The sequence below is a fragment of the Microbacterium oleivorans genome (assembly GCF_001691565.1).
GTDB classification, from domain to species: Bacteria; Actinomycetota; Actinomycetes; order Actinomycetales; family Microbacteriaceae; genus Microbacterium; species Microbacterium oleivorans_B.
On the sequence record NZ_MAYO01000003.1, the window covers coordinates 2,314,110 to 2,366,199 of the forward strand.

General features: G+C 69.9%; 52 protein-coding genes (1 of these 52 running past the window's edge). 30 read left to right on the forward strand and 22 right to left on the reverse strand.

The features are described 5' to 3' along the window. Positions 1–347, forward strand: the 3' portion of a protein-coding gene (locus tag BBA86_RS13955) for an NUDIX domain-containing protein (protein ID WP_065572105.1). The gene continues 211 nt to the left of window position 1, outside the view; the window shows 347 of its 558 coding nt (coding positions 212–558); its start codon lies beyond the left edge, outside the window; the stop codon is at positions 345–347. A gap of 3 nt (positions 348–350) precedes the next feature. On the opposite strand, the gene BBA86_RS13960 is transcribed toward BBA86_RS13955, so the two are convergent. Continuing rightward, on the reverse strand, positions 351–596 hold the full coding sequence (locus tag BBA86_RS13960; protein ID WP_065572106.1) for a hypothetical protein: 246 nt from the start codon (positions 594–596) through the stop codon (positions 351–353). A gap of 202 nt (positions 597–798) precedes the next feature. Between BBA86_RS13960 and BBA86_RS13965 the strand changes: the two genes are divergently transcribed. The 5 genes from BBA86_RS13965 (at position 799) to BBA86_RS13985 (ending at position 5,582) form a co-directional block, all read left to right on the forward strand. Beyond that, the gene (locus tag BBA86_RS13965) at positions 799–1,806 is read left to right on the forward strand and encodes an SDR family oxidoreductase (protein ID WP_065572107.1); all 1,008 of its coding nucleotides are present in this window, start codon (positions 799–801) and stop codon (positions 1,804–1,806) included. A 26-nt stretch (positions 1,807–1,832) separates the two neighbouring features. Further along, a complete protein-coding gene (locus BBA86_RS13970) occupies positions 1,833–2,627 on the forward strand; it encodes a thioesterase family protein (protein WP_065572108.1) in 795 nt (264 codons plus the stop codon). Further along, complete coding sequence (locus tag BBA86_RS13975; protein WP_065572109.1) at positions 2,624–3,484, forward strand: SDR family oxidoreductase; 861 nt, start codon at positions 2,624–2,626, stop codon at positions 3,482–3,484. Before BBA86_RS13970 ends, BBA86_RS13975 begins: the two co-directional genes overlap by 4 nt. A gap of 129 nt (positions 3,485–3,613) precedes the next feature. Next, the gene (locus tag BBA86_RS13980) at positions 3,614–3,877 is read left to right on the forward strand and encodes a hypothetical protein (RefSeq protein ID WP_141677890.1); all 264 of its coding nucleotides are present in this window, start codon (positions 3,614–3,616) and stop codon (positions 3,875–3,877) included. A 52-nt stretch (positions 3,878–3,929) separates the two neighbouring features. Further along, entirely contained in the window at positions 3,930–5,582 is a 1,653-nt protein-coding gene (locus BBA86_RS13985) for an FAD-binding dehydrogenase (RefSeq protein ID WP_065572111.1), read from the forward strand. 21 nt (positions 5,583–5,603) lie between these two features. Here BBA86_RS13985 and BBA86_RS13990 read toward each other — a convergent pair whose 3' ends face one another. The 3 genes from BBA86_RS13990 to BBA86_RS14000 all read right to left on the reverse strand — a co-directional run bounded on the left by BBA86_RS13990 (position 5,604) and on the right by BBA86_RS14000 (position 7,465). Beyond that, a complete protein-coding gene (locus BBA86_RS13990) occupies positions 5,604–6,185 on the reverse strand; it encodes an RNA polymerase sigma factor (protein WP_065572112.1) in 582 nt (193 codons plus the stop codon). A 99-nt stretch (positions 6,186–6,284) separates the two neighbouring features. After that, positions 6,285–7,223 carry an SRPBCC family protein gene (locus BBA86_RS13995; RefSeq protein WP_065572113.1) on the reverse strand — a complete coding sequence of 313 codons (939 nt, stop codon included), beginning with the start codon at positions 7,221–7,223 and terminating at the stop codon, positions 6,285–6,287. Continuing rightward, complete coding sequence (locus BBA86_RS14000; protein WP_018187697.1) at positions 7,220–7,465, reverse strand: hypothetical protein; 246 nt, start codon at positions 7,463–7,465, stop codon at positions 7,220–7,222. The genes BBA86_RS13995 and BBA86_RS14000 overlap by 4 nt, the downstream gene beginning before the upstream one ends. Before the next feature lie 128 nt (positions 7,466–7,593). Here BBA86_RS14000 and BBA86_RS14005 point away from each other — a divergent pair, with 128 nt between their 5' ends. The 5 genes from BBA86_RS14005 to BBA86_RS14025 all read left to right on the forward strand — a co-directional run bounded on the left by BBA86_RS14005 (position 7,594) and on the right by BBA86_RS14025 (position 12,699). Continuing rightward, positions 7,594–8,424 carry an aldo/keto reductase gene (locus BBA86_RS14005; RefSeq protein ID WP_065572114.1) on the forward strand — a complete coding sequence of 277 codons (831 nt, stop codon included), beginning with the start codon at positions 7,594–7,596 and terminating at the stop codon, positions 8,422–8,424. Positions 8,425–8,550: 126 nt separating this feature from the next. Continuing rightward, a complete protein-coding gene (locus tag BBA86_RS14010; protein WP_065572115.1) occupies positions 8,551–10,062 on the forward strand; it encodes an MATE family efflux transporter in 1,512 nt (503 codons plus the stop codon). A 144-nt stretch (positions 10,063–10,206) separates the two neighbouring features. Next, positions 10,207–11,004, forward strand: a complete 798-nt coding sequence (locus tag BBA86_RS14015) for an alpha/beta fold hydrolase (protein ID WP_065572116.1) — start codon at positions 10,207–10,209, stop codon at positions 11,002–11,004. 123 nt (positions 11,005–11,127) lie between these two features. Then, positions 11,128–12,120: a DUF2332 domain-containing protein gene (locus BBA86_RS14020; protein WP_065572117.1), complete on the forward strand. Its 993-nt coding sequence runs from the start codon at positions 11,128–11,130 to the stop codon at positions 12,118–12,120. 126 nt (positions 12,121–12,246) lie between these two features. Further along, the gene (locus BBA86_RS14025; protein WP_065572118.1) at positions 12,247–12,699 is read left to right on the forward strand and encodes an iron chaperone; all 453 of its coding nucleotides are present in this window, start codon (positions 12,247–12,249) and stop codon (positions 12,697–12,699) included. Here the strand turns inward: BBA86_RS14025 and BBA86_RS14030 are convergent. Continuing rightward, complete coding sequence (locus tag BBA86_RS14030) at positions 12,674–13,813, reverse strand: PQQ-dependent sugar dehydrogenase (RefSeq protein WP_065572119.1); 1,140 nt, start codon at positions 13,811–13,813, stop codon at positions 12,674–12,676. The two genes, BBA86_RS14025 and BBA86_RS14030, sit on opposite strands and share 26 nt — an antisense overlap. 95 nt (positions 13,814–13,908) lie before the next feature. On the opposite strand from BBA86_RS14030, the gene BBA86_RS14035 reads away from it, so the two are divergent. Then, positions 13,909–14,550, forward strand: a complete 642-nt coding sequence (locus BBA86_RS14035; protein WP_065572120.1) for an acyl-CoA synthetase — start codon at positions 13,909–13,911, stop codon at positions 14,548–14,550. Then, positions 14,547–14,903, forward strand: a complete 357-nt coding sequence (locus tag BBA86_RS14040; protein ID WP_065572121.1) for a hypothetical protein — start codon at positions 14,547–14,549, stop codon at positions 14,901–14,903. The genes BBA86_RS14035 and BBA86_RS14040 overlap by 4 nt, the downstream gene beginning before the upstream one ends. Before the next feature lie 44 nt (positions 14,904–14,947). Here the strand turns inward: BBA86_RS14040 and purB are convergent, their stop codons facing one another. Together purB and BBA86_RS14050 are read right to left on the reverse strand one after the other, a co-directional pair. Beyond that, complete coding sequence (gene purB, locus BBA86_RS14045; RefSeq protein ID WP_065572122.1) at positions 14,948–16,330, reverse strand: adenylosuccinate lyase; 1,383 nt, start codon at positions 16,328–16,330, stop codon at positions 14,948–14,950. Positions 16,331–16,356: 26 nt separating this feature from the next. Continuing rightward, positions 16,357–16,857, reverse strand: coding sequence for a low molecular weight protein-tyrosine-phosphatase (locus tag BBA86_RS14050; protein WP_223247109.1), 501 nt, complete (start codon positions 16,855–16,857; stop codon positions 16,357–16,359). A gap of 114 nt (positions 16,858–16,971) precedes the next feature. On the opposite strand from BBA86_RS14050, the gene BBA86_RS14055 reads away from it, so the two are divergent. Then, positions 16,972–17,265 carry a hypothetical protein gene (locus BBA86_RS14055; protein ID WP_065572124.1) on the forward strand — a complete coding sequence of 98 codons (294 nt, stop codon included), beginning with the start codon at positions 16,972–16,974 and terminating at the stop codon, positions 17,263–17,265. Next, positions 17,266–18,558, forward strand: coding sequence for a hypothetical protein (locus BBA86_RS14060; protein ID WP_065572125.1), 1,293 nt, complete (start codon positions 17,266–17,268; stop codon positions 18,556–18,558). On the opposite strand, the gene BBA86_RS14065 is transcribed toward BBA86_RS14060, so the two are convergent. Continuing rightward, a complete protein-coding gene (locus BBA86_RS14065) occupies positions 18,530–18,922 on the reverse strand; it encodes a phage holin family protein (protein WP_065572126.1) in 393 nt (130 codons plus the stop codon). The genes BBA86_RS14060 and BBA86_RS14065 overlap by 29 nt on opposite strands. A gap of 48 nt (positions 18,923–18,970) precedes the next feature. On the opposite strand from BBA86_RS14065, the gene BBA86_RS14070 reads away from it, so the two are divergent. Continuing rightward, positions 18,971–20,035 carry a histidinol-phosphate transaminase gene (locus BBA86_RS14070; RefSeq protein WP_065572127.1) on the forward strand — a complete coding sequence of 355 codons (1,065 nt, stop codon included), beginning with the start codon at positions 18,971–18,973 and terminating at the stop codon, positions 20,033–20,035. A gap of 112 nt (positions 20,036–20,147) precedes the next feature. On the opposite strand, the gene BBA86_RS14075 is transcribed toward BBA86_RS14070, so the two are convergent. Next, on the reverse strand, positions 20,148–21,608 hold the full coding sequence (locus BBA86_RS14075) for a sugar porter family MFS transporter (RefSeq protein ID WP_065572128.1): 1,461 nt from the start codon (positions 21,606–21,608) through the stop codon (positions 20,148–20,150). Positions 21,609–21,700: 92 nt separating this feature from the next. On the opposite strand from BBA86_RS14075, the gene BBA86_RS14080 reads away from it, so the two are divergent. Next, positions 21,701–22,456, forward strand: a complete 756-nt coding sequence (locus tag BBA86_RS14080) for a hypothetical protein (protein WP_065572129.1) — start codon at positions 21,701–21,703, stop codon at positions 22,454–22,456. A gap of 7 nt (positions 22,457–22,463) precedes the next feature. On the opposite strand, the gene BBA86_RS14085 is transcribed toward BBA86_RS14080, so the two are convergent. The 7 genes from BBA86_RS14085 to BBA86_RS14115 form a co-directional block, all read right to left on the reverse strand. Continuing rightward, positions 22,464–23,732: a glucoamylase family protein gene (locus BBA86_RS14085; RefSeq protein WP_065572130.1), complete on the reverse strand. Its 1,269-nt coding sequence runs from the start codon at positions 23,730–23,732 to the stop codon at positions 22,464–22,466. After that, complete coding sequence (locus BBA86_RS14090) at positions 23,729–25,420, reverse strand: ABC transporter ATP-binding protein (RefSeq protein ID WP_065572131.1); 1,692 nt, start codon at positions 25,418–25,420, stop codon at positions 23,729–23,731. The genes BBA86_RS14085 and BBA86_RS14090 overlap by 4 nt, the downstream gene beginning before the upstream one ends. Next, positions 25,420–26,424 (reverse strand): ABC transporter permease, encoded by a 1,005-nt coding sequence (locus tag BBA86_RS14095; RefSeq protein WP_065572331.1) that lies wholly within the window; start codon positions 26,422–26,424, stop codon positions 25,420–25,422. The genes BBA86_RS14090 and BBA86_RS14095 overlap by 1 nt, the downstream gene beginning before the upstream one ends. A gap of 16 nt (positions 26,425–26,440) precedes the next feature. Beyond that, complete coding sequence (locus BBA86_RS14100) at positions 26,441–27,424, reverse strand: ABC transporter permease (protein WP_065572132.1); 984 nt, start codon at positions 27,422–27,424, stop codon at positions 26,441–26,443. A 3-nt stretch (positions 27,425–27,427) separates the two neighbouring features. Further along, complete coding sequence (locus BBA86_RS14105) at positions 27,428–29,134, reverse strand: ABC transporter substrate-binding protein (protein ID WP_083199606.1); 1,707 nt, start codon at positions 29,132–29,134, stop codon at positions 27,428–27,430. Between the two features lie 44 nt (positions 29,135–29,178). Then, complete coding sequence (locus BBA86_RS14110) at positions 29,179–30,213, reverse strand: LacI family DNA-binding transcriptional regulator (protein ID WP_065572134.1); 1,035 nt, start codon at positions 30,211–30,213, stop codon at positions 29,179–29,181. 99 nt (positions 30,214–30,312) lie between these two features. Beyond that, positions 30,313–30,744, reverse strand: a complete 432-nt coding sequence (locus BBA86_RS14115) for a hypothetical protein (RefSeq protein ID WP_065572135.1) — start codon at positions 30,742–30,744, stop codon at positions 30,313–30,315. A 445-nt stretch (positions 30,745–31,189) separates the two neighbouring features. On the opposite strand from BBA86_RS14115, the gene BBA86_RS14120 reads away from it, so the two are divergent. The 3 genes from BBA86_RS14120 to BBA86_RS14130 all read left to right on the forward strand — a co-directional run bounded on the left by BBA86_RS14120 (position 31,190) and on the right by BBA86_RS14130 (position 34,770). Beyond that, positions 31,190–31,777: an NAD(P)H-dependent oxidoreductase gene (locus tag BBA86_RS14120; protein WP_065572136.1), complete on the forward strand. Its 588-nt coding sequence runs from the start codon at positions 31,190–31,192 to the stop codon at positions 31,775–31,777. A gap of 195 nt (positions 31,778–31,972) precedes the next feature. Continuing rightward, the gene (locus tag BBA86_RS14125; protein ID WP_065572137.1) at positions 31,973–33,586 is read left to right on the forward strand and encodes an alpha-amylase family glycosyl hydrolase; all 1,614 of its coding nucleotides are present in this window, start codon (positions 31,973–31,975) and stop codon (positions 33,584–33,586) included. Continuing rightward, positions 33,583–34,770 carry a glycoside hydrolase family 1 protein gene (locus BBA86_RS14130; protein WP_065572138.1) on the forward strand — a complete coding sequence of 396 codons (1,188 nt, stop codon included), beginning with the start codon at positions 33,583–33,585 and terminating at the stop codon, positions 34,768–34,770. Before BBA86_RS14125 ends, BBA86_RS14130 begins: the two co-directional genes overlap by 4 nt. A gap of 74 nt (positions 34,771–34,844) precedes the next feature. Here BBA86_RS14130 and BBA86_RS14135 read toward each other — a convergent pair whose 3' ends face one another. Then, positions 34,845–35,624, reverse strand: coding sequence for a PepSY domain-containing protein (locus BBA86_RS14135; RefSeq protein ID WP_065572332.1), 780 nt, complete (start codon positions 35,622–35,624; stop codon positions 34,845–34,847). 85 nt (positions 35,625–35,709) lie between these two features. Between BBA86_RS14135 and BBA86_RS14140 the strand changes: the two genes are divergently transcribed. Then, entirely contained in the window at positions 35,710–36,222 is a 513-nt protein-coding gene (locus tag BBA86_RS14140; RefSeq protein WP_065572139.1) for an ASCH domain-containing protein, read from the forward strand. A 15-nt stretch (positions 36,223–36,237) separates the two neighbouring features. Here the strand turns inward: BBA86_RS14140 and BBA86_RS14145 are convergent, their stop codons facing one another. Then, a complete protein-coding gene (locus tag BBA86_RS14145) occupies positions 36,238–37,566 on the reverse strand; it encodes a sensor histidine kinase (protein WP_223247110.1) in 1,329 nt (442 codons plus the stop codon). Continuing rightward, complete coding sequence (locus BBA86_RS14150) at positions 37,559–38,236, reverse strand: response regulator transcription factor (protein WP_065572141.1); 678 nt, start codon at positions 38,234–38,236, stop codon at positions 37,559–37,561. The genes BBA86_RS14145 and BBA86_RS14150 overlap by 8 nt, the downstream gene beginning before the upstream one ends. A gap of 145 nt (positions 38,237–38,381) precedes the next feature. On the opposite strand from BBA86_RS14150, the gene BBA86_RS14155 reads away from it, so the two are divergent. From BBA86_RS14155 to BBA86_RS14165, 3 genes are all read left to right on the forward strand, one after another. Then, positions 38,382–39,521, forward strand: a complete 1,140-nt coding sequence (locus BBA86_RS14155; protein ID WP_065572142.1) for a thiamine pyrophosphate-dependent enzyme — start codon at positions 38,382–38,384, stop codon at positions 39,519–39,521. Continuing rightward, positions 39,518–40,501, forward strand: coding sequence for an alpha-ketoacid dehydrogenase subunit beta (locus BBA86_RS14160; protein WP_083199608.1), 984 nt, complete (start codon positions 39,518–39,520; stop codon positions 40,499–40,501). Before BBA86_RS14155 ends, BBA86_RS14160 begins: the two co-directional genes overlap by 4 nt. A gap of 123 nt (positions 40,502–40,624) precedes the next feature. Then, positions 40,625–41,959, forward strand: coding sequence for a dihydrolipoamide acetyltransferase family protein (locus tag BBA86_RS14165; RefSeq protein ID WP_065572143.1), 1,335 nt, complete (start codon positions 40,625–40,627; stop codon positions 41,957–41,959). A 19-nt stretch (positions 41,960–41,978) separates the two neighbouring features. Here the strand turns inward: BBA86_RS14165 and BBA86_RS14170 are convergent, their stop codons facing one another. Further along, entirely contained in the window at positions 41,979–43,793 is a 1,815-nt protein-coding gene (locus BBA86_RS14170) for a glycoside hydrolase family 2 protein (protein ID WP_065572144.1), read from the reverse strand. A gap of 66 nt (positions 43,794–43,859) precedes the next feature. Further along, positions 43,860–44,618 (reverse strand): GntR family transcriptional regulator, encoded by a 759-nt coding sequence (locus BBA86_RS14345; protein ID WP_083199610.1) that lies wholly within the window; start codon positions 44,616–44,618, stop codon positions 43,860–43,862. A 154-nt stretch (positions 44,619–44,772) separates the two neighbouring features. Between BBA86_RS14345 and BBA86_RS14180 the strand changes: the two genes are divergently transcribed. Genes BBA86_RS14180 through BBA86_RS14200 form a run of 5 tightly spaced genes read left to right on the forward strand, consistent with a single transcriptional unit; the run spans position 44,773 to position 49,909 of the window. After that, positions 44,773–46,119, forward strand: a complete 1,347-nt coding sequence (locus tag BBA86_RS14180) for an ABC transporter substrate-binding protein (RefSeq protein WP_065572146.1) — start codon at positions 44,773–44,775, stop codon at positions 46,117–46,119. Beyond that, positions 46,116–47,060, forward strand: coding sequence for a carbohydrate ABC transporter permease (locus tag BBA86_RS14185; protein ID WP_223247111.1), 945 nt, complete (start codon positions 46,116–46,118; stop codon positions 47,058–47,060). Before BBA86_RS14180 ends, BBA86_RS14185 begins: the two co-directional genes overlap by 4 nt. Before the next feature lies 1 nt (position 47,061). Continuing rightward, the gene (locus BBA86_RS14190) at positions 47,062–47,934 is read left to right on the forward strand and encodes a carbohydrate ABC transporter permease (RefSeq protein WP_083199612.1); all 873 of its coding nucleotides are present in this window, start codon (positions 47,062–47,064) and stop codon (positions 47,932–47,934) included. Further along, positions 47,931–49,067, forward strand: coding sequence for a Gfo/Idh/MocA family protein (locus BBA86_RS14195; RefSeq protein WP_065572147.1), 1,137 nt, complete (start codon positions 47,931–47,933; stop codon positions 49,065–49,067). Before BBA86_RS14190 ends, BBA86_RS14195 begins: the two co-directional genes overlap by 4 nt. Continuing rightward, a complete protein-coding gene (locus BBA86_RS14200; protein ID WP_083199614.1) occupies positions 49,064–49,909 on the forward strand; it encodes a ThuA domain-containing protein in 846 nt (281 codons plus the stop codon). Before BBA86_RS14195 ends, BBA86_RS14200 begins: the two co-directional genes overlap by 4 nt. A gap of 40 nt (positions 49,910–49,949) precedes the next feature. On the opposite strand, the gene BBA86_RS14205 is transcribed toward BBA86_RS14200, so the two are convergent. Continuing rightward, positions 49,950–51,068 carry an ROK family transcriptional regulator gene (locus BBA86_RS14205; RefSeq protein WP_065572148.1) on the reverse strand — a complete coding sequence of 373 codons (1,119 nt, stop codon included), beginning with the start codon at positions 51,066–51,068 and terminating at the stop codon, positions 49,950–49,952. 112 nt (positions 51,069–51,180) lie between these two features. On the opposite strand from BBA86_RS14205, the gene BBA86_RS14210 reads away from it, so the two are divergent. Then, a partial coding sequence (locus tag BBA86_RS14210) for a glycoside hydrolase family 36 N-terminal domain-containing protein (protein ID WP_317614754.1) occupies positions 51,181–52,090 on the forward strand: 910 nt, incomplete at its 3' end.

A 52,090-nucleotide genomic window follows, 5' to 3' on the forward strand; every position in this document is an offset into this window, starting at 1 on the left:
AGGTGCGGGTGCTGCAGCCGCGCGTCCGGATCCGGCAGGTGACGGATGCCGCCGCCCACCCGGTCCCGGTGATGTCGTCCACCGCCTGCACGACCGCGGACCCGGCGCACTTCCACACCGATCTGCTCTACGCCCTCGTCACCGGCGAGGAGCCCGCGGGCGAACCGGAAGACGGGGAGTCCACCGACATCCGCCTGCTGACCCGGACCGAGCTCGACCTCATTCCCGCCGAGGAGATCGTGGAGATGTGGCGCGAGGCCGGGCGGTTCATCCTCGACGAGGTCATCGACGCGTGGGAACCGGTCGCGATGGACGACTATCCGGGCGTCGCACCGCTCGTCGGGTGAGCTCTACTCCGCGTCCGTCTCGACCTCGCCGTCGGCGATGGCGTCGGCGTAGGTGCGCAGGTCGGGACCCGGCTCCCAGTCGATGAACTGGTCCTTCAGCTTCCCGGTCAGCGCGGCGAATGCCTCGTCCGAGGTCATCTCCTTGCCCGACCCGGCCAGGTCGACTACCGCTTCTCGCAGCACTCGGTCGGCGTCGTCGAGGATCTTGGCGCGTGCTTCGTCGTTCCAGCGGATCTCTGAGCTCTTCATGCCCGGACGCTAACCCGCCTCCGGATGCCGCGGCCCGGGGTTGCGCTCCGGGGCGCGATGCGCATGCGACCCCGTACCCCATCGCCGCACCCGTGGCAACCGCATACCTCGATGCACCCGTGCACCGAATGATGGCCGCAGCGGTCGAAGCTCGACTCCTCGGGTTGATCACGCCCGGTCGGGCCCCGCGGGAGGAGTCGCCGTGAGCAGCACCACATCCCGAGGCGTCGCCGTCGTCACCGGCGGCAGCGCTGGACTCGGTCGCGCGATCGTCCGCGAACTCGCCGATCGCGGCTGGGATGTCGCCGTCCTCGCCCGTGGCCGCGACGGGGTGGATGCCGCCACCGCCGAGGTGCGCGCGAAGGGCCGCCGTGCGCACGGTGTCTCCGTCGACGTCGCCGATCACGCCGCCGTCGACGCCGCCGCGTCGGAGGTCGAAGCGGAACTCGGCGACATCGACCTGTGGGTCAACAACGTCATGTCGGGGTCGATCGCGCCGTTCCTCGACACGACCCCCGAGGACTACGAACGGGCGACGAAGGTCACCTATCTCGGCACGGTCAACGGCACCCGGGCCGCGCTGACGCGCATGCGACCGCGTGACCGTGGCCACGTCATCCAGATCGGCTCGGCTCTCGCGCACCGCGGCATCCCGCTCCAGGCGGCGTACTGCGGCTCGAAGCACGCCGTCCACGGGTTCACCGACTCGGTCGTGTCGGAACTCACGCACGAGGGGAGCGCTGTCGCCGTCTCGATCGTCGACATGCCCGCCCTCAACACGACCCAGTTCGGCTGGGTGAAGTCGCCCTTCTCGGAGCACCCGCAGCCGGTCCCGCCGATCTACCAGCCCGAGGTCGGCGCGCGCGCCGTCGGCGACGTCGCCGACAAACCCCGTCGTCGTACCTGGGTGGGCGAGTCGACCGTCGGTCTCGTCCTCGGCACCCGGGTCGCGGGACGGTTCATGGACTGGTATCTCGCCAAGAACGCGTGGGAGGGCCAGTTCGCCGAGGACAAGGGCTCGTCGACGACCCCGCCGAACCTCTACGAGCCGGTCCCCGGCGATCACGGAGCCCACGGCGCGTTCGACGACCGGGCGCGCGGCGAGAGCATCCAGACTCGCGCACTGCGGCACCGGCGCGGGCTCTACTCCGCGGCATCCGTCGCCGGCGTCGCAGCCCTCGCGGGGGTCGTGAAGCTCCTGCGGCGCTGACTCCGGCGGCGGTAGCATCCGTACTCGTGCCCGCCTACTTCGAACGCACCGCTTCTGAACGTACCGACGCGACCAGGTTCCAGCCGACGACGTTCACGGGGGGAGCCTGGAACGTCACCGAACAGCACGTCGCCCCGCCGATCGGCCTGCTCGCCCACGCGATCGAGGTCGATCACGCGGCGCGCAGCCCGCAGCCGATGCAGCTCTCGCGGCTGTCGGTCGACATCCTCGGGGTGATCCCGATCGACGAGGTCGAGGTGACCTGCCGCGTGCTGCGCCCGGGGCGGAGCATCGAGCTCGTCGAGGCGACCCTCGCACAGGCGGGCCGGCCGGCGCTCAGCGCCCGCGCCTGGCTCATGCACACGCGCGACACCGACGCGCTCGCAGGAACCGCGCATCCCGCGATGCCCCCACGGGACGCGATCGAGCCCGTAGATCCGTCGTCGGCCTGGCCCGGCGAGTTCATCGCGACCGTCGGCGAGGTGCGTCGCCGGCAGGAGGCCCCGGGCCGTGCGCAGACCTGGATCCTCCCCGCCGTCCCGCTCCTGGAGGGCGAGCCCGTGTCGACGACCGCCCGGCTCGTCTCGCTCGTCGACATCGCCAACGGCGTCACCCCGCGCGCCGATCCGCGCGACGTCGCGTTCCCGAACCTCGACCTCACGCTCCACCTCGTGCGCACGCCCGAGCACGGCTGGATCGGCTTCGACACGACCGTCACGTTCGGGGCGACCGGCCTCGGCATGACCCAGACCGTCCTCCACGACGAACGCGGCGTCGTCGGCTCCGTCGTCCAGTCCCTCACCGTCAGGCCGAATCGATGACCCTCCCCCTCGCAGGGAAGACCGCCCTCATCACGGGCGTCTCCCGCCGCCGCGGCATCGGCTTCGCGGTCGCCTCGCGCCTCGCCGCGCTCGGCGCGAGCGTGTTCGTGCAGCACTGGCGGCCGCACGACCTCGACCAGCCGTGGGGAGGGGACGACCTCGACGCGGTGCGCACCGGCATCCGTTCGGCCCTCGTCGGCGACGCGAGCTTCGGCGACGTGGAGGCGGATCTGACGGATGCCGGGGCGTTACCCGGCCTCATCGACGCCGCGTCCGGACTCACCGGACACCTCGACATCCTCGTCTGCAACCACGCCAAGAGCGGCGATGACGGCAGCATCCTCGACATGACCGCGGACCGACTCGACGCCTTCTGGGACACGAACACCCGCTCCACGTTGCTGCTCACCGCGGAGTTCGCCCGACGCCTGGCGCCGCCGCAGTCGGGTCAGCGGCGTCCCGGCGACGCGATCGAGGGGGCCAAGCCGTACGCGGAGCCGACCGGTCGCGTGTTCTGGATGACCTCGGGGCAGGGTCACGGCGCGATGCGCGGCGAGGTCGCCTATGCGACGAGCAAAGCGGCGCTCGCGGGCATCACCCGCACCGTCGCAGCGGAACTGCTCGAACTCGGCATCGTCCTCAACACCGTCAACCCCGGCCCCGTCCACACGGGTTACATGGACCCCGACACCGCCGACCGCGACACCTCCGCACTCGAGGAGTGGCTCGGATCGACGCCGTTCGGCCGGGTCGGCGTCCCGGCCGATCCCGCCGCGCTCATCGGCTGGCTGTCGACGGCCGAGGGCGCCTGGATCGTCGGGCAGGTCCTCACGAGCGACGGCGGGTTCAGCCTCTAGCGGTGACATCCGCACGACGACTGGTGCGCGAGAAGCCTCATCGGGCTGCGCAGGCAACACCCGCACCGCCGGTCGTGCATTCGTCACGAGGACCTGGTGCGAGCACGGCCGATGTGGTGGGATCGGCCCATGAGAGCGGGGTCGCCGGGGCGCGCGGTGCTGTGGGGAGGCGTCGCTCTGTTGCTCGCGACGATCGTCCTCGCCCCGGTCATCGGGGTCGGGCGCTGCCTGGACTCGTCCGAGCCCGGGCAATCGTTCTGCGAGTCGTACACGACGACGTACGCGGGCTTCCGGATCGACGTGTGGCCGTGGCTGGTCGCCGCCGTCCTCATCGTGGTCGTGACGACGATCATCGCCGTCGCCCGGCACCGTCGCGCAGCCGCGTCGGCTTAGAGTCTCCTCAGCGCCCGTCGCCGCAGACGGGCACGTCGAAGGGGACGCACGCATGACAACGGATGCCGCGGACGCGATCGTCGTCGGAGCGGGACTGGCCGGGCTGGTCGCCGCATCCGAGCTCCTCGACGCCGGCAAACGCGTGCTGATCGTCGAGCAAGAGCCCGAGGCGAGTTTCGGCGGGCAGGCGTGGTGGTCGTTCGGCGGCCTGTTCCTCGTCGACTCGCCCGAGCAGCGCCGCCTCGGCGTGAAGGACTCGCTCGAGCTCGCCCGGCAGGACTGGTTCGGCTCGGCCGGCTTCGACCGCCCCGAGGACCGCTGGCCCCGCGCGTGGGCCGAGGCGTACCTGCAGTTCGCCGCCGGCGAGAAGCGCGCCTGGCTGCGGGAGCGCGGCATCCGCTTCTTCCCCGTCGTGGGATGGGCCGAGCGCGGCGGCGACCGGGCGACCTCGCACGGCAACTCCGTGCCGCGGTTCCACATCACCTGGGGGACCGGTCCGGGCGTCCTCGAACCCTTCGTCCGTCGTGTGCTCGAGGGGGTGGCGACCGGCCGCGCACGCATCGCGTTCCGCCATCGCGTCGACCGGCTCGACGTCGACGGCGGCGCGGTGGTCGGTGTGAGCGGCGCCGTGCTCGCGCCCGACTCCGCCGAGCGCGGCGCCCCGAGCAACCGCGACGAGACGGGCGAGTTCTCGTTCCGCGCCGGCGCCGTCCTCGTCTCGAGCGGCGGCATCGGCGGCAACCACGACCTCGTGCGCGCGCAGTGGCCCGCGCGCATGGGACGCGCGCCCGAGGCGATGCTCTCGGGCGTACCCGCACACGTCGACGGACGGATGCTGGGTGTCGCCGAAACCGCCGGCGCCCACCTGATCAACGGCGACCGCATGTGGCATTACGTCGAGGGCATCCAGAACCACAGCCCGGTGTGGCCGAGTCACGGCATCCGGATCCTGCCGGGGCCTTCGTCGCTGTGGCTCGATGCCACCGGACACCGCCTGCCCACCCCGCTGTTCCCGGGGTTCGACACGATCGGCACGCTCGAGCACATCGTGAGGGGAGGTCATGACCACAGCTGGTTCGTCCTCAACCAGGCGATCCTGAAGAAGGAGTTCGCGCTGTCGGGCAGCGAGCAGAACCCCGACCTCACCGGGAAGGACGTGCGACTCCTCGCGCAGCGGCTGAAGGGCGACCGGGCGACGGCACCCGTCGAGGCGTTCACGGAGCGCGGCGCGGACTTCATCGTCGCCGACACGGTTCCGCAGCTGCTCGAGCGGATGCGGGCGGCATCCGCTCTGCTCGACATCGATCGCGTGCGCCTCGAACTCGAGGGCCGCGACCGCGAGATGACGAATCCGTTCACGAAGGACGCGCAGGTCACCGCTGTCAGGCAGGCGCGGCGCTACCGCGGCGACAAGCTGCTGCGCGTCGCGACGCCCGGCCCGATCGCGGACCCGAAGAATGGGCGCCTCATCGCCGTGAAGCTGCACATCATCACGCGCAAGAGCCTCGGCGGCATCGAGACCGACCTTTCCGGCCGTGCGCTCGCCGCCTCGGGGGAGCCGATCCCCGGGCTGTACGCCGCGGGCGAGGCGAGCGGCTTCGGCGGCGGCGGCGTGCACGGGTACCGCGCCCTCGAGGGGACCTTCCTCGGCGGGTGCATCTTCTCGGGGCGCGCCGCGGGGCGCGCGATGGCCGCCGCCGTCTGAGGCGGACGCCTCCGCCGGCCCTCAGGCGACGGCGCCGGTCTGCGGCGGCTGGATCGGGGTGGAGCCGGTCAAAGGGAGCACGACCGACTCGGAGAGGGGGCGCGCCGCCTCGCGAAGCTGGTCGAGCGCGCTGCGGGTGCGTGCTTTCACCGTGGCCAGGGGAGTGCCCGTCATCTCGGCGATCTCGGGCTGGCTGTGGCCGCCGAAGTAGGAGAGCGAGACGACCTGTTCCTGCTCGTCGGGGAGCTTCCGAAGGGCCCGGTGATTGGCCGCGGTGCGATCCGGGGTGTGAGCCTCGGCGTCCGCAGGCCGGGCGTCGCGCAGTGTCGCCACGGCGTGGCGGTGGACGATGGCCAGGATCCAGGTACGGGGCGGCGTCCGGCGAACCGAGTACCGGCTCGCCTCGTTCCACACCGACACGAAGGCCCCCTGCAGCACCTGCTCGGCGAGATGTCGGTCATCGGTCACGCGCACGGCGACGGCGAACGCCGCCGCGGATGTCGCGTCGTAGAGACGCGTGAAAGAGGCGACGTCGCCGGATGCCGACCGGGCGATGAGTCGCGCCAGCGCGGCATCCGTCGCGGACGCGGGTGTTTCGGACATGACTGAATGGTGCGCTTCCGACGAGTCCGTCACGAGCGCTTGCCGAGCGGTTCGCCGAGTGCTAGGAGATTCCATTCATGTGAATCGCTTCACGTGTCGTCAGCGCACCGCTGCACCGAGCGTCGCCATCAGGCGCGCCACCTGCATCGCGAGGACCACGCGGTAGAGCGGTGCCATCACCCAGCCGAACGCGCTCCGTCGACGCGAGTAGGTGCGCTCCCAGGAGTAGTCGATGTGCACCGTCGTCCCACCGGCGGCGGGTTCCAGACGCAGGCCGATGCGTCGCGCGTTCGCCTTCGGTGCGTCGGGGTAGCGGAACGTCCAGGTCACGAGGAGCGCCTCGGCATCCATCGTCCGCGAGATGGACAGGTGACGGAACGCCGGCTTCGCTTCGACGTCGTCGCGAGGCGCTCCGGCCCATCCGCCGTCGGGTGCCTCGCTCACGTGCCCGACCGACTCCTCCCACTCCGGCAGTCGCTCGGGGTCGGACACGAGCGCCCAGGTCTCGTGGACGGGTGCGGCGACGAACGACGCGGCAGACCGGGCGAGCGGATGCCGCCGCCGCACCGTCGTCGCCGGCGGCAGCGCGCCGGCGGCATCGAGTCGCGCACGCAGATCGTCCATCGTCAGGTCCAGCCGGCGCAGCAGGGCCTCGATCGCACCGCTCGGCTCGTCGAGGAGTCGGCGCAGGATGCCGGAGCTCGTCCCGTCTCCCGGTGAGGTCAGCACCCGCTCGGCCACCGGAGACCACGCCCATCCGGCCGAGGGTCCGACCGCGATGGGGCCGGGCGAGAGGGCAGCCCCCGCTGCGCCGAGCGCGGCGAGGTGTGCGGCTTCCTCCGCGGCGACGGCCTCACGGACGGTCGTGATCGTCGCCCCCGCCGCTCGCAGGACCTGACCGGCATCCGCCTCGTCGAGGGTGAGGGCGAGGAACAGGTGCTCGACGCCGAGTTCGGTGCGGCCGGTGCGGGATGCCTCTTCCATCGCGTAGCGCGTGAGGAGATGCGCGTTCCCCAACGCCGTGGTCATCTTGCTCATGCTCTCCTCCGGGGGACCTCGATGGTCGGATCGATCCGCTTCGCATACTTCTTGTGCACGGCCTGGCGGGTGACGCCGAGCGCATCGGCGATGCCCTGCCACGACATGCCGCCGCGCAGGGCGGCCTCGACCTGCCGGAGTTCGAGAGTGTCGGCGAGGATGCGGAGCGATGCGACGGCGCGGAGTCCCGCGCGGGGGTCCGTCGTGTCGCTCGCGACCTCGATCGCGCTGGGAGTGTCCATGAAGCAACCTTGGTTGACAGAGCGACGAGTTGTCAACCTTCGTTGCTCGACACGGGCACCGATGCCGCATCCGCGGCGATTCGTCAAGGCATAGGGATCGCTCATCCGGCGGTGGAAAAGTGAGCCTCATGACCGTTCCCACTCTCACACTCAACGACGGACACACCATTCCCCAGCTGGGCTTCGGCGTCTTCCAGGTCGATCCCGACGAGGCCGAGCGCATCGTCAGCGTCGCCCTCGAAGCCGGCTACCGCCACATCGACACCGCCGCCGTCTACGGCAACGAAGAGGGCGTCGGCCGTGCGATCGCGGCCTCGGGCATCCCTCGCGACGAGCTCTTCATCACCACGAAGCTGTGGAACTCCGAGCAGGGCCGCGACACCGCTCGCCCCGCGATCGAGACGAGCCTCCAGAAGCTCGGGCTCGACCACGTCGACCTGTACCTGATCCACTGGCCGCGCCCCGACAAGGACCGCTACGTCGAGACGTGGCAGCAGTTCGAGACCTTCCAGGCCGACGGCCTGGCTCGATCGATCGGTGTCTCGAACTTCCACCAGCCGCATCTGCAGCGCCTGCTCGACGAGACGGACACCGTTCCGGCCGTCAACCAGATCGAGCTGCACCCGGCGTTCGCACAGCGCGAGCTGCGCGCGTTCCAGGAGCCGAAGGGCATCCACACCGAGTCGTGGGGCCCTCTCGGTCAGGGCAAGTACGACCTGTTCGGCGAGAAGGCGGTCGCGGATGCCGCCGAGGCCCACGGCGTGAGCCCGGCTCAGGTCGTCATCCGCTGGCACCTGCAGGAGGGCCTCATCGTCTTCCCGAAGTCGTCGACGCCCGAGCGCATCCGCTCGAACTTCGACGTCTTCGGCTTCGAGCTGACGTCGGACGAGGTCGATGCCATCAACGCACTCGACCGCGGTCAGCGCGTCGGCGCCGACCCGGACACCGCCACGTTCTGATCCGTTCCGCAGAAGAGGGGTGCCGAGAAATCGGCGCCCCTTTTCTGTGCGACCCCCTTACGACTCCCAGGGTGACCTCGATACAATCGATCGACCTCGAATCGATTCGAAATCCCGAAAGCCCGTATGGCCACCTCTCTCACGACGGGCCGCCCCTGGCGCGTCATCCTTCTTTTCACCCTGCCGCTGATGATCGGCAACGTGGTTCAGCAGCTGTACCACTTCGCCGACACGATCGTCGTCGGGCGTCTCCTGGGCGTCGACGCGCTCGCCGCCGTCGGCGCGACAGGCAGTCTGCTGTTCCTGCTCCTCGGCTTCGCCTGGGGCCTCACGTCCGGCTTCGCGATCCCCACCGCGCAGGCCTACGGCGCGATGGATGCCGCCGGTGTCCGCCGCTCCGTCGCCACCGGTGCGTTCCTCAGCGGCATCACGACGATCATCCTGACCATCGGCGCTCCCCTCATCGCCGAGCCGGCACTCGTCGCGCTGCAGACACCGCCCGAGCTCCTCGCCGATGCGACGATCTTCACGCAGGTCAGCTTCCTCGGCGCAGGCGCGCTGATGTTCTTCAACTTCCTGTCGGCGGTCATCCGAGCCATCGGCGACTCCCGGACGCCGCTCATCTTCCTCATCGTCTCGTGCGCGCTGAACGTCGTCCTCGTGATCGCCGCCATCGCGTGGCTCGGCCTCGGCGTGGCCGGCGCGGCGCTCGCGACCGTCATCGCGCAGGCGACGTCGGTCCTGCTCTGCCTCGAGTTCGTGCGCCGCCGCATCCCCGAGCTGCACCTGCGACGCGAGGACTGGCGGATCACCCGCGCCGACATCGTCGCGCACCTCCGCCTCGGCCTCCCCATGGGGTTCCAGGCCTCGATCATCGCGATCGGCGCGCTCACCGTGCAGGTCGCACTCAACACGCTCGGCGGCGAGGCGATCGCCGCCTACACCGCGGCATCCCGGGTCGACGGCCTCGCGGTCGCCCTGCTGCAGTCGATGTCGCTCGCGGTCTCGATGTACGTCGCGCAGAACTACGGTGCCGGCCGCCCCGACCGCATCCGGCGCGGCGTGGTGCAGGCGACGTGGATCGCCCTCGGCGCGGCGGTGGCCCTCGGCATTGTGCTCATCTCGCTCGGCGGGCCGATCGTCCGCATCTTCGTCGGCGACGGCGCGGACGAGGTCGTCCACCTGGCCGTCTCGATGCTCGTGATCAACGGCCTCAGCTACACGGCGCTCGGTGTCCTGTTCGTCACGCGCGGCGCGCTCCAGGGCCTCGGCAACGCCGTCATCCCGACGGTCACCGGGGTCGTGGAACTCATCGCGCGCGCCGTCGCAGCGATCCTGCTCGGGTCGCTGTTCGGGTTCATCGGCGTCGCCTGGTCGAACCCGCTCGCGTGGATCTCGGCGGCCGTCATCCTCATCCCGTCGTACCTCCGCGCGCACAAGATGCTCGCGACGATGCCGATGGCGCCCATGACGATCACTCCGACGACCCCGATCGCGGTGATCGGGCCGGTCGACGGCTCCATGACCGTCGAGACCGTCGTGACGCAGCCGGTGCCGCTGCCGCAGGTGTCGTCCCGGATGCGGCGGGCCCTGCGCCGTCGCCCCGGCACCCCGCGGCGACTCGCCCGCAAGCGCTGAGGTCGCACCCGTCTCGAGGTCCCGTGCGGGCCGGGAATCGCCCCGCCATTCCCGGCCCGATCGGGACCTCGGCCCGCCTGCACCACCCGCGGGCCGTGACGCAAGCGATTCCGGCGAGTCGCCTGCGGGGTGCATGATCGGGGGATGACCACCGTGTTCCCCGCGCTCACCGAGATCCCCGACCCGCAGTTCGTCATGGTCGGCGACGGGTATCGCGTCGCGACGTACGAGTGGGGACCGGCGGATGCCGCGACCGTCCTCCTCGTGCACGGGTTCGCCTCGAGCGCCCGCGACAACTGGGTGAACACGGGCTGGGTGCGCGACCTCCTGCGCGCCGGCTATCGCGTGCTCGCCGTCGACCAGCGCGGGCACGGCGCGAGCGACAAGCCCCATGAGTCGCGCGCGTACGCCCTGCGCACGATGGTCACCGACGTCGAGGCCGTCCTCGACACCTATCTCGTCGACGAGGCGCTCTACGTCGGCTACTCGCTGGGCGCCCGCGTCGGGTGGGAGGTCGCGCGCGACCTGGAGCCCCGCATCCCGCGGGTCGTCCTCGGCGGCGTCCCCGACGGGGTGCCGCTCGGTCGTCTCGACCTCGACCAGGTTCAGGCGTACGTCGACGAGGGTGAGCCGGTGACGGATGCGGTGACCCTGAACTACATCACGCTCACCGAGCGGGTGCCGGGCAACGACCTGCGGGCGCTGCTCGCGATCGCCCGCGGCATGCGCGCAACCGGCACGGTCGACCCCGACCCGGGTCGTGCGCCGGGTCAGCCCGTGCTCTTTGCGACGGGGACGAAGGACGGCATCATCGAGGGGTCCCGCACCCTCGCGGCCGCGACGCCCCAGGGTCGGTTCGTCGAGATCCCGGACCGCCACCACTTCAACGCCCCGGGTTCCCGCGCGTTCCGCGAGGCGGCGCTGGCTTTCCTCGCCGAGTAGGCCGCGGCGCGGCATCCCTCACGTCCTCGGATTCGGACTTCCCGGCCGGATTCGGACGCTCGCGCGCTGCCGGGTCCGAATCTGCGGGAGATCTCCGAATCCGCGCCGCGCTACGCTCGCGCCATGACCGATCTGCCGTCCTGGGGCGTGGCATCCGATTCGCCGACGGCGCAGCACTACCGCACGTTCGGCGCGCTCGAGGCGCGCGGCTCGTCGGCGGCGTACGAGGGGTGGGCGCGCGGGATCGCCGACGACGCCCAGATGCTCGCGCTGATCGACGAGCTGCCGCGCGCGAAGCGGCAGGCGAACCTCGTCTTCGCCGCGATGCGTGTCGCCGAGGTGCCCGTCGTGCCGTGGCGCGATGCCCGCGACACGGCCATCGCGCGGTGGCCGCGCATCCGCGACGTCGCGCTCACGCACGCGACCCAGACGAACGAAGCCGCGCGCTGCGCCGTGCTGCTGCCGCAGCTCGCGTGCATCCCGGGCCCGCTCGCGCTGCTCGAAGTCGGCGCCTCCGCCGGGCTGTGCCTCTACCCCGATCGCTACGCGTACCGCTACACCGACGACGGCGGCACCGTCGCGGCGCTCGACCCGGCGGAACGGTCCGGCGTCGTGATCGACTGTCGGCTCGAGAACGCCGAGCCTCCTTCTCGCCTGCCCGAGGTCGTCTGGCGCGGAGGCATCGACCTGAACCCGCTCGACCCGGCAGATCCCGACACGCTCGCGTGGCTCGACGCCCTCGTCTGGCCCGAGCACGAGGACCGGCGCGTCAGGCTGCGCGCCGCCATGGCGGTCGCGGCATCCGATCCCGCGCCGATCCGCGCGGGTGACCTCAACGACCTGATCGCGGATGCCGCGGCATCCGCACCCGCCGACGCGACGCTCGTCGTCTTCCACACCGCGGTGCTCGCGTATCTGAGTCCCGAGGACCGTGAGCGGTTCCGACGCACGATGGTGGACACGGATGCCGTGTGGCTCTCGAACGAGGGGATCGGCGTCTTCCCCGAGTTCGAGCGGATCGTGCCGCCGGGGGAGCGGCACCGCTTCGTCCTCGCCGTGGACGGCGAGCCCGTCGCTCTCACGCATCCTCACGGCCGCAGCTACCGCGGCCTCTGACCCCGTTACGGGGACGCAACCTGCCGCCTCGCGGCATCCGAAACGATACCTCGCGTCCCCGGAACCGACTCTCGACCCGCCATTCTGCGAGTGGCAGTATCGGCAGAAGACCGGGAGGGAGCGACCATGGCAGGCAACACCAGCGAGGGGGCCGGCTTCAGCGACGCCGAGAAGGCTGCGATGACGCAGCGCGCCGACGAGCTCAAGGCGATGAAGGGCCTGAAGGGCCTCGCGAAGATCGAGAAGGAGAATCAGGCCTGCCTCGACGCGATCGAGGCACTCGAGGGCACCGACCGCATCATCGCCGAGCGGGTGCACGTCATCGTCCTCGAAGAAGCGCCGCACCTCAACCCGAAGACGTTCTACGGCTTCCCGGCCTATGCGAAGGACGGCAAGGTCGTCGTCTTCTGGCAACCGGCATCCAAGTTCAAGACCCGCTACGGCACCGTCAGCTTCGACGAGACCGCGCAGCTCGACGACGGCCCGATGTGGCCCGTCTCGTTCGCGGTCATCGAGATGACGGATGCCGTCGAGCAGCGCATTCGCGAACTGGTCAGGGCCGCGGCACCGCGAGACTGACGATCCGGTCATCGCCCTCGGCGGGTGTCCCCCGACCGTCGGTGTCATTGGTCAGGACGAAGACCGTGCCGTCGGGACCGACCGTCACGTCCCGCAGCCGGCCGTACTCGCCGGCGTAGAGCTCGCTCGAGGAGGACGGATCCGCCACAGGGACGGCGCGCAGCACGCGTCCGCGGAGGTTGGCGATGAGGATCGTGTCGTCCACGATGGCGATCCCGCTGGGGCTGGCGGCATCCGTCGGCCAGGTCTGGACGGGGTCGATGTATCCGTCCGCCTCGCCGCCGGTGCCCTCGACATACGGCCAGCCGTAGTTGCCGCCCGGCTCGATGATGTTGAGCTCGTCGCGGTAGTTGCGGCCGAACTCGCTCGCGAACATCGTGCCGTCCTCGGCCCACGCGAAGCCCTGCACGTTGCGGTGCCCGAGGCTGTAGACGGCCGACGTCGGGTCGGGATTGTCCGACGGGATGCCGCCGTCCGGCGCAATCCGCAGGATCTTGCCCGCCAGCGATCGCGGGTTCTGCGACGCCGGTTCGTCGCTCGTGTCGCCGTTCGCGATGTAGAGCATGCCGTCGGGGCCGAACGCGATGCGACCGCCGTTGTGGTGGGTACCGGCCGGCATCCCGTCGATGACGACAGCCCGTTCGCCGAGCCCGTACGAGCCCGGCGCCCCGGTCAGCGGGTATCTCTCGACGCGGTTGCCGCTGCGCGCGGTCGAGTAGACGAAGAGGGAGTCGCCGTCCGAGGCGAGTCCGAGCAGCCCGCCCTCGGCGCTGTGCGCGACGCCCGCGATCGTGTCGACGACACGCGTCGTCCCGTCGGCGGCGACCTCGAGGATGCGGGCGGTGTCGCGTTCGCTGACGAAGACGGTGTCCCCGACCACAGCCATCGACCACGGTGCGTCGAGTCCGCTCGCGACGGTTCGCGGCGTCTTCGGCGCGGGCGTCGACGTCGGCGTCGGCGACGGGGTGGGGGCGGCGGGACTCGGCGTGGACGACGCCGACGGGGAGGGCGACTCCGCGGCGGGTTCCTCGGGAGGCGTGCACCCGCTGAGCAGGAGGGTCGCGGCGACACCGACCCCGGCGATGGCGGAGGAGGTGCTGCGGCGCGAGAGCATGGGCCCAGTCAACCGCATCCCGTCCCGCGGAGGACGGAACCAGGTGAACGACCTAAACTGGGGGCATCCCATTCCCGTCTGTGAGTACCACGCCTGTGTCTGACGTTGCCCCCCGCGCTTTCGAGCTGCGCCACCTGCAGATGGGGCGCGCCCTTTTCTCGGCGCTCGCGGCGGTCATGATCACCTTCTCGGCCGACCACTCCGCGCAGGTCGGCATGTCGGTGTTCAGCGGGTTCGCCGTCGCGACCGCGCTCATCCTCATCCTGTCGGCGTGGCTCGTGTTCCCCGCGGGTGAGCGCTGGCAGGCGGTGCTCCTCGGCATCCTCACCGTGGTTGCGGGGATGATCGCGACCCTCCCCGTGCTCCGTACGGTCGACGGCTTCTTCACGACCGTGCTCGTCTGGGCACTCGTGACCGGCGTCGCGGAACTGATCATCGGCATCGTCGGGCGCCGCCGCCGGGACCCCGCCGCGCGCGAAGCCGTCTTCGTCGGCACCCTCACCATCATCCTCGGGGTCGCGATGGCGTTCATCCCGCGGGATTACATGCTCGAGTACTACATCGAACAGGCGCGTCGCTCGTTCACCCTCACGGGGTCGACGATCGGCGTCGGCGTGTTCGGGGGCTATGCGGCGATCGTCGCCGTGTACCTCGGGATCGCCGCGTTCTCACCCCGCCCTGACACGGCGGCTGCCGTCGAGACGGCCGACACGGATGCCGCTGGAGGCCGCTCATGAGCGAGAAGAATCCCACCCGACGCGATCTCATGCGCCCGGTTCACCTGCTCGGCTTCGCCCTGCTGGCTGCGGTCTTCGCCGGTGTCGTCACGCTCGTGTCGATGGGCGTCCTGCAGGAGCAGCGCGCCGGGGCGGCCGACATGCATGTGCGCGCGTGGGTCGTCGCCGGCATCGTCGCGGGGATCACGTTCATCGCGACGCTCGTGATCATGGCGCTGTCGCTGCTCGCCGTCGACCCGGCGAAGATGGCGAAGCCCGTCACCCGAGGCCTGCTGCTGGACCCCGAGGACGAGGCCGCGCGCCCCGGTGACGGCGACGCTGATCGCCGGCACGCCCCGCCCACCGAGCACTGACCCGCCTCGGCTGACGACCGGTCCGGACCGGTCCGCTCCGCGACTCAGCGGAGCAGACCGACCAGCCGGTCGGCGAGTCCCGCGTAGCCGGCGGGCGTCAGTGCGAGCAGGCGCTGCTTCGCGGCATCCCCGATGTCGAGTCCGTTCACGAACTCGGCGAGCTCCGGAGCGCCGACGCGGCGGCCGCGGGTGAGGTCCTTCAGCAACGCGTACGGGTCGGTGATCTGCGAGCGACCCGCGACGATCTCGGCGCGCACGACGGTCTGGATCGCTTCGGCGAGGACCTCCCAGTTCGCATCGAGGTCGGCGAGCAGCACGTCGCGCGACAGCGAGATCTCGGTGAGGCCGCGCTGCAGGTTGTCGAGCGCGAGCAGCGAGTGGCCGAAGGCGACGCCGATGTTGCGCTGCGTCGTGGAGTCCGTGAGGTCGCGCTGCTGACGCGACGTGACGAGGGTCGCAGAGAGCGTCGCGAAGAGCCCGCCGGCGATCTCGAGGTTCGCCTCGGCGTTCTCGAAGCGGATCGGGTTGATCTTGTGCGGCATCGTCGACGATCCGGTCGCCCCGGCGACAGGGATCTGAGCGAAGAAGCCCATCGAGATGTAGGTCCACACGTCCGTGGCGAGGTTGTGCAGGATGCCGCCCGCGTGCCGCACGCGGTCGTAGAGCTCGACCTGCCAGTCGTGCGACTCGATCTGCGTCGTGAGCTCGTTGAAACCGATCCCGAGACCCTCGATGAAGCCGCGCGAGAGGACCGGCCAATCGACGTCGGGCTCGGCCGCGAGGTGGGCGGACCAGGTGCCGGTCGCACCGGAGAACTTCGCGAGGTATTCGCCTCCCGCGATCTGCGCGGCGACGCGCTGCAGGCGCCACGCGAAGACGGCGAGCTCCTTGCCCATCGTGGAGGGCGTCGCGGGCTGACCGTGCGTGCGCGAGAGCATGACGGCGTCCCGGTGCTCTTCGGCCAGCTGCGTCAGCGAGGCGACGACGGCGTGGAGCTTCGGCAGCCACACGCGCTCGACGGCGCGCTGGACGGTGAGGGCGTACGAGGCGGAGTTGATGTCCTCGCTGGTGCACGCGAAGTGCGTGAGTTCGGCGATCGCGTCGAGTCCGAGTGACGAGAGCCGGTCCCGCACGAGGTACTCGATCGCCTTGACGTCGTGGCGGGTGACCGCTTCCTTCTCAGCCAGCCAGCCGATCTCGTCGGCACCGAAGTCGCGGTACAGGGCGCGGAGCGACTCCCTCTGGGCGTCCGTCAGGGCCGCCGAGCCGAACAGGCCGCGATCGGTCAGCGCGATGATCCACTCGACCTCGACCTCGACCCGGGCGCGGTTCAGTCCCGCCTCCGAGAGGTACTCGGCGAGCGGCGCGACCGCGGCCGCGTAGCGACCGTCGAGCGGGCTGAGGGACATCGAAGGCAGGGAGGACACGCGACTCCGTTCGGTGGGGGGTGCGCTCACCGGCGAAGCGCGGGTTCGAGCTGCCGGAACAACGCCCGGCTGGCGCTCTCGATCATACCGAGCACCTCGTCGAACATCTCGGGGCCCCCGTAGTAGGGGTCCGGGACGTCGAGCACACCGTCTCCGCGCGGGTCGAAGGTCAGCAGGAGCGCGAGCTTGTCGACGTCGGCGGGGCTCCGCGCCCACTCCGAGAGGATCCGCTCGTGCGATCGGTCGAGCGCGATCACGAGGTCGTTGCGGTCGAAGTCCTCGCGGGAGAACTGCTTCGCCCGGTGGCGGGTGCCGTCGTAGCCGCGCCGGTCGAGGGCGTCGAGGGTCCGGCTGTCGGCGCGTTCGCCGACGTGCCACTCGCCGGTCCCGGCGCTCGTCGACACCACGCGGTCACCGAGTCCCGCCTGATCGGCGAACCACCGGAAGACCACCTCCGCCATCGGGGAGCGGCAGATGTTCCCGGTGCACACGAAAACCACGCGGAAAGCATCATCGGGCGCGGGCACCCCTCCATTGTGCTGATGGAAGAGACTTCTGCACAGACCGGGCCTCGACCCGTGGCATCCCCCGCCCGACGCTGAGGCCGTTCAGAAGCGGATGCCGCGGGTCACCCTCGAGGCATGTCCGATGCCGTCGCGCCGTCTCCGTACCTCTGGGGCGCCCCGCTCGAGGAGCGCCTGGCCACCCTCGACCGTGCGCTCGCCTTGTTGCAGATCGCCGAGGGGCAGGCCCTCCAGCTGCTCGACGAGGTCCGCCGATTGGCGCCCGTCGTCGATTGGAGTGCGAACGCCGCGGACGCCTTCCGCGCGGCCCTCTCGGCCTGGGAGGACGAAATCGCGCGCCTGACGGCGTCGATCCCGTCGGTGATCGACCAAACGCAGCGCGATCGCCAGTGGATGCTGGCGGTGGGGTGAGTGGGTGAGATCGAGATCCGGAGCGGACGTGTCGTCGCCGTCGACACGGAGACGCTGCGCGACGCCGCGACGCGGGCGAGCCTCGCGACGGTCGGCGCCGAGGATCTCCGCGCGTCGCTGGAGCAGGTGGATCAGTTGCTCGGTCTCACCATGATCGGAGGCACCGCGGCGCACCCGGTCAGCGTCGCGACGACGATCTGCGAGCAGGGCGGCATGCTCGTGACCGCCCTTCGGGACACCGCGTCGGCCTACGAGCTCGTCGAGTTGCAGGCACGGCGGGCCGCTGCGGCGGCCGGAGGTGTCGACGATCGGCGGGAGGCCGTGCTGCTGACCCGCCGTATCGAGGAGCTCGAGGCGTCCTCTCCCGAAGCCGTCCAGCTCGCGGCAAGGGCGCTCGCCGACGCCCCGAACCCCTTCGCGACGGTGGGGGGCGAGCTGTTCTGGAGCACCGTGGCCTTTCCGTTCGTCGGGCCGCTCGTGATGGCGACCTACGGGGCGGCAGCGGCGCAGATCCGCGCAGCGGGGAAGGGGGCGATCCCGGACGGCAGCAAGCTCGTGGGGACGCCGAGGACCCCGACGGTCAGGCTGATCACCGTCCGTGAGGGCACGGCGCCCGAGTCGCTGTCGGTTCTCGCCCGGCGGCAGCCGTCGACGGAGCGTCCCGGCGACATCCGGGTCGAGCGGTACACGATGCCGGGGGGAGACCGACGATTCGCGCTGTACGTCTCGGGGACGAGGATCCGGGGCGACGTCGGCGCTTTCAGCATGGGGACGAACGTGCCGCTGTACCTCGGTGCCGCGTCATCGTCCTACGAGTCGGTTCGGATCGCGCTCGAGAAGGCGGGCGCGAAGCCGGGCGACTCCGTGATGGTCAGCGGGCATTCGCAGGGGGCGATGATCGCCAGCCGTGTCGCTCTCGAAGAGGAGTACGAGGTGCCGATGCTGGTGGGTTTCGGCAATCCCGTGCAGGCGGATGTGGGAGCGGACACCCTGCAGGTCGACCTCCGCCACAGCGACGATGTCGTCCCCCTTCTCGCCGCCGGCGGACACGATTCCTCGATCGGCGCGCAGGGCAGCATGACCGTCGAGCGGAACGTCAACCCGTGGCCCGGGCTCGACTCCCACCAGATGGATGCCTACACCGAGACCGCCGAGATGCTGGACGCATCCTCCGATCCGCGGATGGATGCCGTCCGGGAGCGCCTGGCCGAGTTCGGGCGGGCCGAGTCGGTCGAGGTCTTCGTCTACGACACCGAGGAGGGCGTCACGCCTTCGTCTGCGGACGCAGGATGATCCCGAAGACGAAGTTGATGATGGAGATCAGCAGCGCCGCGACCACGCCCAGCCAGAACGATTCGACCGACAGACCCCAGCCCCACCACTCGGTGAACCACCCGGTCAGCCAGAACAGGAACCCGTTGATGACGAGCGAGATGAGACCGAGCGTCAGGATGTAGAGCGGGAAGGCGAGGATCTTCAGGATCGTGCCGATCACCGTGTTGACGATCGCGAACACCGCAGCGACCGCCAGGAGCGACAGCACGAGCTGCAGGGTCTCGCCGGGTGCGAACGGGGTGACCTCGACGCGCAGCGGCTGGATGAGGGTGACGACCCAGATGGCGAATGCGTTGATCACGACGCGGACGATGAAGCGCATGCCCGCAGTCTCCCACGCAGGTCGCCACCCCGCTCGTAGACTCATCGCGTGACCGACATCCCCGTCCGGGTTCGCCCCGAGATCGCCGCGCTCCCTTCGTACAAGCAGGGCAAGCAGGCCGGCGCCACCGCCTACAAGCTGTCCAGCAACGAGAACCCCTTCGATCCGCTCCCCGGCGTCGTGGCCGCGGTGCGTGACGCCGTCGCGTTCAACCGCTATCCCGACGCTCTCGCCGGACGCCTCCGGGCGCGGCTCGCCGAGCGGTTCGGCGTGAGCGACGACCGCATCCACGTCGCTGCCGGATCGGTGTCGATCCTCTACCAGCTGGCTCAGGCCGCGGCATCCGTGGGTGATGAGATCGTCCTGCCCTGGCGCTCCTTCGAGGCGTACCCCGGCATCGTGACGGTCACGGGCGCGACCCCCGTCATGGTCCCGTTGAACGACGACGCCGCAGTCGACCTCCCCGCGCTCGCCGCGGCCGTCACCGATCGCACTCGCGCCGTCTTCGTCTGCACGCCGAACAACCCGACCGGTGCCGTCGTGACGCAGGCCGACTTCGACGCGTTCGTGGCGGCCGTACCCTCCGACGTGCTGATCATCCTCGACGAGGCGTATGTCGAGTTCGTGACGGACGCCTCCGCCGTGAAGGGCGAGCAGGTCATCGCCGCGGGGCACGACAACGTCGTGATCCTCCGCACGTTCTCGAAGGCGTACGGGCTCGCGGGCCTGCGCATCGGGTACGCCGTCGGTCACCCGCGCATCCTCGACGTCGCCCGCAGCGCCGGCATCCCGCTCTCGGTGACGGCCCAGGCCGAGGCCGCGGCCCTCGCCAGCCTCGACGCCGAGGATGAGCTCCGCGAGCGCGTCGCCGTCGTCGCCGAGCGGCGCGACCGGCTCGTCGCCCGGCTGCGCGAGATCGGCTGGAACATCCCGACCGCGCAGGGGAACTTCGTCTGGCTGCCCGCGGGGGAGCGGTCGCTCGAGGTCGCCGCAGCCTTCGAGGCCGCCGACCTCGTCGTCCGGCCGTTCGCCGGCGACGGCGTCCGGGTGTCGGTGGGCGAGGACGAGTCGATCGAGCTCGTCGTCGCCGTCGCGGCGTCGGTTCTAGCCTGAGCCGGCCTCGCACGAACGCGCCCCCGGAGCCCTGAGTTGGGCTTCCGGGGGCGCGTCGTGTCGCGCTGCGGCCGGCCGGGAGACGACACGCGTCCCCGGAACCGATCGCGGCTCAGCGCGCGGACTTCTCCTTGGGCTTCCGCACGAAGAGGGTCTCGGTCTGCTCGAGCTCCATACCCTTCGTCTCGGGCACGCGCCAGGCGACGTACACGAACGAGAGGGCCGCGAACAGGGCGTACATGCCGTAGGTGAGCGGCAGCGACCAGCCCGACATCGCGGGGAACGACACCGTGATGAGGAAGTTGGCGATCCACTGGGCCGCCGCGGCGACACCGAGCGCCTTGCCGCGGATGCGGCTGGGGAAGATCTCGCCGAGGAGCACCCACACGAGCGGGCCCCACGATGCGCCGAAGCCGACGACGAAGAGGTTCGCGGCGACGAGGGCGATCGGCCCCCACGCACCGGGCAGCGACACCTCGCCGTCGACGGTCACCGCGAAGGCGAACGCCAGCGCCATCGTTGCGAGCGACAGAGTCATCAGGACCGAACCGGTGAGGAGGATCGGCTTGCGTCCGACGCGGTCGACGAGCCAGATCGCGATGAGCGTGACGACGACGTTCGTGATCGAGGTGATGACGCTGATGAGCAGCGAGTTGCTCTCGTCGAAGCCGACGGCCTTCCAAAGCGTCGTCGAGTAGTAGAAGATCACGTTGATGCCGACGAACTGCTGGAACGTCGACAGGATGATGCCGACCCAGACGATGCCCTGAAGGCCCAGGACCGGGCCGCGCAGTGACGCGCCCTTGCTCTTGCGGTCCTCGTCGATGGCCGAACGGATCTCGTTGACGGACTTGTCGAGGTCGGCGGCGGGGACGAGGCGGGAGAAGATCTCGCGCGCTTCGTCGTTGCGACCCTTCGCGAGGAGGAATCGCGGCGACTCCGGCATCGTGAAGGCGAGGATGCCGTACACGGCCGCCGGGATGACACCGACGAGGAACATCCAGCGCCAGGCCTCGAGGCCGAGCCAGAGCTGCTCCGCGGCGCCGCCGGCACTGTTGGCGAGGACGGCGTCCGACAGGAGGGCGGCGAAGATACCGAGCGTGATCGCGAGCTGCTGCAGCGAGGCGAGGCTGCCGCGGATCTGGCGCGGTGCGATCTCGGCGATGTAAGCGGGAGCGACCACCGAGGCGATGCCGATCCCGATGCCGCCGACGACGCGCCACACGATGAGGTCGGGGACGCTGAAGGTGAGCCCGGATCCGATCGAGGACACGAAGAACATCACGGCGCCGAGCATCATCGTCTTGAGGCGGCCCCAGCGGTCCGAGAGGTTCCCGGCGACGACGGCGCCGACGGCACAGCCGAGGAGGGCGACGGCCACGACGAAACCGGTGAGCACCTTGTCGAGCTCGAAGTTGCCCTCGATCGCGTCGACAGCGCCGTTGATGACGGAGGAGTCGAACCCGAAGAGGAAGCCGCCGACCGCTGCGGCGATCGATAGGCCGATCGCTCGTCGCCCGTAGGGGCTCTTTATCGAGAAGGCGTCAGCGGGGATGGTGCCGGTAGTGCTCATGAGGGACGAGGGTACCCCCGCTCACGCTGGTCGAGCGCGCCCTTGCGCGTCGGACGAAAACAGGTACGGATGCCGTGTGCCACGATGCTCGGATGGGGATCCCGATCAGCGATGAGCTCCGAACGCTGCGCGCTCGCGCCTACGGGCCGGCCGCCGACATCCACTCCGATCCGGAGGCGATGCGCCGCCTCGAGGAACTCGAGGACGCGGCGCGACCCGTCCTGGTCGAGGAAACGCCTGCCTCCACCCCCACCGACGATGCCCTCCCGGAGGAGGATGCCCGTGCGACGCGGAGCGGGCCCGATGCTGCGCCGCGTGCGGACGCGGAGCCGACCTTCTGGCGCCGCCCGCGCGTCCGGACCGCGATGTGGACCACCGCCGTCGTGGTCGCGGCGCTGCTCGGTGCCGGCCTCACGTATTCGGCGGTCGCCATCACTCCGGTCTCGGCCTCGTCGGGCGCCCCGCAGATCGCGACGGTCGCGCCGAGCATGACGTCCCGGGTGCCGCCGGGCTATTTCGGGTGGGAGGAGGGAGCTCCGGTGTTCGAGTACGAGGGGCTGACGATCCTCCAGACGGCCGCAGGGTATCTCGCCGGCGGCGACGGGGATGCGGTGTGCATCCAGGTCTTCGAGACCGCACTCCTGCCGGACCGACGCGACGCGAATGAGTCCGACGGGTGGGGCTACGACGGCATCGCCTGGGGTGGTTGCGCGGTCGGCGCTTTCCCGGCGTCGGCGGCCGTCCCCCTGACCGGCGACGCCGCCCCGAAGGCGGACCTTCCCGACGGACGCGCGATCCAGTTCGTCCTCGAGGGTGACCGCCTCGGCGTCTTCCTCGATCGCGGCTGACGCGCCGTCACACCCGTGTGAAGCCGAGCTTCCGGGCGCCGCGGGCGATCCACGGATGCCGCGAGAAGGCATCCCACACCACGGTCGACCCGAGCGCCGCAGCGCCGAGCACGGCCGTCGCGCCCTTGTTCAGGCCGTAACGCGGGCCGGCGTACCACGGCTCGTCGCCCTCGAGGTTGACGCCGTCGGTCGCGCCCCACTCGTTCCAGGCCCCCGGGTGCTCGTCCCGCAGCACGCGGAGAGCGGGCACCACCTCGTCGGGGGCGAGGGCGAGGGCGCCGAACAGCGACACCGGGGGGATCGTGCCGTCCCAACGCGGCTCGTGTCCGGCAGGATGCGCGCCGTTGACGACGTAGCCGCTCGGGCCCTCCCCGGCGGCGGGTCCCCAGAGGCCGGCGTCGAACGTCTTCGACCGTGCAGCCTGGTCGGCGCACCACGCCTTGTTCGCGAGCGTCGCTTCGCGTGCGTTCGCCCACCAGTCGCGGCCGTCGCGGTCCCGCACGCGCTGGAAGGGGTAGAACGCCAGGGGGAAGTGGTAGACGAACAGGGTGCCGGCGCGTTCGTACACGCACTCGTGGCCGCCGTACTCGCCGACGGGCTTGTCGAACCCGTCCCACAGCGCCTGCGCGCGGTCGGCGGTGACGTCGGGGTGGCCTGCGGCGAGCAGGTACATCGGTAGCTGCTCTGCCGTCATGTCCCACTGGCTCACGAAGCCGTCGCCGTCGGCGCCGTCCGCGTAGTCGTCCGTGGCCGACGCGACCCACGCCATGCGCACGAGGGTGCGCCCGGTGTCGTCGACGGTCGTGATCCAGTCCCAGTCGATGCGCGCCAGCATCCGGTCGACCGCTGCCGTCACCTCGGGGTCGTCGAGGAAGGATGCCGCGACCACCGCTCCGCAGAGGGCAAGGGTCGTGTCGATCGTCGAATACTCCGACCGACCCTGGCGCTCCCCGGTGTTCGCATCGACGAAGTGTGCGAGGAAGCCGTTCTTCTGCGGTACCGTGTGCTCGAGGGTCCGCACCGTGCCGCGCACGCGGTCGAGGACCTCGGCGAGATCGAGGATGCCGCGCTCCACGCCCACGCACCACGCGGCGAGGGCGAAGCCCGTCGCGGCGACGGTGGCGACGTCCGGCAGGTCGTCCTTGTCGAGGACGAGCCCGGTGCCCGGCCCGGATGGCGTCGAGAAGCGCCAGAGCCAGCGGATCGAGGCATCCACCTCCGTTTCGGTGAGGTCGCGGATGTCGGCGGGCAGGGTTTCGATGGCGGGTAGCGTCATGCGGCGGACCTCTTCTCGAAGGGGTTGGGAATGGCGTCGAGGAGTTGCCGCGTGTAGGCGGCCTGCGGGTTGTCGATGACCTGGTCTGCGGGCCCGGACTCGATGAGCTCACCGTCTTTGAGGACGAGCGCGTGGTTCGCGAGGCTCTTCGCCGAGAGCAGGTCGTGAGTGATGTAGAGCATTCCCACGCCGTGGTCGGCCACGAGCGACTGCAGCACCTCGAGGATCTCGGCGCGGATCGACACGTCGAGACTCGCGATGGGCTCGTCGGCGATGATCAACCGTGGCTCGGCCGCGAGGGCGCGGGCGATGACGACGCGCTGGCGCTGGCCGCCCGAGAGCTCATGCGGCAGACGGCCGATGAAGCGCCCGGCGGGGGTGAGTCCCACGGTCTCGAGAAGGCTCGCCGAGCGCTCGATCGCCTCGCGGCGTCCGACGTGGAGGAAGTTCACGAGAGGCCGGGCCAGCGAGTACCCGACCGTCAGTGTCGGGTTGAGCGCTGCGTAGGGGTCCTGGAAGACGTACTGGACGTTCCGCCGGTACTCCCGCGCGATCTTGCCGCGCAGTTTCGCGATGTCGTGCATCGATCCGTCGGCCTTCGCGGCGTACCGGACCGATCCCGACGAGGGCACGTCGATACGGGTGAGGATGCGGGCGATCGTCGACTTGCCCGAACCGGACTGGCCGACGAGCGCCGTCACCTCTCCCTCGCGGAGGGTGAACGAGACATCCTTCACGGCGTCGACGTGCTCGGTCTTCATCCCCTGGCGCTTCGCGAACCGACGGCCGAGGTCCTCGATGTCGAGCACCGTCCGCCCCTGGATCGGAGCCTCCTGCGACACCTCGGCGGGCTCGTCCAGCTCGGCACCGGTGTAGCCGGCGACGTCCTCGCCGAGAAGTTCCGCGTAGGACCCGACGAGGTGGATCGAGTACGGATGCCGTGGGCCGGGGCTCACGGCATCCGTCGCCGCGATGTCCTCGACGATCTCGCCCTCGTACATGACGGCGACCCGGTCCGAGAAGTCGAGAAGCGTGCCCATGTCGTGCGTGATGAGCACGGCGCCGAAGCGCTCGCGTTCCTGCAGCTCGCGGATCTTGTCGAGGATCGACTTCTGCACGACGACGTCGAGGCCCGTGGTCGGCTCGTCGAAGAGGACGAGCTGCGGCTGCAGGGCGAGTGCGAGGGCGAGGTTCACGCGCTGCCGCATGCCCCCCGACAGCTCGTGCGGGTACATGCCGAGGAACCGTTTGTCGACGCTGACGAGGTCGAACAGCTCCTCGCAGCGCTCGCGGATCTGCTGGTCGGTGAGGTCGGTGTGCTCGTGCATGACGTCCTCGAACATGCGCCGCACCCGGACGACGGGATTGAGCGAATTCATGCTCGACTGGAACACCGTCGACACGTACGACCATCGGTACGGGCGCAGGTCGTCGCCCGACAGATCGGTGACGTCCTGATCGCCCCAGCGGATCGTCCCGCCCGTGATGCGTCCGGGGGTGCGCAGCAGCTTGAGCACCGCCTGAGCGAAGGTCGTCTTCCCCGAGCCGGACTCCCCGGCGAGGCCGACGAACTCTCCCGGCGCGACCTGGAGCGACGCGTTCTTGACGGCGTCGACGACCGCGCCGACCTTGGGCCGGTACTGCACCGACAGGTTCTCGACCGAGAGTACGGATGCCGCAGTGTCCATCACTTCTCCTCCTCTTCGCGCAGGTGCGGATTGCTGAGCATGTCGACGCCGAAGTTCACGAACGTCAGCGACGTCATGAGGAGCGCGAGCATGACACCGGGGGCGACGAGCCACACCCACAGCCCCTGGACGAGCGCGCCGTTGGCGTTCGCCTGGGCGAGCATCTGGCCCCAGCTGACGGTGTTCGGGTCTCCGAAGCCCATGAACGACAGGCCGGCTTCGGCCGCGATCGCGGCAGTCGCCGCCCCGATGAATCCCGAGACGATCAGGGACGACATGTTGGGCATGATCTCGCGGAAGACGATGCGCAGCATCCCGTCGCCGCCGAAACGGGCGGCCGTGACGTAGTCGCGGTTGCGCATCGAGATGATGAGGGCGCGCATCTCGCGGGACGCGCCCGCCCAGCTCGTGATCGCGACGACGAAGACGAGCAGCGCGAGTCCTCGCGTCTCGCTGTAGGCGACGATGACCATCATCAGCGGCAGGACCGGGATGACGAGGGCCAGATTCGTTGCGAAGGAGAGGACGTCGTCGAGAGCACTCCCCTCGCGGTAGCCGGCCAGCAGCCCCACGACGATCGCGATGACGATCGTCGCAAGGCCACCCAGCACGCCGATCGCGAACGAGAGCCGCGTGCCGTGGACGAGCTGCGTGCCGATGTCGTACCCGAGGGTGTTCGTACCCAGCCAGTGGGTCGCGCTCGGATCCTGCGATGGCGCGAACGACGCGTCGGTCGGGCTGTACGGCGTCAACACGTCCGCCAGGATCGCCACGAGCGCGAAGATCGCGAGCATCACGATGCCGACTCGCGCCTTCCGGCTCGACCAGATCACCTGGTACCAGCGCGGCGGGCGGACGACGGCGACGACCTCCTTGGTCGAGGCGTCCGCGTCGGTGACCCGTCGGCGGAAGGTCCGGACGGGTTCGGTGCGGTCGGGCAGCACGCCGCCCGCCGGTTGCGGCATCGATGCCGGCTGCGGGAGGGGGGTCTCTTCAGGAGCCATGTTCGTCACCCGGCTTTCAGGCCGACGCCTTGCGGGCGCGGGGGTCGATGAGCGGATAGATGAGGTCGACGATGAAGTTCGCCGTGAGGACGATCACGATCGTCGCGAGGAGGATCGCCTGCATGAGCGGGAAGTCGCGGTTGCTGGTCGCCTCGCCCATGAGGCGCCCCATGCCGGGGTAATCGAAGACGGTCTCGATGAGGATCGAGCCGCCCATCAGCACGCCGAGCGAGAGCGCGAACCCGGTGATGACCGGCAGCAGTGCGTTCCGGGCGGCGTAGCCGAGGGCGAGCGTCCGCTCCTTGAGCCCGGCCGCTGAGGCGAGGCGGATGTAGTCCTCTCCGAGCACCTGGACCATCGTGTTGCGCATCGACAGGATGAAGCCGATCGGGGCGGTGATCATGAGGGTCAGCGCGGGCAGGAAGCCGTGGGCGACCACGTCGGCGATGTGCTCGGGCGTGCCCGGGTCCGTGTACCCGTATCCGCCCGTCGCGGGGAACCACCCCAGCGTGTAGGCGAACAGGAACACGACGATGAGGGCGATCCACACGGATTGCAGGTTGCCGACGAAGGTGGATCCGACCGAGATGGTCGCGTCGAAGCGACTGTTGCGTCGCCACGCGGCGACCGCGCCGAGGAGGGTGCCGATCACGAATGACAGGATCTGCGTCAACCCCACGAGCACGAGCGTCCAGGGGAGCGCCTTGCCGAGCACCTCGATGACCGGCGCGGGGAAGTAGGTGAACGAGATGCCGAGGTCCCCGGCGGCCAGCTGCTGCAGGTACTGCCAGTACGCGACGAACACGTTGTCGTCGCCGTAGCCGAGCATCGTCTTGATGGCCGCAACCTGTGCGGGGTCGACCTCGCCGCGTCCGGTGAGCTGGGTCACCATGATCTCGGCGGGGTCACCCGGCTGCAGCCGCGGGATGACGAAGTTCAGCGTGATTGCCGCCCACAGCGTGAGCAGGAAGTAGCCCGTCTTGCGTGCGTAGTAGACCATCGCTCAGTCCTCCCCGGTCCCGGTGGGAGCCTCCGCGTCGTCAGCGGGGCGAAGTTCGGACGCGAGGCGGATGAGCTGATCGACCGGGTACGGATCGTCCTCGCTCGGCCACCCGACCGCGTTCTCGGTCCGGTAGATCAGGCGGCTCGGCGCGTATTGCAGGGCGATGTACGGGAATTCGGTCATGAACACGTCGATGACGCGCTCCTCGATCTCCTTCGCGCGGGCGGGGTCCGTGACGTTCGCCCACTCGTCGATCAGCGCGTCGATCTCAGGGTTCGAGTAACGCGCGCGGTTGAGGAGGAGCTCCTTGTCGTGCGAGATCTGCGACGACTGCAGGCGCGCGCCGAGATCCCTCGACCGCTGGCACCCGCCGCCGACGAAGTCGACGACCATGTCGAAGTTCCCGGAGCGCTGCATCCCGTCGACCGCGTTCGGGTCGGTGGTGACCATCTTCACCTGCACGCCGACGTCCTTGGCGTTGCGGACCACGACGTCGGCCATCGCGATGATGTCCATCCAGCCGGCCTGCACGCTGAAGACGAAAGACAGCGGTCTGCCCTCGTCGTCGACCCGCCAGCCGTCGGCGTTCCTCTCGTAGCCGGCGGCGTCGAGGAGTTCGTTGGCCTTGTCGGGGTCGTAGGGGATCGTCTCCTTGCCGCGCCACTTCTCGGGGATGTCCTGCTCCTGGTAGGGGAGGAGGAGCATCGACTGGCTGGCGGGCTCCATGATGCCGTAGGTCGCGCGCTCCGTGATCGCCTCGCGGTCGATCGCGTAGGCGAACCCCTCGCGGAACTTCGGGTCGTCCAGCACGGGCCGTTCATTGTTGAGGGCGATCACCGTCGTCGCGTCCGGCGGGTAGAAGAAGTGCGCGTTCTCGGGGTCGGGGGCGACCACCGAACGGTTCGGATTGGGGATGTCGCCGCGGTAGAGGTCGAGCGCTCCGCCGCGGAGCTTGAGAGCACCGGAGTTGGCGTCGTACTGCCCCTCCATCGAGATCCGCTGGATCTTCACCTCGTCGGCATTCCAGTAGTTCGGGTTGCGCTCGAGGATGAGGCGTCGCCCGTTGTAGTCCTTCGGCACGAACGGCCCGGTCGCGACCCCGACGGTGTCGACGAAGAGCGTCGGGTCGCCCTGCTCGGCGTAGATGTGCTCGGGCAGGATCTTCATCGTCGAGAGGATGCCGTCGGTCTTCGGCACCGCAGCGCCTGAGAACTGGATCTCCACCGTGTGGTCGTCGATGGCCCGAACGTTCTCGGCGGGTGCGCCGAAGTACTCGCCCCAGATGCCGGCCCGGTCCGCGGCGGGGAACTCCTTGCCGACCATGAACGTGTAGACGACGTCGTCGGCGGTGAAGGGTTCGCCGTCGCTCCACTGCACACCCTCCCGGAGCGTGAGCACCATGCGGTCGGGGGTCGGCCACTCATAGGAGGTCGCGAGCCAGGGGATCGCCTCGCAGGTGAAGCGGTCGCGGATCATCAGCGGCTCGAACAGCCAGGTCTGCACGGTGGCGTTCGGTGACAGCCAGTTGTAGTTCAGGATGCCCTGCACCGATCCGGCGGCCTCCGACGGCATCCGGATCTCGGCGATCATGCCCTCTTCGGCGGCCGGCGCCGGCGTCAGGCCGATGTTCGCGCAGGCGGACGTCGCCAGCAGTGCGGACACCAGGGCGGCGCTCGCCGCCATCCTCGTTCTCGTGCGCGTTCTCATCGGAACCTCCTCGTTCCTCGGGTGGGGCGCGCGGCGCCCGGTTCTCAGTCCGTCGTCGCCTCGTCGCCCCTCGCGGCAGCGCAGCCGCAGGACTCACGGATCACGAGCCGCGTCGGCAGCACCGTCCGCGGCTCGAGGTCGTCGCCGAGCGCACCCGCTGCGGCATGCGCACCCAGTTCGGTGACCGGCTGGTGCACGGTGGTCAGTCGGGGCGAGGCGATCTCGGCGAGGGACTGGTCGTCGAACCCGGTGATGGCCACGTCCTGCGGGATGCGGTGGCCGAGCCCCGGCAGGGTCGCGAGCAGGCCGATGGCGAGCTCGTCGTTCGCACAGACGAGAGCATCGGGCAGTCCGCTCTCGTGCACCTGACGGGCGGCCAGGGCCCCGCTGCGGACGTCGAGTCCGTAGCGCAGCGGCGCGCCGGCCTCATGCAGCCCCGCGTCGCGGAGGGCGTCGCGGAATCCCTCGTAGCGGAGGGTCGTGTCGGGGGAGCCGGCGGGCTCGCCCACGAACCACAGTCGCCGGTGGCCGTGGGCCTCGATGAGGTGGCGGGTCAGCTCGGCGGCGGCGCTCCGGCCGTCGGTCACTACGGCCGGGGCCTCGGCGCTCTCGCCGGCGACCACCACGACGCGCCCGGTCGCGGCGAGGCGGGTGATCTCGGCATCCGGGATCGTCCCACCCGCCACGATGAGACCGTCAGTGCGTTCGGCGAGCTGCCGGACGGATGCCACGGCGTCGGGCCTCAGGTGGGTTCCGAGCACGTTGATCGCGACGCCGCGCTCGACGGCGACCGATTCGGCGCCTTCGATGAGCGCGGCGAAGTAGGGCCCGCCCAGACCCGGCAGGACGATTCCGAGCGTGTTCGTGCGCTGATACGAGAGCGCGCGGCCGAGGGACGAGGGCGTGTAGCCGAGGCGATCGATCGCCTCACGCACACGCGCTGTCGTCTCCCCGGTGACGCGCGGGTCGTCGTGAGTGACTCGCGAAACCGTCGCGACCGAGACACCCACCTCGCGGGCGATGTCGCGGATCGTCGGTCGGGAACCCGTCCGCGGACGGGGGGTACGCGCGTCGGTCATGTCCCTCCGTCACCTCCTCGTGAGCCTGGGATCCGGGGATGATGTAACCGGATACATCGAGCGACTGTAGCGCCGGTAACCGGTTACATCAACCCCGGCTCACGAGGAGAGGCGACGGTAGGCGTCACCGAGCCAGCGGTCGTACGCGGCCCACGGCTCGCCGACCCGCGCTCGCACCTGATCGATGTGGATGAGCACAGCGCCGGTGAGGCTGAACCATTCGCCTCCCTCGCGGAGGTCGGCGAACTGGACGTGACGGTCGTGTTCGATGCGGCGGTCGCCCGGTTCGAAGGCGAGCAGCTCGTCGTGCATGATCGCGGCGAGTCGGCGTCGAGGTGTCGCGGAGGTCCCTATCTTCACTCGGTCCCGGTACCGCAGGTAGTACACGACGTCGATGCGGGGGTGCGGCAGGTCGGCGTCCGGCGCATCGCCCAGGCGCCAGCCGCAGCGGACGCAGTGCCAGAGACCATCGACGCGGTCGCCGGTCGAGCCGCCGCAGACACGGCACGGAGACGGAAGCGAGGCGGACACGAGGTCATCCTCGTCGCCGGCTCCGACATCGCACCATCCGGCGGGAGGGTCCCGGACGCGAGCCGCGGGGGGAGGGCGGGTCGACGGCCGGGGCCCCGGATGCGTCACCGTGACGATCGGAGACGCGATCCCGCGCGGACACCCGGGGCTGGGTTGCCGGCGACGATACGCCGAAGCGGGTCGAAAGAGAAGCGATCCGATGATCCGGCTGGAGCGGGGTCTCCCCCAGACCCCAGCCGGATCGTCGCGCTGTAGCGTGGCCCGCACGCGGGAACGCCTGGAACCCCCAGAAACCAGTCCGGGTGCGGGCTAACCAGCTCCCCAACTGTTGGTCTACAGCGACACGAATGTACCGACGCCCCCACCCGATCTTGTCCCCCTTTCGGGGGACAAGATCGATGTGCTAAAAACTTCTTCCCGATCCTCCTCGGTGAACAATGGAGGGGTGTCTTCACTGATCGTCGTCGCCCACCCCGATCCCACATCTCTCACTCACGAGGTCGCGTCGCGGCTCGCAGCCGCACTGCCCGATGGCGAGGTCGAGATGGCCGATCTCGCAGCGGAGGGGTTCGATCCCCGGTTCACCCTCGCCGACCGGCACTCCTTCCTCGCCGGGGGCGACTACCCCGATGACGTCGCCGCTGAGATCGCGCGTGTCGAGCGCGCCGACCATCTCGTCCTCGTCTTCCCGGTCTTCTGGTGGTCGATGCCGGCCGTCCTCAAGGGATGGATCGACCGCGTCTTCGTCAACGGGTGGGCGTTCGGCGTCGGCGAGGGGGATGGCATCCGGCCGGGGCTCGGCCGCCTCACGGCGCACATGATCCCGATCGCGGGGTCGGACGCGGCGCTGTACGAACGGCGCGGCTACGACGCGGCGATCGCGACGCAGATCGGGACCGGGATCCTCGACTACTGCGGCATCCGTCGCGGTCGCACCGAGTTCCTGTACGACGCCGACAGCGGAGCCGCCGCGGCCGACGTCGATGCCGTCGTCGAGCGGATCGCGGATGCCGTCCGTCGGGGCGCGAGCTGACGCATCCGCTCAGCGGAGCGCGGCGACCGCATCCGTCTTCCGCTGCGGCGTCGTCCGTGACTCGGCGTCGAGGACGCGGGTGGTCCGGGACGGGCCGAAGCACCCGACTCGTCGCTGGATGTAACCGGATACATCAGGTACTCTCCCCGGGGTAACCGGTTACATGGCCTGCAACGACGCAGAGAGGAACGAGTCATGCCGTCATCGACCCTCGCCGATCGACTCGATCGCATCGTGCTCTACCAGGCGTATCCGCAGAGCTTCGCTGATGCCGACGGCGACGGGATCGGCGACCTCGACGGAGTCGCGGCCCGCCTCGACCACCTGTCCTGGCTCGGTGTCGACGCGGTCTGGGTGAACCCCTGCTTCGTGTCGCCGATGCGCGATGCGGGCTACGACGTCGCCGATTTCGATCACATCGACCCGCGCTACGGCGGCGACGACGCGCTCGATCGGCTGATCGCCGCGGCCGATCGGCGGGGCATCGCCGTGATCCTCGACCTCGTGGCCGGGCACACCTCCGATGAGCACCCGTGGTTCCGCGCCGCGATCGCCGACCCGACCGATCATCGCTACGTCTTCTCGGATCGCGACGCCGACGGCTTCGAGCCTGTCCCGGGCCCGCGCGGCGGGTTCTACAAACCCAACTTCTTCGCCTTCCAGCCCGCCCTGAACTTCGGCTACGCGCGCGCGGACGCCGCCGAGCCGTGGCGTCAGCCCGTCGACGCCGACGGCCCGCGGCAGAACCGCGACGCCCTCGTGGACATCATCCGCCGCTGGTACGACCGCGGCGTACAGGGGTTCCGGGTCGACATGGCCGCGTCGCTCGTCAAGGACGATCCCGGCCACGTCGAGACCGCGAAGCTCTGGAACGAGATCCGCGCGCGACTCGATGAGACCCATCCGGGCCGCATCCTCCTGTCGGAGTGGGGCGACCCGGCGCGGGCGATCCCCGCCGGCTTCCACGGTGACTTCTTCCTGCAGTTCGGCGGTGACAGCGACGGCTGGCCGTTGAAGTCGCTCCTGAACGACAACGCCGGCACGGTCCACGAGGCGTGGAATCAGACCGAGGTATGGGCGGGCGCCGAGGGGACGGGGGATGCTGCGGACTTCGTCACCGCGTGGCGTGACGCCGCCGACGCGATCGACCGCGACGGCCGCGGCGGTGTCGTCGGTCTGCCGACGGCGAACCACGACTTCACGCGTCTCGTGAGCGGACCGCGCGATGCCGAACAGGCCCGTGCCGCTCTTCTCCTCGTGCTCACGTGGCCGGCCCTGCCCTCGATCTACTACGGCGACGAGATCGGCATGCGGTACGTGCCCGGGCTCGCGCCTCACGAGGGATCCTCGCTCGGCCCTCGCTACGAGCGTGCCGGTTCGCGGACGCCGATGCAGTGGGGAGAGATGGGCGCCGGCATCCACACGTCGCGGTATCTGCCCGAGGATCCTGATCCCGACCGTCCGACGGTCGCGGCTCAGCGGGACGATCCCGAGTCGCTCCTGACGTTCGTGCGCGGCGCGGTCGCTCTGCGGCGGGACGACCGGCGGCTCTCGGCCCGCGCGCCCGTCGACGTCCGGACGACCGGCTACCCCTTCACCTATGTGCGAGGCGGCTCCCTGCTCGTCGCGCTGAACCCGTCGCGAACCCCGCGGACGGTCCCGGATGCCGGTGGCCGCCTCGTTCACGGATACGCCGCGCACCTGCGCGGCGACACTCTGCACCTCGACGCGTACGGCTGCGCCGTCGTCGAGCTCGACCAGACCCCGGCCGCGGCCCCCGCGGCATCCGATGAAAGGACCCCCGCATGACGACGCACACCGGACCGACGACCCCGGCGCCCGAGGGTTTCCTCTGGGGCGCCGCCACGGCCGCGCACCAGATCGAGGGCGGGAACGTGAACACGGCCCACTGGGAGTTCGAGCACGCCCCCGACACGACCGTCGAGGAGCCGTCCGGCGACGCGTGCGACTCGTACCACCGCTATCCCGAGGACATCCGTCTGCTCGCCGAGGCGGGCCTCGACACCTACCGGTTCTCGATCGAGTGGGCGCGCATCGAACCCGAGAAGGGGATCGTCTCGCGCGCGCAGCTCGACCACTACCGCCGCATGATCGACACCTGCCGGGACGCCGGCATCACGCCGTTCGTGACGCTCCACCACTTCACGGTTCCGCGCTGGCAGGGCCGCGACGGGGGCTGGTACGCCGACGACGTCGTCGACCGGTTCCGCCGGTACACCGAGACCGCCACGCGGATCCTCGACGACGTCGAGCACGTCGTGACCATCAACGAGCCGAACATGATGGTCAATCAGACCGAGGCGAAGATCGACACCGAGCAGGGCGTCAACTTCCCCGGCCCCTCGCCCCACGTCGCCCAGGTCATCGCCGCCGCGCACCACGCGTCGCGCGAGGTGCTGTCGGGGCTCGGGCATGTGAAGAGCGGGTGGTCGGTGGCGAACCAGGTGTACCAGGCTGTGCCCGGGTTCGAGACCGAGCGCGACGAATGGGGCTACTGGCGCGAGGACTACTACCTCGAGCAGGCGCGGAACGACGACTTCATCGGCGTGCAGTCCTACCTGCGGACGATCATCGGGCCCGACGGGCCGGTGCCCTTCCCCGATGACGTGGAGCGGACCCTCACGGGCTGGGAGTACTACCCCGAGGCTCTCGGTCACGCGCTGCGCCACACCCACGAGGTGACCGGCGGCATCCCCATGATCGTCACCGAGAACGGGATGGCGACGGCCGACGACAGTCGGCGCATCGACTACACGACGGGTGCTCTCGAGGGTGTGTCGGCCGCTCTCCGCGACGGTCTCGACGTGCGCGGCTACCTGCACTGGTCGCTGCTCGACAACTACGAGTGGGGCTCCTACCGGCCGACCTTCGGTCTCATCCACGTCGACCACGAGACGTTCGCGCGGACGCCGAAGCCGAGCCTCGCCTGGCTTGGCGACCTTGCGATGCGCGGGGTCATCCCGGCCGTCTGAGCGGCGCGAACCGACACACGAACGGGCGCAGGCCCCGGAGGACCCGCGCCCGGACCGATGCCGTCGGCTCCCGGTCAGTCGTCGAGCTTCGTTCCGGTGACGGTGCCCGAGGCGTCGAGGGTGATCTCGACGACCTGACGGTCGCCCGTGAGCACGGACACATCGAACGGCGAACGGGTGTCGTCGTCGGCGTCGATCTCGAGGATGCGGCCGGGCTGCTCGGCCAGAGCGGCCTCCACCATGGTCGAGAGGGTCGCCGCGTCGAGGACGTTCTTCGGAGCCCGGTCGTCGGCGTCGGCGGCGTCGGTCTCGCTGACCGAGGCGGTGCCGTCTGCGGTGACGCGGACCTCGGTCTCGGCACCGTCGGCGGCGGTCAGCGTGACATCCCAGCTGCCGTCGGCGTCGGCGTCGATGCCGGTCGGCTCGCCTTTCGCGACGCCTTTGGCGGCGTCGGCGATCGCCGACAGGTCGCTCGCGCTCGCCGCGCCGAGGTCACCGGTCGCTCCGGCGGCCGCGTCCGCGGCACCGCGCTCCGCGTTCGACGCGGCCGGTGCGTCGTCGTCCGAGCGCTCGCTCGTCGCCGTGACGTCGTCCGAAGCGACCTGCGCACGCTGACTCGAGGCGAGGCTGTCGAAGCCGTCGCCGTCGCGGTCGTCGGCGACAGCGGCACCGATCGCGACGCCGCCGCCCACGAGGAGGAGCGCGCCGAGTGTGGCGCCGCCGGCGATCATGGCGGTGCGACCACGGCGCTTCGGCGCAGCGGGGGCAGCAGCGGGGGCAGCGGCGGATGCCTCCGTCGGGCCGTCGACGATGGGGGCGGTGGGCTGGTCGGGGGTGGTGGTGTTCTCGCTCATGCCCCCAGAGTGCCGAGCGGGCACTGAAGCAGACCTGAAGCATCCTGAAGCGGTCTTCAGGATGCCGGGATGAAAGGATCGACGGATGTCCGAGAGTCTCTCCTCCGCCGCCTTCCCCCTCGACCGCGACGCCGCCGACCGGATGTGGGACGACTACCGCTCCGCGCACCCTGCCGCAGCCGCGGCCGGCCCGGAGTGCACCGTCGAGCACTTCGGCGACAGCCCTCGGCTCGCGGATCAGCTGCTCGACGCCGTGCTGAACGGTCCGAAGCGGGCGACCTCCGAACTGGTGGCCGAATTCTCCGAGCACGGCGACCACCTACCGCGGATCGGCTCGCACTGGATCGCATGCGACGGCACCGGCGCCCCGCGCATCATCATCCGCAGCACCGAGCTGCGTGTCGGACCCTTCGCGAGCGCCGACGCGGCTTTCGCATTCGACGAGGGCGAGGACGATCGCTCCCTCGAGAGCTGGGAGCGCGAACACCGTCGCTACTTCACGCGGGTCGCCGCCGCCCGTGGCGCGGAGTGGTCGGAGGACGACGAGATCGTCTTCGAGCGGTTCTCCGTCGTCTGGCCGCCCGAGCACGCCGACTGAGCGCTCCCGACGCCCTCAGCCGGCGGCCGGGAGGCGGACCGTGAAGCGCGCGCCGCCCAGCCGCGATTCGTCGACCGAGACGGTGCCGCCCGAAGCTCGCACCGCCCCCGAGACGATCGCGAGGCCGAGACCGCTGCCCCCGGCATCCCGTGCTCGTCCTTCGTCGAGACGGACGAACCGTTCGAACACCCGCTCGCGCTCCGACGCGGGGATCCCGCTGCCGTCGTCGTCGACCGTCAGCACCGCGTCGGCCCCGTCGCGGGCGACCCCCACGGCGATCCGGGATGCCGCGTGCCGGGCCGCGTTGTCGGCTAGGTTCCGGGCGATCCGCCCGAGCAGGCGTTCGTCGCCCATGACCTGCACCGCCGTGATCGCGGAGCCGTCGACGCTCACTCCGGCTGCGCGCAGACGCGACACCTCGGCGAGGGCGAGGTCGTCGAGGTCGACGACACCGCGCTGCGAGGGCGCCTGCTCGTCGAGCCGGGCGAGCACCAGCAGGCCCTCGACCAGGTCCTGCATCCGCGCGCCCTCCTCGGTCACGACCTCGGCGAGGTCGTCGAGGCTCGTCGCATCGGGGTGGGCTCGGGCGAGCTCCGCGTGCTGTCGCATGGTCGCGAGCGGGGAGCGCAGCTCGTGCGAGGCATCCGACACGAACCGGCGCTGGGCCGTCGCGGACGCATCGAGCCGGTCGAGCATGCGGTTCATCGTGACCGCCAGTGCGGCGATCTCGTCGCCCGATGAGGGCTCGGCGACCCGACGGTCGAGCCGGTCGGCCGTGATGTGGTCGACCTCGCGACGGATGCGGCCGACCGTACGCAGGGCCCGCCCGACGACCCACCAGGTGACGACGGCGACGACGAGCACGACGAGCAGAGTGGATGCCGCGAGCAGCCATCCCGCGGTGGCGAGCGTCGCCTCGTCGCCGTCGACGGGAACGGCCAGGACGATGCGTACGTCGTCGTCGACCTCCTCCACGACGACCAGGACGGGATCGCCGTCGTAGGTGACGACCTCCCCGTCGCCATCCGCGGGCAGCGCGCCGTCCTCGGCGTCCTCGGATGCCGCGATCACCCGCCCCGATGCGTCGATCACCTGCACGATGTCGTCGTCGAGGTCGGGGATGCCGGCCGTGCCGGAGTCCTCGACGCGGAGAGCCAGCTCCGTCGCGCGCGTCTCCGCCGCGCGGGTGGTCGCATCTCGCACCTCCGAGCCCAGCACCGCGCTGAACCCGATCGACGCCAGCACCATGACGACCGCGACGATGGCCGTCGCGGCGGAGGTGATCCGCGCTCGCAGGGACCGGAGCCCCGGCATCCGTCCCGTCGGAGGAGTCTGCTCAGCCACCGTCGGCCGCCAGTCGGTAGCCCGCGCCGCGGACGGTTTCGATCGCGTTCCGGTCGAAGGGTCTGTCGAGCTTCCTGCGCAGGTGCCCGACGTAGACCTCGACGATGTTCGGGTCGCCGTCGAAGTCGTCGTCCCAGACACCGGCGATGAGGTCGCGCTTGGAGACGACCTGGCCCTTGTGGCGGATGAGATGGAGCAGCACGGCGAACTCCCGCGATGTCAGTTCGACTGTCGTGGCGCCGCGGCGGACGCGCCGCGCGGCGGGGTCGACGTGCAGGTCGCCGGCCTCGAGTGCGACGGGACGCTCGACGCCGCCGCGGCGGATGAGCGCGCGCAGGCGAGCGACCAGCACGGGGTAGGAGAACGGCTTCGTGACGTAGTCGTCGGCTCCCGCGTCGAGCGCGTCGACCTGGTCCCACTCGCCGTCCTTCGCGGTGAGCATGAGGACGGGGGTCCAGTTCTCCTCGGCGCGCAAGGCCTCGCAGACCTTCCAGCCGCTCATCCCCGGCATCATCAGGTCGAGCACGATCGCGTCGTAGCTCGTCTCGCGGGCGCGCCAGAGCCCGTCGACGCCGTTGTGCGCGACGTCCACGGCGAAGCCCTCGGCCTCGAGCCCGCGGCGCACACCGTCCGCCAGGCGCACCTCGTCGTCGACCACCAGAACACGCATGGGCCCAGTGTGGCGTGCGCACGCTGAAGCAGGGCTGAAGCGGATGCCGGGGCGAGGCCGGCTTGTCTCGAACGCACGGCGAATCGCGGCATCCGTTGTCGACCTCATGCAGAACCGGTCATGCGCGGGGGGTTAGCGTGGGAGGGTGACCCCCTCGTTCGAGGCTCCGGCCGAAGCACCCGACGTCGTCCGCGTCCTCGCCGCCGACGGTTCGTACGCGCCCTCCGAGGCAGCCGAGCGCTACCTCCCCCTCATCGACGCGCTCACCGACGCCGAACTCGAGACGTTCTACCGCGACATGGTCGTGGTGCGCGCCTTCGACCGGCAGGCGACCAACCTGCAGCGGCAGGGCCAGCTCGCGCTGTGGCCGCCGTCCCTCGGTCAGGAGGCCGCGCAGGTCGGTTCGGTGCGTGCCGCCCGCGCGCACGACCACGTGTTCCCCTCGTACCGCGAGCATGTCGTCGTGACGACCCGCGGCGTCGACCCGATCGACATCATCCGCCTGATGCGCGGTCTCACGCACGGCGGCTGGAATCCTGCCGAGCACCAGAACACGCACATCTACACGCTCGTCCTCGGCGCGCAGACCCTGCATGCGACGGGTCTCGGCATGGGCCTCGTCTTCGACGGTCGCACCGGCACCGGCGACCCCGAGAAGGACGAAGCGGTCATCGTCTACTACGGCGACGGCGCCTCGAGCCAGGGCGACGTCCATGAGGCGATGGTCTTCGCCGCGAGCTACCAGACCCCGCAGGTCTTCTTCCTGCAGAACAACCATTGGGCGATCTCGGTTCCCGTGACGACCCAGTCGCGCGTGCCCCTCGCTCGGCGCGGCGAGGGCTACGGCATCCCGTCGGTCCGCGTCGACGGCAATGACGTCCTCGCCAGCTACGCCGTCAGCAAGCTCGCCCTCGACGAGGCGCGCGCCGGCGGCGGTCCCCGCGCGATCGAGGCGCTCACCTACCGGATGGGTGCGCACACGACGAGCGACGACCCGACGAAGTACCGCACGAGCGACGAAGAGCAGTCGTGGGCGCAGCGCGACCCGATCGCACGCATGCGGGCGTTCCTGCAGAACCGCGGGACCCCGGCATCCTTCTTCGACGAGGTGGATGCCGCGGCCGCCGCCTACGCCGACGACGTGCGCGTGCGCACGAACGCCCTGGGCGACATCCCGACGGGGGTCATGTTCGATCACGTCTACGGCGACGTCCACCCGCTCGTGCAGGAGCAGCAGCGCTGGCTCGCCGAGTACGAGGCATCCTTCGAGGAGGGGAACGCGTGAGCGACATCCAGACCCTGCCCTTCGCGAAGGCGCTGAACGCGGGCCTTCGTGCGGCGATGACCGCGGACGACCACGTCCTGCTGATGGGCGAGGACATCGGTCCGCTCGGCGGCGTCTTCCGCGTGACGGAGGGGCTGCACGCCGAGTTCGGCTCGCAGCGCGTGCTCGACACCCCGCTCGCCGAGTCCGGCATCGTCGGCACCGCGATCGGCCTCACGATGGCCGGGTTCCGGCCCGTGATCGAGATCCAGTTCGACGGCTTCGTCTTCCCCGCGTTCGACCAGATCACGACGCAGCTCGCGAAGCTCACGAACCGCCACGAGGGGAACGCGAACTTCCCCGTCGTCATCCGCATCCCCTACGGCGGGCACATCGGCGCCGTCGAGCACCACCAGGAGAGCCCCGAGGCGTACTTCGCGCACACTCCGGGACTGCGGGTCGTGTCGCCGTCGACGCCGAACGACGCGTACTGGATGATCCAGGACGCGATCGCGTCGCCCGACCCGGTGATCTTCCTCGAGCCGAAGGCGAAGTACTGGATGAAGGGCGAGGTCGACGTCGCTGAGCGCGCGCTGCCGCTGCACGCCTCCCGCGTCGTCCGTCGGGGGACCGATGTGACCCTCGTGGGCCACGGCGCGATGGTCACGACTCTGCTGCAGGCGGCCGCACTCGCCGAGGGCGAAGGCACCTCGTGCGAGGTCATCGACGTCCGCTCGCTCGCGCCGATCGACTACGAGCCGATCCTCGAGTCCGTCCGCCGCACCGGCCGCATGGTCTACGCGCAGGAGGCGCCCGGCAACGTGTCGGTCGGCTCCGAGGTCGCGGCGACCGTCATGGAGAAGGCGTTCTACGCCCTCGAGGCGCCGGTCCTCCGGGTGTCGGGCTTCGACGTCCCGTTCCCGCCCGCGAAGCTCGAGGGCCAGTACCTCCCCGACGCGGACCGCATCCTCGAAGCCGTCGACCGCGCCCTCGCCTACTGACCTCCCGCATGGCCCCCTACCCGCGACCCCCGCACGTCCGCGAGACTGCACGTGTGCGCCGAGACTGCGGCGTCAGCCCGCTGTCTCGGCGCGCGGCTGCAGTCTCGCGGGGATGGAGATGACATGAGCACGCAGACCTTCCACCTGCCGGACGTCGGCGAAGGACTGACCGAGGCCGAGATCGTGCAGTGGCGCGTCGCGCCGGGCGACAGCGTGGACGTCAACGACGTCCTCGTCGAGATCGAGACGGCCAAGTCGCTCGTCGAGCTGCCGTCGCCGTTCAGCGGCACGGTCGGCGACATCCTCGCCACCGAGGGGACGACGGTCGAGGTCGGCGCGGCGATCATCACGATCGCGGGTGGCGAGGGGCAGCCGGATGCCGACATCGGCCGCTCCGAGCACGGTGAGAAGCCCGCCGAGGAGCCCGGCGGATCGGTGCTCGTCGGCTACGGCACCGGTGGCGAGGTCAAGTCGCGTCGCCGCAAGTCGGCCGAGAAGCCCGTGACCCGTGCCGTGGGCGTCGTCGCGAAGCCCCCGATCCGCAAGCTCGCGCGCGACCTCGGCGTCGACCTGGCCGACGTGTCGCCGAGCGGCACCGCCGGCGAGGTCACCCGCGAGGACGTCGTCCGCCACGCCGAGCAGGCCTCGGTCTTCCGCAACATCGCGACCCCCGACCTCCCCGAGGAGCGCGAGCTGTCGATCCCCGTCGCGGCGCCCGCGGCATCCGACCCCGCCCCGTCGACGCCGCCGGCGGACGCCCGCGAAGAGGCGATCACCGTCAAGGGCGTGCGCAAGGCGACCGCGAACGCGATGACCTCGAGCGCCTACACCGCGCCGCACGTGTCGGTGTGGACCGATGTCGACGCGACCCGCACGATGGAGCTCGTCAAGCGGCTGAAGGCCTCGCCGGACTTCGCCGACGTGAAGATCTCTCCGCTGCTGATCTTCTCGCGCGCCGTCATCTGGGCGCTCCGCCGCACGCCGATGATCAACGCGGCGTGGGTCGAGACCGAGAACGGCGCCGAGATCCGCGTGCGTCACTACGTGAACCTCGGGATCGCCGCGGCGACCCCCCGCGGCCTGCTCGTCCCGAACATCAAGGACGCGCAGGACCTCAACATGCGCGGCCTCGCGCGGGCCCTCGAGAAGCTCACGGTCACTGCACGCGACGGCAAGACGACGCCCGCCGACCAGCAGGGCGGAACATTCACGATCACGAACATCGGTGTCTTCGGGATGGATGCCGGGACCCCGATCATCAATCCGGGGGAGTCCGGCATCATCGCCATGGGCACGATCCGGCAGAAGCCGTGGGTCGTCGACGGCGAAGTCCGCCCTCGTTTCGTGACGACCGTGTCGGGATCGTTCGACCACCGCGTCATCGACGGCGACGGCATCAGCCGCTTCATCGCCGACGTCGCGTCGGTGCTCGAGGAGCCGGCGCTCCTGCTCGACTGAGGCCGACGATCGTTCGGCGCTACGGCTTCGCGTTCGACTCCGCCGCGATGATCGAGCGGAGCACGTCGAGGGGCAGTTTGGGCGTGCGATCCTCGAAGGCCAACCCGTTCGCCTCCTGCATCGTGTCCGTCAACTGCGTGTAGCAGAAGCCCGCGATCACCCTGCTGTCCAGAAGCGCGCCGAAGAGCCCCCTCAGGTGAGCCTCGAGCTCCTCTGTCGTCGCGCTCGTGGAGTACCCCCACGACGGCGCCGCCGGTGATCGCTCGAACTTGATCCCACCGAACTCGCTGACCATCACGGGCGCGCGACCGATGTCCGCCGTCCCCTCGGCCATCATCATGCGATCGGACGGTCCGTACCCGCCGAAGAGCGTGGCGAGTGCGGCGTTGTCCGCGTACCGGGCACGGAACCGGTCCGGATCCGCCTCGTAGTCGTGGACGGTCAGGATGTCGGACTGCGTGTGCTCCCACCCGTCGTTGGAGATCACCGGTCGCGACGGGTCGACGGCGCGGGTGAGATCCGACAGTCCGCGCGAGAACGCCCGTTGCGCCGGATCGACCAGCAGGTCGCGGATGCCCCAGCTCTCGTTGAAGGGGACCCAGGTGACGATGCTGGGATGCGACCGGTCGCGCCGCACCAGCTCGAGCCACTCCTGCGTCAGAGCGTGCATCGCGAAGGTCGTGAACTCGAAAGCGCCGGGTGCCTCTCCCCAGATCAGCAGGCCGAGTCGGTCGGCCCAGTAGAGGAAACGCGGGTCTTCTGCCTTCTGATGGATGCGGGCGGCATTGAAGCCCATGGCCTTGATCAGCTCGACCTCCGCTCGCAGGGCGTCGTCGCTGGGTGCAGCCAGGTGCGACTCCGGCCAGAACCCCTGTTCGAGGACTGCCCGGACGAAGTAGGGACGGTCGTTGAGCAGGAATCTCCCGTTCGCGGTGCCGACCGTGCGGAGCCCGACGTACGAGTGGGCCTCATCGCTGAACCCTCGGTCCGAGACGGTGACGACCGCATCGATGAGACGAGGGGTCTCCGGCGTCCACACGAGCTTCTCGTAGTGCTGGCCGTTCCGCTGGTCCCGCAGGGGGATGTCGATGATCGGCATCCCGGTCGCCGGGGTCGTCACCGTCATGTCCGCCAGGACGCGACCTTCGAAGTCCAGCCGCACGTTCACGACCGCCTCGGGGCTCAACGGGCGGTTGGTCAGGAGCTCCAGGATCACGCTGTCGGTGCCGCGAGTCGTCCTCCAGAAGAGGTCCGTGATGTGGGTCTCGGGCACCTCCTCGATCCAGACGGGCTGCCAGATCCCAGTGGTCCGGTGGTACCAGATCTCGTGCGGCTCGGGGAGCCAGTCCTGCTTGCCCCGGGGCTGCCCGACATCGTGGAACCGGTCGATGGCCCGGACCACCAGAACGTCGGTTCCGTCACCACGGACGTGATCGGTGATGTCGGCTGTGAACGGGGTGTGGCCGCCGACGTGAGATGCCGCCTGGCTGCCGTTGATCCACACGGTCGCGGCGTAGTCGACCGCTCCGAAGTGCACGTGGAGGCGTGAGGACGAGTGGGTCCGTCCGACCTGTTCGGCGGTCAGTGCCGTGGAGTACCACACCACCGAGTGCTCGCCCACGTCTCCGATCCCCGATGCGGGGGACTCCGGCGGGAAAGGAACCTCGATCGTGCGATCGAAGTCCGGGTCGAGGAACCAGCGCTCGGCCGCCCCGACCTCGTCGTCGTCGTAGGCGAACCCCCACCGGCCGTCGAGGCTGCGCCAGGAGTTCCGTCGCAGCTGCGGCCGAGGATGGATGGGGCTCTGATTCGGCGTCGTCGTCGAAGCGTTCATGATCTCAGCGTGGCGTAATTGCTTCTGTTATGCAACGAATACGCCGTTCCACGCGCCACGACGCGTTCATGCGACCTCCACGACGAGCAGGGCGAAGTGGTCCGGTCGATAGCGACGGCGGTCGTATTCGATCGGTTCACCACCGACATCGAACGTCGTGACCGAAGACAGCAGCACGGGTGATCCCGGGGTCAGGCCCAAGATGCGCGCGTCCTCCGGACCCGCGGCTTCCACGACGATGCGGATGCCGCGGGTCCAGGTGTCCGCATCGCGTCCGTGCGCGAAAGTGGTCATGATCTCTCGCGTCGTCACTCTATCCCCCGCGGCCGGTGACATGCGCCGGAAGGACTCGGCGACGGCGACGGGCGCTCCGGAGGCGTAAAGGACCCGCTGTACGTTCACGACACGTGTGTCGGTGGCCAATCGGAGCGCTGCGGCGACGTCCGCGTCCGCGGGAACGTGCTGGATGCGGGCCGTCCGCAGTGTCGACCTGGCTCGAGAGGAGAGTTCGACCTCGTGGAGGCCGGGACTGGCTGACGGTCCAGGGGAAACCGGCCGGAGCACCCGCGTGCCGATGCCGCGGTCTCTCTCGACGAGGCCCAGCAGGGTCAGCTCTCGGATCGCCCGCCTGACCGTGGAGCGCGAGACGCCCCAGGTGTCGCTGAGGGTGGCTTCGCTCTCGAGGTGCGACCCGGGTGGGAGGGCGCCGGAACTGATCCCGTCGCGCAGAGTCGCCGCAATGCGTTGCCATCGGAACGAAGGCGGGGTCGCGCGCGAAGCGGATGCCCCCGCAACCCCGGGGAGCGCGGGTGGTGATGATCCCATGACTCGTCCTCTCCGACGCGACAGGCTCGCGCGTCTCAACCGGCGCTGCGAAGAAAAATATTGACCAGTCCGAAATTATTGTCCTAACATGCCGATGACATCAATCGACAGACCGGCAACGCAGCCGACGGATTGAGATCAGAGAGGCATCCCGATGAAGCGAACTCATGCACTCGCTGCGTTCTCCGCAGCACTCGTCGTGGCCGGGGTCTCCGGCTGCACCGCCGCCGGCGGCGACGACGGAACCGACGGCCCGGTCACGATCAGCATCATGGAGACGAAGCAGACCAACATCGATGCGATCAACAAGGTCATCCCCGGCTTCGAAGCCGAGATGGCCAAGCAGGGCAAGGACATCAAGGTCGACCTGATCGCCGATCAGCTCACGGACGAGCAGTTCAAGACGAAGATGACCCAGCAGCTCGTGGCCGGCCAAGCACCGGACGTGCTCGACATCGGTGAGAACATGGCGATCGCCTGGTCGGCGGCCGGCTACCTGACCCCGCTCGACGAGTACCTCGAGAAGTGGGATGGCTGGAGTCACTACTACCCTGCCGTCAAGGAGGCCATCACCCGACAGGACGGGCACGTCTACAACTTGCCCTCCGGAGCCGGGGTGCAGAACTTCTTCTTCCGGAAGGACGTTCTCGAAGAGGTCGGGGTCGAGACCTCGCAGCCCGAGACCTGGGACGAGCTGATCGACCGACTGGTCCAGGTCAAGGAGGCCACGGGTGACACCCCCATCGTGATCCCCGCCGGGACCGCATGGGGTGGAGGCACGTGGAACGAGGGGTTCCAGCCGCTCCTCGGCGGCACGGACACTGAGTACTACGACCGGGACAGTGCGACGTGGAACCTGCAGAGCCCCGGATGGCTCGCCGTCTTCGAGCTCTACGACGAGCTGGTCTCCAAGGGGCTCATGCCCGTCGAGGATCTGCAGAACCCGAATCCGTGGGAGCCGACGAAGTACGTGAAGTTCCCCGCCGGTGACATCCAGGTCGCTGCGCAGGGCACCTGGGGATGGCGTTTCGACTGGGGTCCCGAGGGTGCGACGCCGATCGAGGGTCTCGACGAGAAGGTCTCGACGTGGCAGTACCCGGCCCTGGCCGCGGGGGATCAGCCCTACGGGTGGAGCAGCACCGGCGGCGGTTATGCGATTCCGGAGAAGTCCGAGAAGAAGGAGGCCGCGATGGAATTCATCAAATACCTCTCGAGCGGCAAGCCGCTCGCCGAGCAGCTCACCGCCTCGGGCGCCGCATCGGCGCGGGATGACCTCGACGACGTCGCGCCGTACTCCGAGGAGCCGCACCTCCTGCAGGCAGGCAAGGACCTCGCCGACAGCGTCTACGTCGTGACCGGCGACGGTGCCGACCAGATCGCCCAGGCGGTGTCCACCGCCACGGAGAAGATCCTCAGCGGCGAAGCCGACGGGCGGCAGGCGTACGAATCGTTCGTGAAGGATGCGACGGACCTGCTGGGGCCGAGTCTGGTGAAACAGTGACGACGATCGTCGATCTGCCCGCCGCTGCGCAGGATGCCACCCGGCAGCCTGCGCGGCGCCGTCGCCGAGTCCGGAGTACCTGGCCGATCGTCGCCGTGCTGCTGGGGCCCTCGGCCATCCTCATCTCGCTGTTCATCGTCCTGCCCGCGGTCTACGGCCTGTGGCTCAGCCTGACGAACACGCAACTGACCGGATTCGCGGCACGCGATCCGAAGTTCGTCGGTCTGGACAACTACGTCTACCTCCTCACGAGCAGTGACTTCCTCGCGTCGCTCGGGCAGACCGGCACGTTCCTGCTGTTCTCGGCCATCATCGGGCAGACGGTCCTGGGCATGGTCGCCGCGATCCTGCTGAGCCGGCCGTGGGTCCGCGGCAAGGGTGTCTTCGGTGCGGCGATCCTCATGCCGATGGTGGTCCCCGAGGTGGTGGCGTCCCTGGCGTGGGCGAGCGTGCTGGCCACCAGCCCGGAAGGAACCCTGAACCGTCTGACGTCGCTCTTCGGTGCGGAGCCGACGAGCTGGCTCCAGACGGTCCCGATGGTGGCGATCATCCTCGTCAACGTCTGGCGCGGCCTCGCGTTCGCGATGATCATGTTCCAGGCTGCGCTCGAAGATGTCCCGGTCGAGCTCATCGAGGCGGCGCGGGTCGACGGTGCCAGCGCGACACAGGTCTTCCGTCATGTCACGCTTCCGTTGATCCGCGGGCCGGTGTTCCTCTATCTGCTCCTGACCACGATCAGCACGGTCGGCGTGTTCGGCCTGGTCTACTTCCTCACGCGAGGCGGCCCCGGCGGACAGACCCGGCTCGCAGCCATCTACATCTACGAGCGCGCGCTCCAGTTCTCCCAGATCGGTATCGGGAGCGCGGCCTCGATCATCCTCCTCGTCATCGTCCTCGTCCTCGGAGTCGTGTACGTGAGACTCGCGAAAGTGAAGGTGTGACATGAGCGCCGTCAGTGAGAACCCGCTCGTCCCGATGCAGCGCCGCAGACCGTTGCAGCCGGTCGACGTCGTCCAGCGGACCATCGGGTACGTCCTGCTCGTCCTCCTCGTGCTCTTCTGCCTGGTCCCCTTCGCCTGGGTCCTCCTGAGCGCGGTGGATCAGAACGCCGGTGCGACCGTGCAGTGGCCGACCTGGTCGTTCGACAACTTCACCCGCTTCTTCGCCGCCCCCGGCACGCCGATGCTCGTGATCAACAGCCTCGTCGTCGCCATCGGCTCCACCGTGCTCAACCTCGCGCTCGGCGTCGCGGGCGGCTATGCGCTCTCGCGCTTCGATTTCCGGGGTCGCCGGTTCTTCATGTTCAGCATCCTGCTCATCCGCGTCGTGCCGGCACCCGCGACGATCGTGGCGCTGTACCTGATCATGGTGAACCTGCAACTGACGAACACCCTGCACGGCCTCATCCTGGTTCAGGCGGTGGGCGGTCTGCCGGTGACCCTCTGGCTCATGAAGGGCACCGTGGACGCGATCCCGCTCGAGCTCGAGGAGGCCGCGTGGGTCGATGGGAGCACGCGCCTCCAGGCCATCCGGCGGGTCGTCCTGCCGCTCATCGGGCCGGGCCTCGGCGCCGCGGCGATGCTCCAGTTCATGGGATCGTGGGGCGACTTCCTGACGCCATTGGTGATGCTGCAGAGTCAAGAGCTCTATCCGCTCGCCATCGGATTGTTCCGGGCGTTCAGCGAGCGCGACCACGTCGATTGGGGCCTGTTGGCCGCCAGCGCGATCGTCTACGTCCTGCCACCGGCGATCCTGTACATCTTCGTCCGCAAGCATCTGCTGCGGTCGAGCCTCGGCGGGGCGTTGAAGGGATGAGCGGAGACGTGGACGGACGCCTGCGGGTCGCACTGGTCGGAGCGGGAGCGATGGGGGGCGAGTGGCTGCGGATGCTGGCGGCATCCTCGATCGCGGTCCCTGTCGCCGTCGTGGACCTCGACATCGAATCGGCGCGACGGACGTGCGGCTCGGCCGGCCTCGACGTCGCGACCGGGAGATCCCTGACCGAGGTGGAGGATGCGGGAATCGAGGCCGTCATCAACGTCACGGTGCCCCAGGCGCACCGGATCGTCAACGAACAGGCGATGCGCGCAGGACTGCCGGTGCTCTGCGAGAAACCTCTCGCGCCGACCGTGTCGGAAGCACTCCGGCAGGTGGCGCTCTCGAACGTGACCGGACAGCTCCTGATGGTGAGCCAGTCGCGGCGATACTTCGGGCCACTGGCGACGTTCGCGACGGTCGCGCGGGAGGTCGGGCCGGTGAACACGATCCTCGCGGACTTCTTCCACGAGGATCACGAACCGGGGTTCCGCGAACAGATGGAGCATCCTCTTCTCGTGGACATGTCCGTGCATCACTTCGACATGCTGCGGTACGTCACCGACGATCTCCCCGTCAGCGTCCGGTGCGATGCGTGGAATCCGCCGTGGAGCTGGTTCGCGGGCAAGGCGTCGGCGGTCGCCACCTTCGAACTGGCGTCAGGCGCTCGTTTCGTCTACTCCGGGAGCCGGGCGACGCCGGGGGCGGAGACCTCGTGGAACGCCGAATGGCGGATGCACGGTCTCGGGGGTGTTGCGACGTGGGACGGCGAGAAGTCGGTCACGCTGCGCTCCGAGCGGGTCGTCGCCGAGCCGATGTCGGCGGGCGAGAGCATCGAAGGGTCGCTGGCGGAGTTCGTCTCCTGTGTGAGAAGCGGCCGGACGCCTCAGAACGAGGTGCGCGACAACATCCTGACCCTCGCGATGATCGAGGGCGCCACGGTGAGCAGTTCGCGTCAGGGCGAGCGCGTCGTGATTCGGGAGCTCCTCGACGAGGCGCTGATCCGAGCGCTCCGCGACGAGACCCGCGAGGACGTCGCGGCCGAACTGCAGTCCTGGCCGGACGCCGTCCACGGACTGTCCACGACCCCCTGGGGCTCCGAGCCCGCGATCGCGTCTGGAGGCGCCTCATGACCGACACCGTTCCCGCCGGAGCCCCCTCGGGGCGACCCATCCGCGTCGTCGTCTGGGGGGAGAATCGCCACGAACAGGTGAACCCCGTCGTCCAGGGGATCTATCCCGACGGCATGCACACGACGATCGCGCGAGGCATCACCGGGCATCTGGGCGACCGGGCCCTCGTCACCACCCGGGTCCTCGAGGATCCGGAACACGGCATGACCGACGAGCTGCTGGCGGAGACCGACGTCCTCGTGTGGTGGGGACACGCAGCGCACGACGAGATCGATGACCGCGTCGTCGATCGCATCCACGCGCACGTGCTGGAGGGCATGGGCATCATCGTCCTGCACTCGGGGCATCACTCGAAGATCTTCCGACGTCTGATGGGGACGACCTGCAGCCTCCGGTGGCGCAACGACCGGGACAGGGAACTGGTCTGGACCGTCTCGCCGACGCATCCGATCGCGGCGGGGGTCCCGCAGCCGCTGATCATTCCGGCGCAGGAGATGTACGGGGAGTTCTTCGACGTCCCGGAGCCCGACGAACTGGTCTTCATCAGCAGCTTCAGCGGCGGCGAGGTCTTCCGCAGCGGCATCACCTATCGACGCGGCTACGGCAAGGTGTTCTATTTCAGCCCGGGAGACGAGATCTTCCCCGTCTACCACGACCCGAACATCCAACGCGTCATCGCCAACGGGGTGGAGTGGGCGCACACCGACCGGCCGCGGACGTCGTACCTCGTCACCCCGATGTATCTGACCGGTCGCTTCGACACCCCGGTCCTGGAGTCCGACGACGGCCTCGTCGACTACCACACGCGGGAGCCCGTCGACTTCGGCGACGATCCGGCCTGATGCGAGGGGCGGGCGAGAGCGCCCGCTCCTCGCATCACGGTCACTGACGACGGCTGCGCATCCTGTCCATCGTCGATTGGATGGCGACCGCTGCGGCGCCTCGTGCCCAGGCGCGGAAGCCCGACCCGTCGACGATCAGGTCGATCGGGTTGGCGTGCGGGTCGCGACCGGCAGCAGCCGCGGCGAGGACCCGGTCGTGAACGATCGTGAGCAGGCTGACCCCCTCGCCCGAGAGCACCACCGTCGACTGCAGGCTGAGGTTGGTCGCCAGTGCGATCAGTCTGCCCAGCGCGTCGGCTGCGCTGCCGACGATCGCGCTGACGGCGGGATGCCCGTCCTCAGCGAGGCGGAGGATCTCGTCGTACCCGACCGGGCGGGCGAGTGCGGCCGACGCCTGGGCGGTGATCGATCCGGACGTGAGCAGCGCCTGGGCGCAGCCGCGGTGGCCCTCGGAGCAGATCGGGCCGAACGGGTCGAGGGGGATGTGGGCGCCCGTACCGGCCGTCGCATCCGGTGTCCGGATGACCTCGTTGTCCACGACCAGCCCGTAGCCCACGCCCGCACCGATCGTGATGACCGCGAACCCGGAGAGTCCGCGCCCCGCGCCGAACCACCGCTCCGCTTCGGCGAGGGCGACCACATCGTTCTCCACGCTCACAGGAACCCCGAGCCGCGCGCCGAGATCCGTCGCGACATCGACGTCGTCCCACTCCAGGAACGATGCCCGGACGGCGACGCCGTCGTGGACGACGCCACCGAGGCTCACGCCCACGGCGACGAGGTTCGGGACGTCGAGCCCGCGCACCGCGCGGTCAACGAGCGCGAGGACCGCCTCGGGCGATGTGTCCGCGATGGGCCACTCGCCTGCGGCGATCTGCTCGGCTCGGATGTCGGTGGCGACCGCGATGACGAGATCTCCGGTGATCTTCACTCCGACGAACGACCCCAGGTTCGGCGCGATGTCCAAGGGCCGGCTGGGGCGCCCGACGGTGCCGTCGGCCACCTCTTCGAGCTCGACGAGCAGGCCTCTCTCGACGAGTGGCTTCGCGAGGCGGGTGAGGCTCGCCGGCGACAGTCCCAGCTTCACGCCGAGATCTCGCCGCGACAGCGGGCCGTAGATCAACACCGTGCGCGCCAGGGCGGCTTCGCTGTCGCTCATCCCCACCTCCTCGATGCAGTCACAGTGGCACAGCGGGGGCTCCCGGAGACGCAGCCACGCTCGGTAACCCATTGTTCTTGACGCGATAATATTTTACGTCGAAACTAATCCTATGCCCACGCCCGACGTCGTCCATCTCCGCGCCGGCGGCACCAGTGTCTGCGTCGATTCGTCCACGGGGGTACCGCGGATCGTGCACTGGGGTCCGGACCTCGGACGGGTGTCGCAAAAGACTCTCGACTCCCTGGCCCGCGCTGACCGTCTGCAGCGCGCCTCGGGCGGACTCGATGAGACGGTCGGGCTGAGCGTCGTCAGCACGGCGGCATCCGGTTGGGCGGGAACGCCCGCACTGGAGGGGCACCGCGACGGCGACGCGGTCGGCGTGCGATTCGAGCTGCACGCGAGTGAGGTGACGAGCACCTCCGTCCGTTTCGATCTCACGGATGCCGAGATGGAGCTGTCGGCTCGGTACGTGTTGCGGGTGACGGGATCGGGTTTGGTGCGGGCGCGGACGACGGTGCGTAACGATGGTGTGGGTGTGTACGCGGTGCAGGCGTTGCATGTGATGTTGCCGTTGCCGTGGGAGGCGACGGAGCTGCTCGATACGACGGGGCGTCACCTGCGGGAGCGGTCGGCGCAGCGGCATGAGCTGACGTTCGGCACGCATGTGCGGGAGTCGCGTCGTGGTCGTCCGGGGGCGGACTTCACCCTGCTGCTGGCTGCCGGCACCCCCGGGTTCGGTTTTGAGCGCGGCACGGTGCACGGCGCCCACCTCGCGTGGAGTGGGAACTCGCGGATCTTCGCGGAGCGGATGCCGACCGGTGAGTCGTTCCTCGGGGCGGGCGAGCTCTACCTGCCCGGTGAGATCCGTCTCGCGCCGGGTGAGGAGATCTCCTCGCCCGAACTGCTCGGCTCCTGGGGTGACGGGCTGGATGAACTCGCGGTGCGGTTCCACGGGGAGTGGCGAGCACGCCCTCAGCACCCGACCCGCCCCCGGCCCATCACCCTCAACACGTGGGAGG

What these genes read in the sequence shown, in the direction of transcription:
- BBA86_RS13960 (WP_065572106.1), bottom strand. Translation starts at nt 596, where the DNA reads ATGAAGAGCTCAGAGATCCGCTGGAACGACGAAGCACGCGCCAAGATC.
- BBA86_RS13975 (WP_065572109.1), top strand. Translation starts at nt 2,624, where the DNA reads ATGACCCTCCCCCTCGCAGGGAAGACCGCCCTCATCACGGGCGTCTCC.
- BBA86_RS13980 (WP_141677890.1), top strand. Translation starts at nt 3,614, where the DNA reads ATGAGAGCGGGGTCGCCGGGGCGCGCGGTGCTGTGGGGAGGCGTCGCT.
- BBA86_RS13985 (WP_065572111.1), top strand. Translation starts at nt 3,930, where the DNA reads ATGACAACGGATGCCGCGGACGCGATCGTCGTCGGAGCGGGACTGGCC.
- BBA86_RS13990 (WP_065572112.1), bottom strand. Translation starts at nt 6,185, where the DNA reads ATGTCCGAAACACCCGCGTCCGCGACGGATGCCGCGCTGGCGCGACTC.
- BBA86_RS13995 (WP_065572113.1), bottom strand. Translation starts at nt 7,223, where the DNA reads ATGAGCAAGATGACCACGGCGTTGGGGAACGCGCATCTCCTCACGCGC.
- BBA86_RS14000 (WP_018187697.1), bottom strand. Translation starts at nt 7,465, where the DNA reads ATGGACACTCCCAGCGCGATCGAGGTCGCGAGCGACACGACGGACCCC.
- BBA86_RS14005 (WP_065572114.1), top strand. Translation starts at nt 7,594, where the DNA reads ATGACCGTTCCCACTCTCACACTCAACGACGGACACACCATTCCCCAG.
- BBA86_RS14010 (WP_065572115.1), top strand. Translation starts at nt 8,551, where the DNA reads ATGGCCACCTCTCTCACGACGGGCCGCCCCTGGCGCGTCATCCTTCTT.
- BBA86_RS14015 (WP_065572116.1), top strand. Translation starts at nt 10,207, where the DNA reads ATGACCACCGTGTTCCCCGCGCTCACCGAGATCCCCGACCCGCAGTTC.
- BBA86_RS14020 (WP_065572117.1), top strand. Translation starts at nt 11,128, where the DNA reads ATGACCGATCTGCCGTCCTGGGGCGTGGCATCCGATTCGCCGACGGCG.
- BBA86_RS14025 (WP_065572118.1), top strand. Translation starts at nt 12,247, where the DNA reads ATGGCAGGCAACACCAGCGAGGGGGCCGGCTTCAGCGACGCCGAGAAG.
- BBA86_RS14030 (WP_065572119.1), bottom strand. Translation starts at nt 13,813, where the DNA reads ATGCTCTCGCGCCGCAGCACCTCCTCCGCCATCGCCGGGGTCGGTGTC.
- BBA86_RS14040 (WP_065572121.1), top strand. Translation starts at nt 14,547, where the DNA reads ATGAGCGAGAAGAATCCCACCCGACGCGATCTCATGCGCCCGGTTCAC.
- BBA86_RS14055 (WP_065572124.1), top strand. Translation starts at nt 16,972, where the DNA reads ATGTCCGATGCCGTCGCGCCGTCTCCGTACCTCTGGGGCGCCCCGCTC.
- BBA86_RS14065 (WP_065572126.1), bottom strand. Translation starts at nt 18,922, where the DNA reads ATGCGCTTCATCGTCCGCGTCGTGATCAACGCATTCGCCATCTGGGTC.
- BBA86_RS14075 (WP_065572128.1), bottom strand. Translation starts at nt 21,608, where the DNA reads ATGAGCACTACCGGCACCATCCCCGCTGACGCCTTCTCGATAAAGAGC.
- BBA86_RS14080 (WP_065572129.1), top strand. Translation starts at nt 21,701, where the DNA reads ATGGGGATCCCGATCAGCGATGAGCTCCGAACGCTGCGCGCTCGCGCC.
- BBA86_RS14085 (WP_065572130.1), bottom strand. Translation starts at nt 23,732, where the DNA reads ATGACGCTACCCGCCATCGAAACCCTGCCCGCCGACATCCGCGACCTC.
- BBA86_RS14090 (WP_065572131.1), bottom strand. Translation starts at nt 25,420, where the DNA reads ATGGACACTGCGGCATCCGTACTCTCGGTCGAGAACCTGTCGGTGCAG.
- BBA86_RS14095 (WP_065572331.1), bottom strand. Translation starts at nt 26,424, where the DNA reads ATGGCTCCTGAAGAGACCCCCCTCCCGCAGCCGGCATCGATGCCGCAA.
- BBA86_RS14100 (WP_065572132.1), bottom strand. Translation starts at nt 27,424, where the DNA reads ATGGTCTACTACGCACGCAAGACGGGCTACTTCCTGCTCACGCTGTGG.
- BBA86_RS14105 (WP_083199606.1), bottom strand. Translation starts at nt 29,134, where the DNA reads ATGAGAACGCGCACGAGAACGAGGATGGCGGCGAGCGCCGCCCTGGTG.
- BBA86_RS14110 (WP_065572134.1), bottom strand. Translation starts at nt 30,213, where the DNA reads ATGACCGACGCGCGTACCCCCCGTCCGCGGACGGGTTCCCGACCGACG.
- BBA86_RS14125 (WP_065572137.1), top strand. Translation starts at nt 31,973, where the DNA reads ATGCCGTCATCGACCCTCGCCGATCGACTCGATCGCATCGTGCTCTAC.
- BBA86_RS14130 (WP_065572138.1), top strand. Translation starts at nt 33,583, where the DNA reads ATGACGACGCACACCGGACCGACGACCCCGGCGCCCGAGGGTTTCCTC.
- BBA86_RS14135 (WP_065572332.1), bottom strand. Translation starts at nt 35,624, where the DNA reads ATGAGCGAGAACACCACCACCCCCGACCAGCCCACCGCCCCCATCGTC.
- BBA86_RS14140 (WP_065572139.1), top strand. Translation starts at nt 35,710, where the DNA reads ATGTCCGAGAGTCTCTCCTCCGCCGCCTTCCCCCTCGACCGCGACGCC.
- BBA86_RS14150 (WP_065572141.1), bottom strand. Translation starts at nt 38,236, where the DNA reads ATGCGTGTTCTGGTGGTCGACGACGAGGTGCGCCTGGCGGACGGTGTG.
- BBA86_RS14165 (WP_065572143.1), top strand. Translation starts at nt 40,625, where the DNA reads ATGAGCACGCAGACCTTCCACCTGCCGGACGTCGGCGAAGGACTGACC.
- BBA86_RS14170 (WP_065572144.1), bottom strand. Translation starts at nt 43,793, where the DNA reads ATGAACGCTTCGACGACGACGCCGAATCAGAGCCCCATCCATCCTCGG.
- BBA86_RS14345 (WP_083199610.1), bottom strand. Translation starts at nt 44,618, where the DNA reads ATGGGATCATCACCACCCGCGCTCCCCGGGGTTGCGGGGGCATCCGCT.
- BBA86_RS14180 (WP_065572146.1), top strand. Translation starts at nt 44,773, where the DNA reads ATGAAGCGAACTCATGCACTCGCTGCGTTCTCCGCAGCACTCGTCGTG.
- BBA86_RS14190 (WP_083199612.1), top strand. Translation starts at nt 47,062, where the DNA reads ATGAGCGCCGTCAGTGAGAACCCGCTCGTCCCGATGCAGCGCCGCAGA.
- BBA86_RS14195 (WP_065572147.1), top strand. Translation starts at nt 47,931, where the DNA reads ATGAGCGGAGACGTGGACGGACGCCTGCGGGTCGCACTGGTCGGAGCG.
- BBA86_RS14200 (WP_083199614.1), top strand. Translation starts at nt 49,064, where the DNA reads ATGACCGACACCGTTCCCGCCGGAGCCCCCTCGGGGCGACCCATCCGC.
- BBA86_RS14205 (WP_065572148.1), bottom strand. Translation starts at nt 51,068, where the DNA reads ATGAGCGACAGCGAAGCCGCCCTGGCGCGCACGGTGTTGATCTACGGC.